Here is a 45,427-nt window from a genome sequence, read left to right on the forward strand (position 1 = left end):
TTTTCCCTTCGGTCTTGCGTTTCCGACTCTATCAGACTCTTTCGTGTCCGATTCCCGGTCGAAGCGGGGCCGCTTTCCAGTTCCACGCTCTCGCGTTTCCCTTTCCGGCGAGTCCGACTCTATCAGATCCTTTCGGGCCTGATTCCCAGTCAGCGGGGCTTGTCTTCCGGGCCGTTGGGCCGTTCCGACGAGTGAGACTTTAGCGGAATCCTGGGCCTCGACGCTAATCGGGGTCGCGTTCCTTCGAACGCGGATTCCTCATTTCGCAAATGCGCACAGAAAGTCGGGCGACGGATGTCGCCGACCAGATGTGGTTACTGCGGAATGGCTGTCCGGGGACCGACCGGGGTCGGCGCTCACGTCGGACAACTCGGAGCACATTACGGTTGCGGGCGTGTCGTGTCAACCCCGAGCTGGGCCGGGGTCCGGAGGGAGGCCCTCGCGGCAGCCGCGAGGGCTGGAGGCGCGGGGGTCGGCATCACGGTCGTCGCGGCGCTCTCGGCCCGTGGGCCGTGCGTGTGAGCACGTGTGAGGCGGAGGCGGAGGTCGACGCCGGTCACGGTGCCTGCTGATGTTCCGATGTCGTCGTCACGAACCCACCGTCGTGTCGTTGCCCGGCGGTGGGTTCGTGGAGGTGGTGCGTGGTTCGGAGCCGATCGGGGCTGCGGGGCGGGGTGGGCCCTGTCCGGTCAGCCGTTGCCGGTGGCGAGTTCGCGGCTGCGGTCGCGGGCGGCTTCCAGGGCAGCGATGAGGGCGGCCCGTACACCGTGGTTCTCCAGCTCGCGGATGGCGCTGATGGTGGTACCGGCCGGGCTGGTGACGGCTTCGCGGAGCTTGACGGGGTGTTCGCCGCTGTCCCGGAGCATCACGGCGGCCCCGATGGCGGCCTGGACGATCAGTTCGTGTGCCTGGGCCCGGGGCAGACCGAGCAGGATGCCCGCGTCGGTCATCGCCTCGACGAGGAAGTAGAAGTACGCGGGGCCCGAACCGGAGAGCGCGGTTGCCGCGTCCTGCTGCGACTCGGGGACGCGCAGGGTCTTGCCGACGCCGCCGAAGATCGCCTCGGCGGTGACGAGGTGCTCGGTCGTGGCGTGGCTGCCCGCTGAGATGACGGACATGCCCTCGTCGACGAGGACGGGGGTGTTCGGCATGACGCGTACGACCGGGGTGTTCGCGGTGAGACGGTCCTCGATGAACGTGGTCGTGATGCCCGCGGCGGCGCTGATGACCAGGCGGTCGGCGGTGACGTGCCCGGCGAGCTCGCCGAGGAGCCGGCCCATGTCCTGGGGCTTGACCGCGAGGATGAGGATGTCGGCGCGCTTGGCGGCCTCGGCATTGGTGACGGAGTCGACTCCGTAGCGGCTGTGCAGTTCCTCTGCGCGTTCGGAGCGGCGGGTGGTGACCAGCAGGTTCGCCGGGCGCCAGCCTGCCCGGATCATGCCGCTGAGCAGGGCCTCGCCGATCTTGCCGGTGCCGAGGACGGCAACTGTCTGGGTCATGCGGTTCACCCTCCGGGCTGTGCTCGCTGTTCTCGGTGCGTCGTGCTGACGGGGCTCGGTGCGCCGGCCCGTACGCGGGCCTGTGCTTGTGTCCGTCATCCTCGCACCGGGGGCGGTCAGGCGGTACGGCGGCGGAGTGTGGCCGCGCCGAGGGCGAGCACGAGCAGGGCGCAGCCCGCGACGACCAGGACGTCGCGGACGAAGTCGCCGGTGACGTCGGGGTGGTGGAGGACCTCGTTCATGCCGTCGACCGCGTACGACATGGGCAGGACGTTCGAGATCGCTTCGAGGGCGGGCGCCATCCGGTCGCGTGCGATGAACAGACCGCAGAGCAGGAGCTGCGGGAAGATCACCGCCGGCATGAACTGGACCGCCTGGAACTCCGACGCGGCGAAGGCCGAGACGAAGAGGCCCAGTGCCGTGCCGAGCAGGGCGTCGAGCAGGGCGACGAGGAGGAGCAGCCACGCGGAGCCGGTGACGTCCAGGCCGAGCACCCAGACCGAGAGCACGGTGGCCAGGAGGGACTGGAGGATCGCCACGGCGCCGAAGGCCAGGGCGTAGCCGCCGATCAGTTCGCCCTTGCCGAGCGGCATGGCGAGGAGGCGTTCGAGCGTGCCCGAGGTGCGTTCGCGCAGGGTGGCGATCGAGGTCACCAGGAACATCGTGATCAGCGGGAAGATGCCGAGGAGCGATGCGCCGATGGCGTCGAAGGTACGGGGGCTGCCGTCGAACACGTACCGGAGCAGCGTGATCAGCACGACCGGGACCAGCAGGAGCAGCGCGACGGTGCGGGGGTCGTGGGTCAGCTGGCGCAGGACGCGGGCGGCGGTGGCCAGGGTGCGGGCGGGGCTCAGCGGTGGCGCGGCCGGGTGGATGCGGGCGGGGGACAGGGGCTGCGGGGTCGGGGTCGTGCTCATCGGAGGGTCTCCTGACGGGTGGCGGCTTCGTCGACCAGGTGGAGGAACGCCTCTTCGACGGTGGCGGTGCGGGCGGCGGTGCGCAGGGCCTCTGGTGTGTCGTCGGCGAGGATCTCGCCCTCGCGCATGAGCAGCAGGCGGTGGCAGCGCTCGGCCTCGTCCATGACGTGGGAGGAGACGAGGAGTGTGGTGCCGCGGTCGGCGGCGAGGGCGTGGAAGAGGTTCCACAGGTCGCGGCGGAGTACCGGGTCCAGGCCCACGGTCGGTTCGTCGAGCACCAGGAGTTCGGGGGTGCCGAGCAGGGCCACGGCGAGGGAGACGCGGGTGAGCTGGCCGCCGGAGAGGGCGCCGGCCAGGGCGTCGGCGTGGCTGGTCAGGTCCACCTCGGTGATCGCGCGGGCGACCGCGGCACGGCGGGCGTCCCGGTGGCGGCGGCCCGGCTGGAGGATCGCCGCGAAGTAGTCGAGGTTCTGCCGGACGGTCAGGTCGGTGTAGACGGACGGAGCCTGGGTGACGTACCCGATGCGCGGGCGGAGCGTGGGGTGGCCCGCGGGGCTGCCGAGCACGTCGAGGGTGCCGGTGACCTTGGCCTGGGTGCCCACGACGGCACGCATCAGGGTGGACTTGCCGCAGCCGGAGGGGCCGAGCAGACCGGTGATCCTGCCGGGTTCGACGGTGAAGTCGAGGTCGCGGAGGACGGTGCGGTTGCCTCGTACGACGGCGAGGCCGCGGGCCTCGATGGCGGCACCCGAAGAATTCATCATGCGATGAATTTTTATCCCGGCGGCCCCTCTCGTCAAGACGCGGGGCAGCGGTGGCGGGGCGGCGCGGAGCAGCCGCGGCGCGGGCGGGACGTGGCGTTGCTGGGGCGCGGGCGATTGAGGGCGCGATCGGACGGAGATATTCCACCCCTTTGTGCTTCCGTGCCCACCGACCGGTTCCGAATACGGGGCGGATGAGCAACTCCCGTAAAGGACAATGAATTTCACCGTCCCCCCGGTATCCGCGCATCTCCCGTTCCATGACGTGTCCGTCAGTCGATGGAGGTGCTTCCCGTGCGTGGTTTTCCGAATGTTCCGGGCCTTCGATCCTTTTCGATCCCGCGTGCCGACTTCGCCGCTTCGCTCGTCGTCTTCCTGGTCGCCCTGCCGCTGTGCGTGGGGGTGGCCGTCGCTTCGGGGGTCCCGGCCGAACTGGGACTGATCACCGGGATAGTCGGCGGGCTCGTCACGGGCCTGCTCCCGGGCAGCAGTCTGCAGGTCAGCGGGCCCGCCGCCGGTCTGACCGTGCTCGTCTACGAGGCGGTGCACAGCTATGGGGTCGGCACCCTGGGGGTGCTGGTCCTGGCCGCCGGTGTGGTGCAGGTGGGGCTGGGGGTGCTGCGGCTCGGGCAGTGGTTCCGGGCCGTGTCCGTGGCCGTCGTGCAGGGGATGCTCGCCGGAATCGGCCTCGTGCTGGTGGTGGGACAGCTGTACGTGCTCGCCGACGCGGTGGCGCCCGGGACCATGGGGCAGAAGCTCGGCGGGCTGCCGCGACTGGCACTCGGCACGGGCGTGACGGGCAGCGCGGTCGCCGTCGGGATCGGGGCGCTCCTCGTGCTCCTGCTCTGGCCGAAGTGGCCGCGAGCGGCCCGGTCGGTCCCCGCGCCCCTGGTGGCGGTGGGACTGGCGGCCGGGGCGACCTGGCTGTTCGACCTGCCCGTGCAGCGGGTGGCGGTGAGCGGGCTGCTGGATGCCGTACGACCGCCGGGGGCCGGGGACTGGGCGCGGCTCACGGAGGTGGGCGTCATCGGCACCGTCCTGGCGTTCGCGCTGATCGCCTCGGCCGAGTCACTGTTCGGTGCGGCGGCCGTGGACCGGCTGCACGACGGCAGGCGGACGGACTACGACAAGGAGTTGATCGCGCAGGGCACGGGCAACGCGGTGTGCGGGCTGCTCGGCTCGCTGCCGATGACCGCGGTGATCGTGCGCAGCGCGGCCAATGTCCGCGCCGGGGCGAGGACGAAGGCATCCCGGGTGCTCCACGGCGTGTGGCTGTTGCTCTTCGCCGCCGCCCTGCCGAGTGCGCTCGAAGTGATTCCCGTGGCGGCTCTGGCTTCGGTGCTGCTGCACGCGGGCCTCAAGCTCGTTCCCGTACGGGCGTTGGTGCCGCTGTGGCGTGAGCATCGCGGGGAGGCGGTGGTGCTCGCGGTGACGGCGGGGACGATCGTGGCCACGAGTCTCTTCGAGGGAGTGCTGGTGGGGCTGCTGCTGGCCGTGGCCAAGACCGCCTGGGACATCAGCCATGTGCACATCGAGACGCATGAGGACGACGGCGACGGGGTGTTGCGGGTCCGGGTCGCGGGCCACGCCACGTTCCTGCGGCTGCCGAAGCTGCTGGACGCGCTGGACGGCCTGCCGCACGACCGGACCGTGGTGCTGGACCTCAGCGGGCTGCACCACACCGACCACGCGTGCGCAGCGGCCCTGGAGGGGTGGGCCGCGGAGCGGAAGGCCCGAGAGGCTCGCGAGGAACGGCGGCCGTCGGGTCAGGAGCGCGACGGGGGCGATTCGGGCGGGGCCGAGGACGGGCGGATCGCCACGTTCAGGTCGACCACGTAACGCTCCTCGCCGTGCCGTCCGGGAAGACCTCCGCGAACCGGTCGCGCTCCTCGGCGAGGAACCGGCGCGTGGGTTCCCCGCCGAGGACGAGGAACGCGGAGTGGCTGCCGAGGTCGGCGAGGTGGGTATCGGGGGGCACCAGGCGTCGACGAGGACGGACGGGGCCGGGGCGGGCCGCGGCGTACTGGGCGGCCGCACAGCCGAAGGAGAGCGCACGGGCCGGGAGGTGGAGTCGGGGCCGCGGGCGGAGGCGGAAGGAGACATCACGCCATCGTGGCCCGCGCGGGGCCCGGTGCCGGTGCTCGCGGAAAACGGAGAGCGGGTCCCGGCCGCGCGCGGAGCCCGCCCCGCACGAGGCGGGTCCGGCCGCGCTCGTGCGGCGTGGCCCCGGGCCCTGCCTTCGGTTTCCTACTTGCGCTTGGGCCGCTTGCCCTTGGGGGTCTTGGCGCTCTTGCGGGCAGCCGGGTTCCCGGTACGGGACGAGCGGCGCTTCGCGTAGCGGGCCAGGGCCGTCTCGTACTCCGTGCGACGCAGTCGCTCGCCGGGTGCCTCCATGAACGTACGGAGGAAGTAGGCGATCAGCGAGCCGACGAAGCCGATCGTCTTCAGACCGCGCAGACTGGCCTCGCGCGCCGGATCGGCCGGGCGGCGGCCGAACCCCTCCCATGTCTTGCGGAAGGCGATCGCGCTGCAGACGGCGAACATCGCGACGACCAGGATGCCGACGGCATTGCCGACATCGGCGATCTGCAGCCCCTGGTAGGCGAAGCGCAGGACGAAGCAGGCGGCGACCGCGGCGACGAGGGAGCCGACCGCCGCCCCCACCCGTCGCAGCCCGTAGCTCCCGTCGTGGTCGACCCAGGTCGTACCGAAGAAGAACAGGGGCTCGGGCTGCGGGCCCGGCGTGCTGGAGCCGGACGCGGTGCTGCCGGGTGTCGCGCCGGTACCGGGGTCTTCGCTGTTCTCGCTCACGAGGTCGATTATCCCCGGGCGGCCACGGCCCCGGTCGCGCCGGTCACCGACGCGGGAACCCGCCCCGGTCCCGGCCCCGCCCGGTCTCGGCCCCGCCCGGTCTCGGCCCCGCCCGGGGCGTGGCCCCGGACGGGACGGGGGCGCGGTCAGTCGCAGCGCGGGGCGATGTAGCCGTCGCTGCCCGTGTGGACGTAGGCGTCCGACACGAACTGGCCGTTGGCGATGTTGTCCCAGATGTTCGAGGTGCCGTACGGGCCGGTGACCCGCTCGCCCGGCTTCTGGCAGTAGACCGCAACCTTCACTCCGTACGGGAGCGTGCGGACGATGCCGTACTGGGTGCCCGGTCCCGTGCGGACGTTGACGCGGTAGCCGGGTGCGATGGGGTACCGGGTGACGTCGTCGGTGCCGGCGAGCGCGGCCGTGCTCTCGGCCGCCCCGGCTGCGTCGGTGTCGATCTGCTCTTCCATGGCCATGAGGCCCTCCCCCGTTGAGAGACGGTGTGTACGACGCGCAGGCTACAAGCCCCGGCGTTATCGCACGCACCATCGACTAGGCTCCGTGCGTCGCGCTTGCGGACGAACACACGGGGGTGGGCGATGCCGCCGCTGCGAGGTACCGGAGCGAATCCGGAAGCGGAGCATCCGGAGTACGCCGGTCAGTACCGCCTTGAGGCATGTCTCGGCGCAGGCGGCATGGGTGTCGTGCATCTGGCCCGCTCCACCTCGGGACTGCAGCTCGCCGTCAAGGTGGTGCATCGGCACTACTCCGCGGACCCCGAGTTCAGGGCTCGTTTCCGGCAGGAGGTCGGGGCGGCGAGACGGGTCAGCGGGGCCTTCACCGCGCCGGTCGTCGACGCCGATCCGGATGCCGCGCGCCCGTGGATGGCCACGCTGTACGTACCCGGTCCCACGCTCTCCGATCAGGTGAAGCGGAACGGGCCGATGGCCCCCGCCGCGCTGCGCAGACTGACGGCGGGACTCGCCGAGGCGCTGCGCGACATCCACCGCGCCGGGGTGATCCACCGTGACCTCAAGCCGAGCAATGTGCTGCTCTCCGACTCCGGGCCCAAGGTCATCGACTTCGGGATCTCCCGGCCGTACGACAGCGACCTGCGCACCGAGACGGGCAAACTGATCGGCTCGCCGCCGTACATGGCGCCCGAGCAGTTCCAGCGGCCGCGCGAGGTCGGGCCCGCCGCGGACGTGTTCGCGCTGGGAGCCGTGCTCGTCCACGCGGCGACCGGCCGGGGGCCCTTCGACTCCGACAGCCCGTACATCGTGGCCTACCAGGTGGTGCATGACGAGGCCGATCTGGCAGGGGTGCCGACGGATCTGGCTCCGCTGATCGGGCGGTGCCTGGCGAAGGACCCCGCGGAGCGGCCCACCCCGGACGAGATCATGGCGACGCTGAGCCCTCCTTCGTACGACGCCGCCGCGTTCATACCGTCGCAGCGGCGGCCCGGCACGGCCGGAGGCCGGGCCGAAGCCGGCGCCGGAGCCGAAGGCCCCGCGGTCGCGGTGCCGGGGGCCGGGGCGGAGGCGGACACGCATGTGGGCGCGGGCGGGGCGAGGCGGGGCAGGAAGGGCACCGCGACCGGCGGCGGCAGACGGCGGTGGCAACTGGCATCCGCCGCCACACTGCTCGTCGTGGGTGCCGGCGGGGTGTGGGCGGCCGGCGTCGTGAGCGGCTCCGGCGAGTCGGGGGAGTCGGGTGGCGCGAAGGTCTCGGCGACGTTCGCGCCGTGGCGGACGCCCCTCGTGACCTCGGGCAGCGCGACGCCGGTCTGTTCCTCGGCGGGCGGCACCGGCGAACGGACCGGAAAGGGGACGTCCGGCCGAACCGCGGCGTTGTACTGCGCCACAGGTGGTACCGGCGCCTCCCGGCTGGATCCCGCCGACGGCCGGGTGCTGTGGACCCGTCGCTCCGCCGGGAACGCTCCGGTGTCCGGCGTGCTGTCGGTCTCCGGCGGCCTGGTGCACGAGGCCGTACCGGGCGGGAAGCTCCGGGCGTACGACCCGGCCGAGGGCGAACAGGTCTGGGCCGCGGATCTCTCCCCGTACCTGGGCACGCCCTTCGCCGCGGGTGACACGCTGCTGCTGACGGCCGAGGACGGTACGACCGAGGCGCTCGACTCCGCCACCGGTGTGTCCCGCTGGCGGCACGCGCTCGCGGGCCACCGGCGCCCGGACTTCGCGCTGTACGACGACGCGTCCGGGCTCGCCTACGCGTTCGAGCACTCGGCCTACGGATCCACCACGCTGGTCACGGCCCTCGACGCGGCTTCCGGGCATACGGCGTGGCGGCGACGGCTGGACGGAATGCTCACCCCGGTGGGAACCTCCGGCGGCGCACTCGTCCTGACCTCCATGAACGGGGACACCCAGACCGTCGGGCTCGTGCGCTACGACCCGGAGAACAGGCACGTCTCCCGCGTGGCGCTGCCGTTCCGGATGAACGAACCCGAAGCCGTGGTGGGTGGGGACACCGCCTATCTGCTGGCCCACGGCGGAACCCTGGTCGCCGTCGACACGCGCCCGACCGGCGGGAAGGACGACGAAAGGGACGGCAAGGCCGTGCTCTGGCAGCTGGAGACCGCGGCCGGGCGGACGTCGGCGCCCGTCCTCGCCACCGGGAACCGGCTGTACTTCTCCACGGCGGACGGGCGCCTGCTCGCCGTGGACACCGAGCGCGGGACGCTGCTGGGCCAGACGAGCCCCCGGCTCCGGGACGGGAAGCTCAGCTACGCCTCGGCGCTGCCCGCCCCCGTCGCGGTCGGCCGGACCGTCATCGGGACCGCGCCCGACGGGTCCGTGTTCGCCGTCGACGGCAAGGACCCCGCTCACTGGTAGAGCGGGGCCCGGCCTTCCATGGCGTTCGCGGCTCGGTTCAGCCGAGCTTGGACACGTCCCGCACCGCACCCCGGTCCGCGCTCGTCGCCATCGCCGCGTACGCGCGCAGCGCCGCGCTGACCTTGCGGTCGCGGTTCTTCGGCGCGTACACACCGTTCAGCGCCGCGCGGCGGGCGGTCAGCTCGGCCTCGGGGACGAGGAGCTCGATCGAGCGGTTCGGGATGTCGATCCTGATCCGGTCGCCGTCCTCGACGAGCGCGATGGTGCCGCCCGAAGCGGCCTCCGGCGACGCGTGGCCGATGGACAGCCCCGACGTACCGCCGGAGAAGCGGCCGTCGGTCACCAGGGCGCAGCTCTTGCCGAGACCGCGGCCCTTGAGGAAGGAGGTGGGGTAGAGCATCTCCTGCATGCCGGGGCCGCCGCGCGGGCCCTCGTAACGGATGACGACGACGTCACCCTCCTTGATCTCCTTGCGGAGGATCTTGTCGACGGCCTCCTCCTGCGACTCGCAGACGACCGCCGGGCCCTCGAAGGTCCAGATCGACTCGTCGACGCCCGCCGTCTTCACGACGCAGCCGTCCTCTGCGAGGTTCCCCTTGAGGACCGCGAGGCCGCCGTCCTTGGAGTACGCGTGCTCCAGGTCTCGGATGCAGCCGCCGGCCGCGTCCAGGTCGAGGGTCTCCCAGCGCTCGGACTGCGAGAAGGCGGTCGCGGAGCGGACGCATCCGGGAGCCGCGTGCCACAGCTCGACGGCCGCCGGGGACGGGGAGCCGCCACGGATGTCCCAGTTCTTCAGCCACTCGGCGAGGGAATCGGAGTGGACCGAGTGCACGTTCTCGTCGAGCAGGCCGCCGCGGTGCAGCTCGCCCAGGATGGCGGGGATGCCGCCGGCCCGGTGCACGTCCTCCATGTAGTACGTGCCGCCGGGCGCCACATTGGGCGCGACCTTGGACAGGCAGGGGACGCGGCGCGAGACCTCGTTGATGTCGTCGAGGTCGTAGGAGAGCTCGGCCTCCTGCGCGGCGGCGAGCAGGTGCAGGATCGTGTTGGTCGAGCCGCCCATGGCGATGTCCAGCGCCATGGCGTTGTCGAACGCGGCGCGGGTGCCGATGGAGCGGGGCAGGACCGTCGCGTCGTCCTGCTCGTAGTAGCGCCTGGTGATCTCGACGACCGTGCGGCCGGCGTCCTCGTACAGCGCCTTGCGGGCGGTGTGCGTGGCGAGGACCGAACCGTTGCCGGGCAGGGAGAGACCGAGGACCTCGGTCAGGCAGTTCATCGAGTTGGCGGTGAACATGCCGGAACAGCTGCCGCAGGTGGGGCAGGCGTTCTCCTCGATACGGAGGATGTCCTCGTCCGAGACGTTCTCGTTGACGGCGTCGCTGATCGCGTTGATCAGGTCGAGCTTGCGGACCGTGCCGTCGACGAGGGTGGCCCGGCCGGCCTCCATCGGGCCGCCGGAGACGAAGACCGTCGGAATGTTGAGGCGCATCGCGGCCATCAGCATGCCGGGGGTGATCTTGTCGCAGTTGGAGATGCAGATCAGCGCGTCCGCGCAGTGCGCCTCGACCATGTACTCGACGGAGTCGGCGATCAGATCGCGGGAGGGGAGGCTGTACAGCATCCCGGCGTGCCCCATCGCGATGCCGTCGTCGACGGCGATCGTGTTGAACTCACGGGGCACGGCGCCCGCGGCCTTGATCGCGTCGGAGACGATCCGGCCGACGGGAGCCAGGTGGGTGTGGCCGGGGACGAACTCGGTGAAGGAGTTGGCGACCGCGATGATCGGCTTGCCGATGTCCTCGCTCGCTACGCCCGAGGCCCGCATAAGGGCGCGGGCGCCGGCCATGTTGCGGCCGTGGGTGACAGTGCGGGACCTCAGCTCGGGCATCGTCGCTCGCTCCTTCGACAGAAAAGACTGCTTCCGAGCCTACGCCTCCGGCTCCAAGATCTGGACATCCTGTCCGCTATACGGGACAGGATGCTCGGTGGGCGAGCAATGTACCGAGGCGGCACGGGGGCGCCGCAGCGCATGACGGGCGCGACGGTTTCGCCGCAGGCAGCGGCAGCGGCAGCGGCAGCGGCAGCGGCAGCGGGATCAGGATTCCGTCAGGTAACGCTGCAGCGTCGGCGCCACCATCTCGATGATCTGCTCGGGCGGTGCCGAAGCCAGTGGCTCCGCCCGGATCACATAGCGCAGCATCGCGATCCCGAGCATGTGCGAGGCGGCCAGTTCCGCGCGGAAGGTCGCGTCCGGGACGTCCAGTGTCTGCGCGATGCGTTCCAGGAGGCGGCGCAGGACGAAGCCGCGGAGGACCTTCGCCGCCGCCTCGTGCGTCAGCGCGGACCGCATGACCGCCAGCAGCGGAACCCTCGACGCCGGGTTCTCCCACACGGCGATGAAATAGCGGGCCAGCCGCTCCCCCAGGCCGTCGGTACCGCTGCCCAGGATGGCCGGGATCGCCAGGGCCGGCTCGAAGGAGAGCTCGATGGCGGCCGCGAAGACCTCGTCCTTCGTCCCGAAGTAGTGGTGGACGAGGGCGGAGTCGACGCCTGCCGCCTTGGCGATGCCCCGGATCGACGTCTTGTCGTAGCCGCGCTCCGCGAATTCGGTACGGGCGGCCTCCAGGATGCGGGTGCGGGCATCGGGGCCGGTGGTGTCGGCCGCGCGGGAGGGGCGGCCTCGGCGCCTGGGGGCGGGGTTCGCGGGGCCGTCGGCGCCGGTGGGGCCGTCGGTCACGGGCGCGGCGCCTCGGCCGAGGCGGACGCCAGGTGGAGCCGGGTGAAGGCCAGCGCCTCCGCCAGGTCGGCCTCGCGTTCGGCGGTGGACATGGCGCGCCGGGTATTGACCTCGATGACGATGTGGCCGCCGAAGCCGGTACGGGCCAGATGCTCCAGGAGTTCGGCGCAGGGCTGGTCGCCACGGCCGGGCACCAGGTGCTCGTCCTTGTTGGAGCCCTTGCCGTCGGCGAGGTGGATGTGGGCGAGCCGGCCGCCCATCCGGTCGACCATCGCCATGCCGTCGGTGCGGGCCGTCGCGGTGTGCGAGAGATCCACGGTGAAGTGGCGGTAGTCGTCGTTGGTGACGTCCCAGTCGGGGGCGTACGCGAGCATCTCGCGGTCCCGGTAGCGCCAGGGGTACATGTTCTCGACGGCGAACCGCACGTCCGTCTCGTCCGCCATGCGCCAGATCCCACCGACGAAGTCGCGCGCGTAGTTGCGCTGCCAACGGAACGGCGGGTGGACGACGACGGTCGTCGCCCCGAGCTTCTCCGCGGCGGCACGCGCCCGCTGGAGCTTCACCCACGGATCGGTGGACCAGACGCGCTGTGTGATCAGGAGGCAGGGCGCGTGGACGGCGAGGATCGGTACCCCGTGGTAGTCCGAGAGCCGGCGCAGGGCCTCGATGTCCTGGCTGACGGGGTCGGTCCACACCATGACCTCGACGCCGTCGTAACCGAGGCGCGCGGCGATCTCGAAGGCCGTCGACGTCGACTCCGGATAGACGGATGCCGTCGACAGGGCGACCTTCGCATCCGGGATGCGCACCACTGGTTCTGCCACTGGGACAGCGTACGGGCAGTGGTGCGCCTCGCCGAGAGACCCGGGCGGAAAGTGAGAAGGGCCATGGCGGACCCCGGCAGGCCCCACGGGCCCGGCGGAACCCCGCCCGGCCCCGCGGCGCCGTGCGGACCCCACCAGGCCCCGCGGGCGCTCAGCGCAGCGCGGCCTGCTCCGTGGGCAGGTGGTCCAGTCGGCGCAGGATGACGCCCTCGCGCAGCGCCCAGGGACAGATCTCCAGCTCCTCGACCCCGAACAGATCCATGGCGCCTTCCGCGACCAGCGCCCCGGCCAGCAGCTGCGCGGCCCGGCTCTCGGAGACCCCCGGCAGGTCGCACCGCTGCTGGACGGTCATCGACGCCAGCTTCGGCACCCACTCCTCCAGCGACTTGCGGGTGAGGGCGCGCTGCACGTACAGACCGTCGGTGGTGCGCGCGGCGCCCGCGATCCTGGCGAGCTGCTTGAAGGTCTTGGAGGTGCCGACGACGTGGTCCGGGCGCCCGAGGCGGGTGAACTCCCCGACGCTCCGGGCGATCCTGGCCCGTACATGGCGGCGCAGTGCCTTCACGTCCGCCGGGTCCGGCGGATCGCCCGGCAGCCATCCGGCGGTCAGCCGGCCCGCCCCGAGCGGCAGCGACACCGCGGCGTCCGGCTCCTCGTCCATGCCGTACGCGACCTCCAGCGAGCCGCCGCCGATGTCCAGGACCAGCAGCCGCCCCGCCGACCAGCCGAACCAGCGGCGGGCGGCGAGGAAGGTGAGCCGGGCCTCCTCCGCACCGCTGAGGACGGCGAGGTCGACGCCCGTCTCCTCCCGTACCCGGGCCAGCACCTGGTCGGCGTTGCTCGCCTCCCGCACCGCGGACGTGGCGAACGGCAGAACGTCCTCGCACCCCTTGTCCTCGGCGGCCTGCAGCGCGTCGGTGATCGTCGCCACGAGCCGGTCCACACCGTGGGGGCCGATCGCCGCGTCCTCGTCGAGGAGTTCGGCCAGGCGCAGTTCCGCCTTGTGCGAGTGCGCGGGCAGCGGGCGCGCACCGGGGTGCGCGTCCACCACCAGCAGATGCACTGTGTTCGAACCCACGTCGAGGACTCCGAGTCTCATACCCGGAACGCTACCGGGGCGGCGGACTTACTCTTGGCCCGTGCCAAAGACGAAAAAGGCGAAGCCGGGCAAAACCACGAAGAAGCAGAGAACGAAGCAGGAGATGCAGCAGCAGGAAGCGAACGGACCGAACCGGTCCGAGGACGAAACGGGCATCGATTTCGCACGCGCCTGGGTCGAGTTCCCCGACCCGGCGGACGACGAGCAGGTCTTCCGCTGCGACCTGACCTGGCTGACGTCCAGGTGGACCTGCATCTTCGGCAGTGGCTGCCAGGGCATCCAGGCGGGCCGCGCGGACGACGGATGCTGCACCCTGGGCGCGCACTTCTCGGACAAGGACGACGAGAAGCGCGTGGCGGGCCATGTCGCACGGCTGACCCCTGAGCTGTGGCAGTTCCACGACGTCGGCACCAGGACCGGCTGGGTCGAGGTCGACGACGACGGGGAGCGCCAGACGCGGCGCTGGGAGGGTTCGTGCATCTTCCAGAACCGTCCCGGCTTCGCGGCGGGCGCGGGCTGCTCGCTGCACATCCTGGCGCTGCGGGAGGGCAAGGAGCCCCTGGAGACCAAGCCGGACGTCTGCTGGCAGCTGCCGATCCGGCGTACGTACGACTGGATCGACCGGCCCGACGACACCCGCGTGCTCCAGGTGTCGATCGGCGAGTACGACCGCAGGGGCTGGGGTCCGGGCGGTCACGATCTGCACTGGTGGTGCACGTCGGCGACCTCCGCGCACGGGGCCGGCGAGCCGGTGTACGTGTCGTACCGGCCGGAACTCACCGAGCTGATGGGCAAGGAGGCGTACGACCGGCTGGTCGAGCTGTGCGAGGAGCGTCTGTCCTCGCTGCTGCCGATGGCGCCGCACCCGGCGGATCCGGCGTAGCGGCCCGGGGCGTGGGCCCCTGAGAGCCTGTCGGGTGACCTTCGATCGGACAGCGGACGCGGTACGGTGCGTGCGATTCCAAGGCGCCGAAAGGTCCTCGGATGGGGTCTCCCCTGCTCCTTGAGAGCTTGGGGAAGGAGCTACCAGGGCGTTTCGGCAACGCGGGAAGCGTGCGTGCCAGGGCGCGGCCGCCCGGTCAGAGGTCGCCCGACAGGCTCTGAGGCCGGGGCGTGACGGCCGGACGCGGCGCGTCGGCCGGTGTCGCGCGGGTCGACGGTGCGCCTCGCCCCCGGCGCCCCGTTTCAGCCCGCCGGGGTGGTCGTGCCCGTCCCGGGGTCGGTGGTCGGGGCCGGGGTCGGTTCGGTCGGGGCCGGGTCCGTCGGTGTCGGCGTCGGTTCGCTCGGGCCGGGTGTCGGGTCGGTCGGCTGTGTGGGATGCGGCGAGGACGAGGGCGGAGCCGACGGGCCGGAGGGGTCGGGCGTACCCGGGTGTCCCGGACCGCCGGGTGACGGTGCCGTCGCCCCGCGCCCCCGGACCACCACGACCGAATCCGAAGGGGCGAGGGCGATACGGGCGCTCCACGGACCGGCGGGCTCCCGCGGATGGCCCACGAGGACGCGGACCGTGACGCTCTCGCCCGCGGCGAGCGTCCCCGAGGAACTGCTCAGACGCAGCCACGACACGTCCGCGCGGGCCGACCAGGCGACGGGGGCACCGCCCGAGGCGGTCAGGCGGATCAGCGTCGTGCCGCCGGACGAGCGGGCCTCGACGGTGAGCCCGCCGACGCCCCGCACCGAACCCGAGCTGATCACCTCGGCGGAGACGTCCGGGGTGCCGCCGTCCCTGAAGCGGGCACCCGGCTGGGGACTGGCGTTGCCGGCGTTCTCGTAGTGGCCGTCCGGAGCGCCGTCGTCGTGGCGGACGTCCGTCTCGGTCGCGGCGACCGAGGAGCCCTCATGGCCCTCGCCGGTCTGCGGTGCGCCGCGGTAGGCGGTCCACAACGCGATCACCGGGGCGGCCACGACCGTCGCCACCACCGTCGTCGTCACGACCCTGGCCCGCATCCGGTCCCGGCGCGCGGCGTGGTCCTTCGGGTCCAGCGGGAAGCCCGCCCGGTCGAAGCGCGGGCCGGCCGACCGGCTCCGCTGGGCGTGGACCATCGCGACGTAGGCGGAGGGCCGCGGTGCCTCGACGACCGGCAGCACGGCGGCCGGGGTGAGCGGCCCTCCCGGCCAGGGGCCCTCGGCGCCGGCCCGCTCGGCGGCCCGGCGGCAGCGGGGGCAGTCGTCGACATGGCGGACGAGTTCACGGCGCAGGGTGGCGGAGAGCAGGACGCGGTGGTCGCCGGTGAGCCGGGCGACGGTGGGACAGTTACCGGTCTCGACGACGGCGAGGGCGGCGCGGGTCCGTTCCACCTCACAGGCCGCGGCTGCCAGGAGGTCCCGCGCGGTCGCGGGTTCCAGGCCGAGGACGGAGGCGACGGCACGCGGGGCGAGGCGGTGGCGCACGGCGAGTTCGAGCGCTTCGCGCTGTTCGGGGGTGGTACCCGCGGCCTCGGGCCAGGCCAGCTGGGCGAGTTCGCGGCGGTGAGCCTCGGCGGCGGCCTCGGATTCGTGAGTGCGGGCCTTGCCCGCCGGGGTGCCGCCCGGGGTGAAGGCGGCGGGAGCATTCGCAGGAGCGGCGGGGGGCGTACAGCGTCCCGCGCGCGCCCCCTGGGCGGCCGCCCCGCCCGGCTGCTTGAGCGGAGGCCCGCCCGCCCGCTTCGGTTCCCGCTTCGTCTCCGGCTTGACCGGCTGCCTTCCCGACAGCTTCCCGGCCTTGTGGCGGTGCGCCTGGCGGCCCTGTTTCCGCTCGGCGAGCTTGCGCAGACACATCCACCTGGCCAGCGCGTACAGCCAGGATTTACGTTCCTCCTCGCCGGCCGGGCACCGGCCGCCCTGCCGTTCCGCGATCGCGAGCATCCCGCCGAGCGCCTCGGTGGCGGCGTCGTGATCGCAGAGCACGGAGAGGCAGTAGGTGAACAGACCGTCGAGATGCGGCTCGTAACGTGCGGGAGGCCGCCGCGGCGAAGGCTGCGCCGCGGGGTGGGGCGCACGGCGCCGTGCCCGGTGTGCGCCGGTGGTGTGCGTAGGGGGCTCCAGCCTGCTGCTCATCACCTGGCGACCGTAGGCAGCACAGAGCATGCCTTTAGCGCCTCTTCAGCACATTTAATCCTTACGGGTGAACGTATCGCTCAAAAGGGGACAGGGATTCATGGTTCAAGAGGCCGAAAAGGGGAATCGGAGGGGTCGGAATCAGACATTTAGGCGGAAGTGCCGGGGCAGCCGACAGGCACGCGCCCGCGCCGGGTGGCACCCCGGACCGCGCCCGGCGGCACTGTCCGACCCCACCTATACGGTTGCGCCATGGCTGCCCGTACGAAATCCGCGAAGGACCGGCCGTCCTACCGCTGCACCGAGTGCGGCTGGACGACCGCCAAGTGGCTCGGCCGCTGCCCCGAATGCCAGGCCTGGGGGACGGTCGAGGAGTTCGGCGGCGCCCCCGCCGTGCGGACCACCGCGGCCGGCCGGGTCAGCACGGCCGCGCTCCCCATCGGCCAGGTCGACAGCCGACAGGCCACCGCCCGGTCGACCGGCGTGGGCGAGCTGGACCGGGTGCTCGGCGGCGGTCTCGTCCCCGGGGCCGTCGTGCTGCTCGCGGGCGAGCCGGGCGTCGGGAAGTCGACGCTGCTGCTCGACGTGGCCGCGAAGGCGGCGAGCGACGACCACCGCACCCTCTACGTCACCGCCGAGGAGTCCGCGAGCCAGGTGCGCCTGCGCGCCGACCGGATCCGGGCGATCAACGACCATCTGTACCTCGCCGCCGAGACCGACCTCTCCGCGGTCCTCGGCCATCTGGACGCCGTCAAGCCGTCGCTCCTCATCCTCGACTCCGTGCAGACCGTCGCCTCGCCCGAGATCGACGGGGCGCCCGGCGGCATGGCGCAGGTCCGGGAGGTCGCCGGCGCGCTCATCCGGGCCTCCAAGGAGCGCGGGATGTCGACGCTCCTGGTCGGCCATGTCACCAAGGACGGGGCGATCGCGGGGCCGCGACTGCTGGAGCATCTCGTCGACGTGGTGCTGTCCTTCGAGGGCGACCGCCATGCCCGGCTGCGCCTCGTGCGCGGCGTCAAGAACCGATACGGCGCGACCGACGAGGTCGGCTGCTTCGAGCTGCACGACGAGGGCATCACCGGCCTCGCCGACCCGTCCGGCCTCTTCCTCACCCGGCGCGACGAGCCCGTGCCCGGCACCTGCCTCACCGTCACCCTGGAGGGCAAGCGCCCGCTCGTCGCGGAGGTCCAGGCGCTGACGGTCGACTCACAGATTCCGTCACCCCGGCGCACCACCTCCGGCCTGGAGACGTCCCGGGTGTCGATGATGCTGGCCGTTCTGGAACAGCGCGGCCGGATCACCTCGCTCGGCAAGCGGGACATCTACAGCGCGACGGTCGGCGGTGTGAAGCTCTCCGAGCCCGCCGCGGACCTCGCCGTCGCCCTGGCCCTGGCCAGCGCGGCCAGCGACACCCCGCTCCCCAAGAACCTGGTGGCGATCGGTGAAGTGGGCCTCGCGGGCGAGGTCAGAAGGGTCACAGGGGTCCAGCGCAGGCTGGCCGAGGCGCACCGTCTGGGCTTCACGCACGCGCTGGTTCCGACCGATCCCGGAAAGGTCCCGGCCGGTATGAAGGTCACAGAAGTCGCCAACATGGGTGATGCGCTGAGGGTGCTCCCGCGCCGGTCTCGCGCACAGGCCCCACAGGAGGAGAACGCGCGCCGGTAGACTTTGCCCTGGTCTCGCCCGTCCGTACGAACGGCATGAGGGACGCAAGGGCACCACAAACCTGTGACCGGAGGAGTGCAGTGGCAGCCAGCGACCGGGCAACATCGCCCGGAAAGTCCGGCCAAGGCACCGGTAACGAGGCGCTGATGCGCGCCTCGCTGTCCGCCGTCGCGCCCGGAATGGCCCTGCGGGACGGCCTGGAGCGCATCCTCCGCGGCAACACCGGCGGGCTGGTCGTCCTGGGCATGGACAGAACGGTCGAGTCGATGTGCACCGGCGGATTCGTGCTGGACGTGGAGTTCACCGCGACGCGCCTGCGCGAGCTGGCCAAGCTCGACGGGGCGCTGATCCTCGACAAGGACATGACCAAGATCCTGCGTGCCGGTGTGCAGCTGGTCCCGGACGCCTCCATCCCCACCGAGGAGACCGGCACCCGTCACCGCACAGCGGACCGGGTCTCCAAGCAGTGCAACTTCCCGGTCGTCTCGGTCTCGCAGTCGATGCGTCTCATCGCGCTGTACGTGAACGGCGAGCGCCGGGTCCTGGAGGAGTCCGCCGCGATCCTCTCCCGCGCCAACCAGGCACTCGCCACCCTGGAGCGCTACAAGCTCCGGCTCGACGAGGTCGCGGGCACGCTCTCGGCACTGGAGATCGAGGACCTGGTGACGGTCCGGGACGTGACGTCCGTCGCGCAGCGGCTGGAGATGGTCCGCCGGATCGCGACCGAGATCGCCGAGTACGTGGTGGAGCTGGGCACCGACGGCCGGCTCCTCTCTCTCCAGCTCGACGAGTTGATCGCCGGCGTCGAGCCGGAGCGTGAGCTGGTCGTGCGCGACTACGTGCCGGAGCCGACCGCCAAGCGGTCCCGCACGGTCGCCGAGGCCCTCACCGAACTCGACGCGCTCTCCCACACCGAACTGCTCGAACTCCCGGTCGTCGCACGGGCGCTGGGGTACAGCGGCTCGCCGGAGACGCTGGATTCGGCGGTCTCGCCGCGCGGCTTCCGGCTGCTGGCGAAGGTGCCGCGGCTGCCCGGAGCGATCATCGACCGGCTGGTGGAGCACTTCGGCGGTCTGCAGAAGCTGCTCGCCGCCAGCGTGGACGACCTCCAGACGGTCGACGGGGTCGGCGAGGCGCGGGCGCGGAGCGTGCGCGAGGGGCTGTCGCGGCTGGCCGAGTCGTCCATCCTCGAGCGGTACGTGTAGCGGTACGCGCGGCCCTGCACACAGAAGGCGGCGCCGGGGCCCGGGGGACCGGGCCCCGAAGTGCTTTCCGGAGCCGTCCGGCCTCGGGCGCCCATCCCTGCTTCGAGCCCCTCCCCCGGCCTTCCGCCCGCCTTCTTCCGGCCCCTGCCCGCGTCCTTCGCTCAGTCCTTCTCAAGGCGGAACGAGGCGCGCTGCAACGGCTCGCCGGGCGCCTTCGCCTCGACCAGATACGTACCGGGCGCCGCGGTCCCCGCGGGCGCCGTCGCGCACTGCGGAACGCTCTTCTTGCGGTCCCACTCCACGGTGTGGACGACGGTCGTGCCCGCCGGGACCTTCAGCAGCAGGCTGCCGCCGTTGCGCGGGCAGTCCTTGGAGGACCACACCTGCTTGTCGTCACCACCGGCCTCGGTGATGGTGAGCACCGCGCTCCTCGGCCCGAGGTCGGCCTTGCAGGTGGTGGACGAGGTGTTCCTGGCCATCAACCGGAACTTCGGCTTCTCGTCCGGGCCGTAGCTGAGTTCGGTGCTCAGGCTCAACTGCAGTGTGGCGGGGGCGCAGTCGGGGAGCGAAGAACCGGCCGGGACCTGCTCACCGGTCACCGCACCGCTGCCGCCCGCGCCCCCGGCGCCGGTTCCCGATCCGCCGACGGCGCCCGTACCGCCGTCGCCGGTGCCCGATCCGCCGTCGGAGCCCGCGCCCGTACCGCCGGTGTCTCCGCCGCCGGTGTCGCCCGACTCGTCGCGTCCGCCCGGCTGTTGGGTGATGGCCGTACCCGGCTGGGAGGGACCGGGGGTGATCTCGTGCGCGGGCTCCTTGCCGCCGGGCCGGGAGTCGTCCGCGTTCTTCTTGCTGTCGCCGCCGGAAGTGACGGCCCATACGATCAGCAGCGCGAGCAGCGCAACCAGCGTCGCCGCTACGGCCCTCCGTCGCCAGTAGATGGTGGAGGGAAGCGGCCCGATCGGATTACGCAAAGATCCCACGGCGCAAACTCTACGAGAGATCGGCGCCGACTCCCGCCCCACCCGCCGCCCGGCCCCGAAGTTTTGCGGATCATCATCCCGGACCGTCCCGTTCCGCCCGGAATTCCGGCCGGGCCAGTCCCCCGGAATCGCCCCGTCCGACCACTCCGTTTCGTTGACTAGCCTCTGTCGCATGGATAGTTCAGTTACTGCCCCGCTCTACCGGGACATCACCGACTTCGCTCATGACATGCCGTCATGGGTGCAACACCTGGCCGAGATATGGACGGAACTCGGCCTTCTGGTCTTCGGCGTCCTGTTCATCACCGGGTGGTGGCGCGCCCGCCGGGCGGACGAGGGCGCCCTGGCCCTGGCGGTGCTCGCGCCCCTCGCGACGGCCTTCGCCTATGTGGGCAGCGAGGTGTTCAAGTCGTTGGTGACCGAGGAACGCCCGTGCAGGGCGGTCGCCGGGGCGGCGGCGTCCCTGGTGCCGTGTCCGCCGGCGGGCGACTGGTCGTTCCCCAGCAACCACTCCGCGATCGCCGGCGCGGCGGCCGTGGCCCTGGCGATCGCCCGGCCACGGCTGGCCTGGCTCACCGTGCCGCTGGCCCTGCTGATGGCCTTCTCCCGGGTCTTCGTCGGGGTGCACTATCCGCACGACGTGGCGGTCGGTCTGCTGCTGGGTGCGGCGTTGGCGGCCGCCGTGGTCGCGGTGCTGCGGCGCCCGGCACAATCGCTCGCCCGCACGGTACGCAGCAGCGGGGCCCCGGTGGCGGCCCTGGTCTCGGGGCCGGGTACGGGGACGGCACCGGTCACGGCCGGCCGGTCACGGCGGCGCCGCAAACGGCACTGACGCCCCGGAGTCCCCTTGGGCCGGTTGCCGGACACCGAGGGGACAAGACGGGTGGCATTATCACCCCAAGGGCCCTCACGAGGCGCGACACCACCGTGCGCGGAGCCGTTGTCCGCCCTTCCGTGCCAGGATCGTCGGTGCGATGACTGCCATGACTGCGACACAGACGCCCCCCGCCTCCCTCCACGCTCCCGTCATCGGGTGGTTCGAACAGCACGCCCGCGATCTGCCCTGGCGCCGCCCCGAAGCGGGCGCCTGGGGCGTGATGGTGAGTGAGTTCATGCTGCAGCAGACCCCCGTCAGCCGGGTCCTCCCGGTGTACGAACAGTGGCTGGCCCGCTGGCCCCGCCCGGCCGACCTGGCCGCCGAGCCGCCCGGCGAGGCGGTCCGCGCCTGGGGCAGGCTCGGCTACCCGCGCCGAGCGCTGCGACTGCACGGGGCCGCCCAGGCAATAACGGAACGGCACGGCGGCGACGTACCGAGCGAGCACGGTCAGCTGCTCGCGCTGCCCGGTATCGGTGAGTACACCGCGGCGGCCGTGGCCTCGTTCGCGTACGGACAGCGGCATGCCGTGCTCGACACGAACGTCCGCCGGGTGTTCGCCCGCGCCGCGACCGGCATCCAGTACCCGCCGAACGCGACCACCGCAGCCGAGCGCAAGCTCGCCCGCGCACTGCTCCCCGAGGAGGAGGAGCGGGCCGCCCGCTGGGCCGCCGCGACGATGGAGCTCGGCGCCCTCGTCTGCACCGCCAAGAACGAGGACTGCACCCACTGCCCGATCGCCGAGCAGTGCGCCTGGCGGCTGGCCGGGAAGCCCGCGCACCAGGGGCCCCCGCGGCGCGGTCAGACGTACGCGGGCACGGACCGGCAGGTGCGCGGCCGACTGCTCGCCGTATTGCGCGAGGCCATGACCCCGGTGCCGCAGTCGGCACTGGACGCGGTGTGGGACGAACCGGTGCAGCGCGCCCGTGCGCTGGACGGACTGGTCGCGGACGGCCTGGTCGAACCGCTGGCCGGCGGCCAGTACCGGCTGCCGCTGAGCTGAGCCGCACGCTCCCCTCCCCCCGCTGTTACACAACCGATGGACAGCCGTGCGGCGGCGTATGGCTGCTCCGCACAGCCCCGTGACAACAGCTCCGTAGCGTCGACGACGTCGGCCCGGCCCATCGGTGGCCGACAGCGGTTCTACGGGGTTCTACGGGGACGGAGGCGGTTGGAATGGCGCAGGGCGAGGTGCTCGAATTCGAGGAGTACGTACGCACTCGGCAGGAGGCACTGCTGCGCAGTGCACGCCGACTCGTACCCGACCCGGTGGACGCGCAGGACCTGCTGCAGACCGCCCTGGCCCGCACGTACGGCCGCTGGGACGGCATCGCCGACAAGTCCCTCGCCGACGCCTATCTGCGCCGCGTCATGATCAACACCCGTACCGAGTGGTGGCGGGCCCGCAAGCTGGACGAGGTCCCGACCGAACAGCTGCCCGACGCGAGCGTCGAGGACGGCACCGAGCAGCGCGCCGACCGCGCCCTGCTGATGGATGTGCTGGGTGTACTGGCTCCCAAGCAGCGCAGCGTCGTCGTGCTGCGACACTGGGAGCAGATGAGTACGGAAGAGACGGCTGCTGCGCTCGGCATGTCGGCCGGTACGGTGAAGAGCACGCTGCACCGTGCGCTGGCCCGGCTGCGCCAGGAGCTGGAGAGCCGTGAGGCAGCGAGCAGGGAGGCCCGGCTCCGGGAGGAGCAGGGACCGACGGCGGCCGACCGTGCTCCGGTACGTGCGCGGGCAAGGGCGCAGGTCCGGGTGGAGCCGGGCAGGCGTGTGGACGAACGGGGGCGGGAGCGGTGCGCGGCCTGACAGCCAGCGATGACAACGGCAGCGGCGACGAGGACGGCGACCGCGTCGGCAGCGGGAGTGACGGTGGCCGCCGGGCCGCCGTCAGGCGTGGCCGGACCCTGACCGGCTGGGCGGCGAGCACCGCGACCCTGGTCGCGCTCGCCGCCTTCGGGCTGTTCGTCGTCGGGTGCTCCAGCGGCGGCACCGGCACCCGGGACGAGGGTCCGGCGGGCACCCAGCCGGTCGCCCAGGTCACCCCGAGCGCCGAGCCGTCGACCACGGCGAAGCCGACGCCGCGGGTCGACCCCGTGACGCTGCTCAAGCACGACCCCAAGGTCAGCGAGCGGGTCAGAACGGATCTGAAGCCCTGCAGCGGCTCCGAGTACCCGGTGGACACCTCGTACGGCACCCTGACCGGCGGACCCTCGGCCGACGTCGTGGTGAACGTGATGACCTGCGGCGATTCGGTGGGGGTCGGCACCTACGTGTACCGCCAGCGGGCCAATGGCACGTACGAGAACGTGTTCGCCGTCGAGCAGCCCGCGGTGTACGGCACCATCGACCGCGGTGATCTGGTGGTGACGGCCCAGGTGTACGAGAAGAAGGACTCGGTCGCGTACCCCTCCGGCGAGGAAGTGATCACCTACCGCTGGGCGGACAACCGGTTCGACGAGCACGACCGGGTGCACAACGACTTCAACCGAGCCGTCGGTAACGGAGAGGCCGGTCTTCCGGAATCCGCGGAACCGGCGGGGAACTGAGAGCAGTCCGATGGCCGAGACCCACGTCCTGTTCGTCGAGGACGACGACGTCATCCGCGAGGCCACCCAGCTGGCGCTGGAGCGCGACGGTTTCGCGGTCACCGCGATGCCGGACGGCCTGTCGGGCCTCGCAGCGTTCCGGGCCGACCGTCCCGACATCGCCCTGCTCGATGTGATGGTGCCGGGGCTCGACGGGGTCAGCCTCTGCCGTCGCATCCGCGACGAGTCGACGGTCCCCGTGATCATGCTGTCGGCGCGGGCCGACTCGATCGATGTGGTGCTCGGCCTGGAGGCCGGTGCCGACGACTACGTCACCAAGCCCTTCGACGGGGCGGTCCTGGTCGCCCGGATCCGTGCCGTGCTGCGCCGCTTCGGTCATGCGTCGGGCGGGCAGCCGGGCGGCGGGGAACGGGAGCCGCAGCCCCTCGGCGGCGTGCTGGTCTTCGGCGATCTGGAGGTCGACACCGAGGGCATGGAGGTCCACCGGGGCGGCGAGCAGGTGGCGCTGACGCCGACCGAGATGCGGCTGCTGCTGGAGTTCTCCGCCGCGCCCGGCACGGTGCTCTCCCGCGACAAGCTGCTGGAACGGGTCTGGGACTACGGATGGGGCGGTGACACCCGGGTCGTGGACGTCCATGTGCAGCGGCTGCGCACCAAGATCGGCCAGGACCGGATCGAGACGGTCCGCGGCTTCGGCTACAAGCTCAGGCCATGAGGCGGCCGACGCTGCGGACGGGAGTCCGCTGGAAGATCAGCATCGCCATCGCGGCGGTGGGCGCGCTGACCGCGGTCGCGCTCAGCTTCGTCGTCCACAACGCCGCCCGGGTCTCGATGCTGGAGAACGCTCGCGAGGTCCAGCTGACGCGGCTGACGTACGCGCAGCTGCTGTACGAGGCGAAGAAGACGCAGAAGACCGACCCCCGGTTCGGCGCCAAGCTCAACGACCCGTTGATGCCGCGCAGCCTGCGCGCGGAGACCAGCAGGAACCGGCGCGCCACACATGTCGAGGAGCTCAAGCAGGGGGGACCCGACGTGTGGGCGGCGGTCCCGGTCGGCAACGGCGACGTGCTCTCGCTGCACACCCGTTTCACCGGCCGCAGCGCCCGGGTCCTGGGGGATCTCGACCGGGCGCTGATCATCGGCTCGGTCTCGGTGGTGCTCGGCAGCTGTGCGTTGGGCGTGCTGATCGGCGGGCAGTTGTCGCGCCGGCTGCGCAAGGCCGCCGCCGCCGCGGGCAAGGTCGCGCAGGGCAATACGGATGTACGGGTCAGGGAGGCCGTCGGCGGGGTCGTCCAGGACGAGACCGATGAGCTGGCCCGTGCGGTGGACGCGCTGACGGACGCGCTGAACGAACGGATCGAGGCGGAGCGCCGGGTCACCGCGGACATCGCGCACGAACTGCGCACCCCGGTGACCGGCCTGCTGACGGCGGCGGAGCTGCTGCCGCCGGGCCGCCCCACCGAGCTCGTACGGGACCGGGCGCAGGCGATGCGCACCCTGGTCGAGGACGTTCTGGAGGTGGCCCGGCTGGACAGCGCGTCGGAGCGGGCCGAGCTGCAGGAGGTCGCGCTGGGCGAGTTCGTCAGCCGGCGCGTCGCGCTGCTGGACCCGGATGTACGCGTGCAGGTCGTCCACGAGTCCTGGGTCAGCACCGACCCGCGCCGGCTGGAGCGGATCCTCGGCAATCTGCTGGGGAACGCCGCCAAGCACGGTGCCACACCGGTCGAGGTCACGGTCGAGGGCCGGGTGGTACGGATCCGCGATCACGGGTCCGGGTTCCCCGCGGCGCTGCTGCGTGAGGGGCCGAGCCGGTTCCGTACCGGAAGCAGTGACCGGGCCGGGCACGGGCACGGTCTCGGGCTGACGATCGCGGCCGGTCAGGCGCGCGTCCTCGGGGCCCGGCTGACCTTCCGCAACGCGGCGCCGGAAGGGGCCGCGCAGGGCGCGGGCGGGGCGATCGCCGTGCTGTGGCTGCCCGAGCACGCACCCACGAACACCGGCAGCTTCCCGATCCTGCACCTGTCCGAACAGCGCACCCCGGACAGCGGTGACGAGAAGAGCGCGGAGTCCGGCAGCCGGCGGCCCGGCAGCTGAACCGGATACGTCAGGAGGCTCCCGGGGCGCGCCCCGGGAGCCTCCTGACGTACATCGCTCGTACCACCGCGGAGGGGTCAGACCGCCTCGGGCTGCCTGACACCGGCGGCCGCGGCCGGCGCCCCGCCGCCGTCCGACGACGTGGTCTCCGGGCCCGCTCCCCGCAGCGGCACCTCCTTGACGAACACCGACGCGATCAGCGCGATCACTCCGACCGAGGCACCCACCAGGAACGCGATGTGCGTACCGGACGACACCGCGAACTGGTACGCCTCACGCACCGCGGCCGGCAGCTTCGCCAGGCTCGACGCGTCCAGCTGGGCGGACTTCGCCGTGACCGCCCCGCCGCCGCGGGCGGCCATCTCGTCCTGCACCCGGCCGGTGAACAGGGCGCCCATGATCGCGACACCGAAGGAGCTGCCGAGCGTACGGAAGAGGGTGGTCGCGGAGGAGGCGACTCCCATGTCCTTCATCTCCACGCTGTTCTGCGCGACGAGCATCGTGATCTGCATCAGGAAGCCCATGCCCGCGCCGAGCACCGCCATGTAGATGCCCGAGGTGAGCCGCGTGGTGCCGGTGTCCATCCGCGAGAGCAGGAACAGACCGGACACCATCAGGACCGAGCCCAGGATCGGGAAGATCTTGTACTTGCCGGTGCTGGTGGTGACCCGTCCCGCGATCAGCGAGACGACCATCATCGCCAGCAGCATCGGCAGGAGCAGCAGACCCGAGTTGGTCGCCGACGCGCCCTGGACGGACTGCTGGTACAGCGGCAGGAAGAGCACCGCGCCGAACATCACGAAGCCCGACATGAAGCCGATGACGGACATCAGGGTGAAGTTGAGGTTGCGGAATATGTGGAGCGGAATAATCGGTTCTGCGGCCTGCGTCTCGACGAAGCAGAAGCCCGTGAGCGAGGCGACGCCGATCGCGATGAGCGTCACGATCACGGCCGAGCCCCAGGCGTACTCCGAACCGCCCCAGGTGGTGACCAGCACGATCGCGGTGATGCCGACGGTCAGCAGCCCCGCACCGAGGTAGTCGATCTTCACCTCTGCGCGCTCCCGCTTCGGCAGGTGCAGCACGAGGGTGACCATGGCCAGGGCGACCGCGCCCAGCGGCAGGTTGATGTAGAAGCTCCAGCGCCAGCCGAGGTGGTCGGTGATGGTGCCGCCGACCAGCGGTCCGCCGATCATCGCGATGGCCATGACGCCGGCCATCATCCCCTGGTACTTGCCGCGCTCGCGGGGCGGCACCAGGTCGCCGATGATCGCCATGACACCGACCATCAGGCCGCCCGCGCCGAGCCCCTGGACCGCCCGGAAACCGATCAGCTGGCCCATGTCCTGGGCCATGCCGCTCAGGACCGAGCCGATCAGGAAGAGCACGATGGACGTGAGGAACACACCCTTGCGCCCGTACATGTCGCCGAGCTTGCCCCAGATGGGGGTGGAGGCGGCGGTGGCCAGGGTGTACGCGGTGACGACCCAGGACAGATGCTCCAGGCCGCCGAGGTCACCGACGATGGTCGGCATGGCCGTGCCGACTATCAGGTTGTCCAGCATGGCGAGCAGCATCGTGATCATCAGGGCGAGCATCACCACCCGGACGCTGCGCTGCTGCTTCTCGGGTTTCCCGGCCGGCCGGTCACCCGCCCCTCCGTCCGTCGCCTTCTTCAGCTCCGCCATGGTCCCCACTCCCTGATCCCCGGTGCGCGCCGGGTTCTTACTTGCCGCCCGGCTAGTTGACTACACTGGGGAAAGTAGACCCGTAACTAGCCGGGCGTCAAGTAAGTTTGTTGAGGGAGAGCGCCATGGGCAGCACGCCGCAGGCACGCCGGGGTAACACGCGCCAGCGCATTCAGGACGTCGCCCTGGAGCTCTTCGCCGAACAGGGTTACGAGAAGACCTCGCTGCGGGAGATCTCCGAGCGGCTGGATGTCACCAAGGCCGCGCTGTATTACCACTTCAAGACCAAGGAAGACATCCTGGTCAGCATCTTCGAGGACCTCAACCGGCCGGTCGAGGAGCTGATCGTGTGGGGCCGGGACCGGCCCCACACCCTGGAGACGAAGAAAGAGATCCTGCGCCGCTACAGCGAGGCGCTGACCACCGCGGCCCCGCTCTTCCGCTTCATGCAGGAGAACCAGGCGACCGTACGGGACCTCAGCATCGGGAAGACCATGAAGGACCGCGTCATCGGCCTGGTCGACCTGATCAAGGAACCCGACGCCTCACTGACCGACCAGGTGCGCTGCTTCACCGCGCTGTTCACGATCCATGCGGGCATGTTCGCCCTGAAGGACGTCGAAGGCGGCCCCGAGGAGAAGCGCAGCGCCGTCCTCGAAGTCGCCTTCGAACTGGTCACCCGGGCGCACAGCCCGGGGTCCGCCGAGTAGCGGGACACGTCCGGTCAGGTCAGACCGTGACGCCCTGCTTGTACAGGAACGAGACCGGGTTGATCGCGGAACCGTAGTTCGGGGTGGTCCGTATCTCGAAGTGCAGGTGCGGGCCGCTGGAGTTGCCGGTGTTGCCGGAGAGCGCGATCTTCTGGCCCGTCTTCACGGTCTGGCCGATGCGCACATCGATCTTCGACAGATGGGCGTACTGCGAGTACGTGCCGTTGCCGTGGCGGATCACGACGGCGTTGCCGTACGCGGGGCCGTCGCCGCCGCCGTTCGGACCGGCCTTCACGACGGTGCCGCTGTGCGCGGCCTCGACCTTGGTACCGACCGGGACGGCGAAGTCCTGGCCGGAGTGCTTGTGGGCCCAGCGGGAGCCGTCGTTGCCGAAGCTCGCACTCAGCGCGTAGTGGGCCACAGGGATCCGCCAGGCGGCGGCCTTCTTCGCGGCCGCCTTCTCGGCCGCCGCACGCTCGGCCTTGGCCGCGTTGGCCGCCTTGCCCTGCGCGGCCGCCTGCGCGGCGACCGATTCGGCCGCGCCGTTGCTGATCAGGCTCGCCGCGTGGGGGGCACCCGCCGTGCCGGCCGCGAACGCAGCACCGGCGCCGAGAACCATCGACGTCCCCAGGCCGGCTGCCACCACGGCGCCACGGACACGGGACAGGGACGGGCGACGGGAGTGCTGGAACGAAACGCGCTTCGACATAAGCGGAGAACCTCCGGAGATGACTGGATCCGACGCTTTCGCCGCGTCGGCCATCCCTTGGTAACCCGCACCCCCACCGATGCCCAAATACCCCATCTACGAATAAAAGCCGTATCAGGTGCCTCGGGAATGCCTCGGCGCCACCTTCGCGCACCCCTCGTCCGGGCCCACTGAAAACTCTCGTTCCGGGCAGGTTTAACCCCAGCTCGAAACCGGTCGAACCGGACAGAATCCGGCGATCCGGGCTTCTCTCGTGCCCGCGCCGAAAGCCCCCCTCCATGCGGGGCCGAAGGCCCCTGCCGGGCACACGACGCTCTCCCCTATCGCCCGTAGTAGGGGCAGAACGGGCTGTGTGCCTTGTCACCACCGGAGGGTCCCGGAGCCCTTCGATCGGGGCCGCCCGCCGCATGCCGACGCCCGCGGTCGACGGCCGTCGCGCCGCCCCGGCCGATACCGCGAGTCATGGAGGAGCCGCGCGGCCCGTCGAGGAGCCGCAGGCCGTCGGGGAGCCCCGGTGTCCACCGAGCCGCAACCAACCGCACGACGAGACCGGTACCGCGCGCAAAAGGGGCTGCCCCGGACCGTCTTTCAACGGTTCCGGGGCAGCCCCTTCAGGCGCTCAGGCGCTCGGTGGCGTCCTTACACGTCCTTCGACATGTTCGGACCCGCACCGCCCGCCGCCTGCTCGATCGGGGGGACGTCGGGCAGAGCCGACTTCTCCTCGCCGCGGAAGGTGAACTTCTTCTCCTCACCCTCGCCGTCGGTGCCGACGACCACGATGTGACCGGGGCGCAGCTCGCCGAAGAGAATCTTCTCGGAGAGGACGTCCTCGATCTCGCGCTGGATCGTCCGGCGCAGCGGCCGGGCGCCCATCACGGGGTCGTAGCCCTTCTTCGCCAGGAGCGACTTGGCCTCCGAGCTCAGCTCGATGCCCATGTCGCGGTCCTTCAGGCGCTCGTCCACCTTGGCCAGCATGAGGTCGACGATCTGGATGATGTCTTCCTCGGTGAGCTGGTGGAAGACGACCGTGTCGTCGACACGGTTGAGGAACTCGGGGCGGAAGTGCTGCTTGAGCTCTTCGTTGACCTTGTTCTTCATCCGCTCGTAGCCGGTCTTGACGTCGCCCTGGGCGGCGAAGCCCAGGTTGAAGCCCTTGGAGATGTCCCGGGTCCCGAGGTTGGTCGTCATGATGATGACCGTGTTCTTGAAGTCCACGACCCGGCCCTGGGAGTCGGTCAGACGACCGTCTTCCAGAATCTGGAGCAGGGAATTGAAGATATCGGGGTGGGCCTTCTCGACCTCGTCGAAGAGGACGACAGAGAACGGCTTGCGGCGCACCTTCTCGGTGAGCTGGCCGCCCTCTTCGTAACCCACGTAACCGGGGGGAGAACCGAAGAGACGGGAAACCGTGTGCTTCTCGCTGAACTCCGACATGTCGAGGGCGATCAGCGCGTCCTCGTCGCCGAAGAGGAATTCGGCGAGCGTCTTGGAGAGCTCCGTCTTACCGACACCGGACGGGCCGGCGAAGATGAACGAGCCACCGGGGCGCTTCGGGTCCTTCAGGCCGGCCCGCGTACGGCGGATCGCCTGCGAGAGGGCCTTGATGGCGTCCTTCTGGCCGATGACGCGCTTGTGGAGCTCGTCCTCCATGCGCAGCAGACGGGAGGACTCCTCCTCCGTCAGCTTGAAGACCGGGATGCCGGTCGCGGTGGCCAGGACCTCGGCGATCAGCTCGCCGTCGACCTCGGCCACGACGTCCATGTCGCCGGCCTTCCACTCCTTCTCGCGCTTGGTCTTCGCGGCGAGGAGCTGCTTCTCCTTGTCCCGCAGGGACGCGGCCTTCTCGAAGTCCTGCGAGTCGATCGCGGACTCCTTGTCGCGGCGGACGCCCGCGATCTTCTCGTCGAACTCGCGGAGGTCCGGCGGCGCGGTCATCCGGCGGATGCGCATCCGGGAACCGGCCTCGTCGATCAGGTCGATCGCCTTGTCCGGCAGGAACCGGTCCGAGATGTACCGGTCCGCCAGCGTCGCGGCCTGGACCAGCGCCTCGTCCGTGATGGAGACGCGGTGGTGGGCCTCGTAGCGGTCGCGCAGACCCTTGAGGATCTCGATGGTGTGCGGCAGCGACGGCTCCGCGACCTGGATGGGCTGGAAGCGGCGCTCGAGAGCGGCGTCCTTCTCCAGGTGCTTGCGGTACTCGTCGAGCGTCGTGGCACCGATGGTCTGCAGCTCGCCGCGGGCCAGCATCGGCTTGAGGATGCTGGCGGCGTCGATCGCGCCCTCGGCGGCGCCCGCACCCACCAGGGTGTGGAGCTCGTCGATGAACAGGATGATGTCGCCGCGGGTGCGGATCTCCTTGAGGACCTTCTTCAGGCGCTCCTCGAAGTCACCGCGGTAGCGGGAGCCGGCGACCAGCGCACCGAGGTCGAGGGTGTAGAGGTGCTTGTCCTTGAGGGTCTCGGGCACCTCGCCCTTGACGATGGCCTGCGCCAGTCCTTCGACGACCGCCGTCTTGCCGACGCCGGGCTCGCCGATGAGAACCGGGTTGTTCTTGGTACGGCGGGACAGCACCTGCATGACCCGCTCGATCTCCTTCTCGCGCCCGATGACCGGGTCGAGCTTGGATTCGCGAGCGGCCTGGGTGAGATTCCGGCCGAACTGGTCGAGCACCAGGGACGTGGAAGGGGTGCCTTCCGCGGGGCCGCCCGCGGTTGCCGCCTCCTTGCCGCCGGAGTACCCGGAGAGCAGCTGGATGACCTGCTGCCGCACCCGGTTCAGGTCGGCGCCCAGCTTCACGAGGACCTGGGCCGCGACGCCTTCGCCCTCGCGGATCAGGCCGAGCAGGATGTGCTCGGTGCCGATGTAGTTGTGGCCGAGCTGGAGGGCCTCACGGAGCGACAGCTCCAGGACCTTCTTGGCCCGGGGAGTGAAGGGGATGTGCCCGGACGGGGCCTGCTGGCCCTGGCCGATGATCTCCTCCACCTGCTGGCGGACCGCCTCGAGCGAAATCCCGAGGCTCTCCAGGGCCTTAGCGGCGACACCCTCACCCTCGTGGATAAGGCCCAGGAGGATGTGCTCGGTGCCGATGTAGTTGTGGTTGAGCATCCGGGCTTCTTCCTGAGCCAGGACGACAACCCGCCGCGCGCGGTCGGTGAACCTCTCGAACATCGTTAATCGCTCCTCAGAGCGGTCAGGCAGTAAGGGGTCGGTCCCCTCCCTGTCCTTCCGCAGCTTAGTCCCGCAAGCGGGGACCGCTCATTCCAACTGCCGACACCGTCCTTGGCCTCCTGACCTCGAACGCCGACATCTGCTCCAACCCGATGGTGCGAGACGATGTTCCCGCAGGCCAGGCAGATACCCCTTTCGCCAGTACGCCGATGGCGAACGTGAGATGCCCGAGCCTGCGTGTCGCCCCTCCCCACTAGGGATGTCTTACCCGTAATTACAGACAGTCCATGCGGCGCGCGCCGGTTCCCTCCGCTACGGGCGAACATCTTTGCGCTCCCGAATACGTCTCTACGCCCCCAACCCGGACACATTACGCGCCCACTCACGGACCCTGCGTAACCCCGGGGGCGGCCCGGCCGTTCTTCCGGCATGGCCGTCACCGTCCCGCCTCCCCCGCCGTCGCTCGCCGACACGCGGAACGCTCACGCCGGTCACGCGCAGTGGGCGCGGTGGTACGAGCACGAGCTCGGCTGGCCGACGGAGGGCATCGCACCGGTGCGACTGCTGACCGGGCTGCGGTTCGACGTCCTCGAAGTGCCCGCGGTCGCCGGCCGTGCGGCACTGCGGCGGGTGGGCCGCACCGGGCCGGTGGCGCTGTCCGGTGGACGGATGAGTCTGCTGGTGGCGGCGGGAAGCGCCGACGAACTGCCCGGACTGCTCGACTGGCTGGAATGGGGCGGCGTCGCCCTCTCGCTGACCGCCATCGGCACGGGCGGCCGGATCACTGCGCCGGCACCGCCCGGACGGGCGGGCGGCCGGCCGGGGGCCGCCGTATGGCTGCGACCCCCCGGGCTGCGGCACGAGGGAGAGCCGGAACTCCCGGCCCTCGTCGGCCTCGGGAGCAGGGGTGGGGATGCTCCCGATCTCGTACGGCTCGTGGACTCGGTGGCCACGGAATGCCACCGGGCCCGGTTGATGCGCGCCCGAACGGGGCGGTCGACCGAAGAGTCGACAGCTCAGCCGTTGGCCTTCTCGTAAGCCTCGCGGATCTCCGCGGGAACACGGCCGCGGTCATTCACATTGTGGCCGTTCTCGCGGGCCCACTTACGGATCTCCGCGGTGTCCTTGTTGCCGCCGGTGACGGCGCGACCCTTGCCACGACCGGCCGCCGCGCGACCGCCCGTACGCCGACCGCCCTTGGTGTACGGCTCAAGAAGACCACGGAGCTTGTCCGCGTTGCTCGTGGTGAGGTCGATCTCGTATGTCTTGCCGTCCAGAGCGAACGTGACCGTCTCGTCCGCCTCGCCACCGTCGAGGTCGTCGACAAGAAGGACCTGAACCTTCTGTGCCACCGGATTTCCTTTCATCGAAAATGCAGTACGCGGAAAGGAAACCGCTTTTCCCCGGAAAACACAAACCCCCGGGAGAGGTTCAGGATCGCAAGAAGACGGGAAACATGCGCGATTCGGACATAGGGCGACGGCTTCTTGTGACGGTCACAGGTGCAGAAGCATCCGGCTGTTGCCCAAGGTGTTCGGCTTCACTCGTTCGAGCCCCAGGAACTCTGCTACACCTTCGTCATAGGAACGCAACAGCTCACTGTAGACATCTCCGTCGACCGGCGTCTCTCCGATCTCCACGAAGCCGTGCTTCGCGAAGAAGTCGACTTCGAAGGTGAGACAGAAAACCCGCCGTACGCCCAGCCAACGGGCGGTCTGCAACAACTTGTCCAGTACTTGATGCCCGACTCCGGCGCCCCTGATGCCGTGATCGACAGCGAGAGTGCGCACTTCAGCGAGGTCTTCCCACATCACGTGCAGTGCACCGCAGCCGATGACCCGGGCGTCCTCGTCGCGTTCCGCGATCCAGAACTCCTGGATGTCCTCGTAAAGCGTCACCGTTGCTTTGTCGAGCAGGATGCCTTCACGTACGTACCCGTCGAGGAGACGGCGGACCGATGGGACATCGCTGGTCCTGGCACGGCGGACAGTGATGGCCATGTTTATAACCGACGGTTCGGTACGGAAATCGGTATGCGGAAGCTCTGAGGACATACCCCGACGCTATCGCCCGGTCTCCGGGCCCGTGTCATCGGCCGGATCTTCGGTCGCTTCTCCGGCGGCTTCATCAGCCGGTTCATCCCCGGGTTCATCACCCGGTTCGCCCACCGCACCGTCGACCGCTTCTTCGGCCGGGTGTCCGGAAGCCCCGGGCAGTCCGGGGCGGACGATCCGCATGGCGTCCGCGAGGGCCTCGCGCTGCTCGGCGGACATCATGCCGAAGAACGCGACAAGAGCGGCGGCCGGGTTGTCGCTCCGCGACCAGGCTTCGTTCATCAGTGCGGCCGAGTAGGCGGCGCGGGTGGAGACCGCCGTATATCGATATGCGCGGCCGTCGACTTCCCTGCGCACCCAGCCCTTCTGATGGAGATTGTCCATTACCGTCATGACGGTGGTGTAGGCGATGGAGCGTTCCTGCTGAAGGTCCTCAAGGACTTCCCGCACAGTGACCGGGCGGTTCCATTGCCAGACCCGTGTCATCACGGCGTCTTCCAGTTCTCCCAATTGGCGGGGCACAATGTCACTTTAGTGCCAGATGCCTGGAATGCCTGGTTATTCGCGCAGCAAAAAGACGCACGACTCCTGAGGAGTCGTGCGCCCTTCGGTTACTGCGAGGTGCGGGGAGTCAGACGCCGTCGGTGCGCGGGGCCTGCTGGACGGACTCGGCGCGGCCGATCGCCAGATCCACGGCCGCGTCCTCCTTGGCCTTGTTGGGACCGCCCTGGCTCTTGACGATCGTCACGACGAGGCCGATGAAGAAGGCGGCCATCACCACGGGGGGCACGAGCGCGGATACGTAGTCCATGGCGTCCAGAGTAGCGAGGCCGGTACGGACTTCCGCGCACCCCCTCCGCGTCGAGGCCCTGACGGTCTGGTGCGCAACCCCTGAGGGCTGTCCCGTGATCCGCGGTGGAGCGGCGCGCGGCGTCGGATGCGGCGCATCGCACGGCGGAGGGACGTCCGCACACTGGATGCGTGTGGACGTCCCGGCAACGCGGCGAGGTGCCGTAGCTGTCGTCGCGCGCCCGCCGGGGATCACGGGGCAGCGCTCAGCCCGCGGCCCACTCCTGCCGCGGCGGGGCGGGCTTGCGGGGCGGGAAGACCTCGGAAGGCTTGGGCGCCGGGCGCTCGGACGGCGGGGCCGGCCGCCGGGGCGGGGCCGCCGGGGTCTTGGGCCGTTCGGGTTCGGTGTCGGCCGCCCGGCCGCCGGGCAGGGCCAGCAGACGGCTGCGGGGCGCCGGGGCCGCCGCCGGTGCGGCACGTCCGGCCAGGCGGGCCCGTACCGAGCGCTCCGCGAGCATCTGACAGCGCTCCAGGAGCGCCGCGGCCACCGGTCTGTGGCGCAGGGCCCGCAGCGCGGCCAGGTCGTCGGGACGAGGGTCGTATCCGCCCGCCAGGGCGTCCTGGAGCAGCTCCAGGTAGCCGCTGACGGAGCCGGGGAGGGCGTTGCGGTAGCGGACGAGGTCGGCGAGGAGGAACGTGCGCAGTCGTCCCGCCTCGCCGACCGCCTCGTCCACGGCGCCCGCCAGCCGCAGGCAGTCCTGGACGTCCTCGTCGGGCAGGGGCTTGGGGTGAAGGGCGATGGCGAGGGCACGTCGGAGCACCCGCAGCTCGTCCGCGCTGAACGCCATACCGCCGCGTGATCCGTAAGGCGTGGGCATGACGCGACAATACGTGCTAAAGGGACAAAATCCTCTTAGCTGGCCGTCGGCGGCGCGGCGTCGGCCCCGCCCCGCCCGACCGTTCCCGCAGGTACGCCCCGCATCCGCTACATCCGGGACACGTTCCGCTCGTACACCAGGCGCAGCCCGATGAGAGTGAGCCAGGGCTCGTGCTCGTCGATGACGGAGGACTCACCCAACACCATTGGCGCAAGGCCGCCCGTCGCGATGACGGTGACGTCGTCGGGGTCGGCCGCCAGCTCCTTCTTCATCCGCGCGACGACACCGTCTACCTGGCCGGCGAAGCCGTAGATGATGCCCGACTGCATCGCCTCGACCGTGTTCTTGCCGATCACGCTGCGCGGCCGGGCCAGTTCGATCTTGCGGAGCTGGGCGCCCTTGACGCCCAGCGCCTCGACCGAGATCTCGATGCCGGGGGCGATCACGCCACCGGTGTACTCGCCCCGGGCGGAGACCGCGTCGAAGGTCGTGGCCGTACCGAAGTCGACGACGATCGCCGGACCGCCGTACAGGTCGACGGCGGCGACCGCGTTGATGATGCGGTCCGCGCCGACCTCCTTCGGGTTGTCCATCAGGATCGGTACCCCGGTCTTGATGCCCGGCTCGACGAGGACCGCGGGGACGTCGCCGTAGTAGCGGCGGGTCACCTCGCGCAGCTCGTGCAGGACGGCCGGGACCGTGGAGCAGATCGCGATGCCCTCGATGCCGTCGCCGAGCTCCTCGCCGAGCAGCGGGTGCATGCCCATCAGCCCCTGGAGCAGCACCGCGAGTTCGTCCGCGGTGCGGCGGGCGTCGGTGGAGATCCGCCAGTGCTCGACGATCTCCTCGCCGTCGAACAGGCCGAGCACGGTGTGGGTGTTGCCGACGTCGATGGTGAGCAGCATCAGACGCCGGCCTCGTCGGTGTCGCGGAAGTCCAGGCCGATGTCGAGGATCGGCGAGGAGTGGGTGAGCGCGCCGACGGCCAGGTAGTCGACGCCCGCCTCCGCGTAGGCGCGCGCGGTGTCGAGGGAGAGCCGGCCGGAGGACTCCAGGACCGCGCGGCCACCGACCAGGGCGACCGCCTCGGCCGTCTGCAGCGGGGTGAAGTTGTCCAGCAGGATCAGATCGGCGCCCGCGTCGATGACCTCGCGGACCTGCTGCAGGGTGTCGACCTCGACCTCGATCGGTACGTCCGGGAACTCGTCCCGTACCCGCTTGAAGGCCTCGGCCACACCGCCCGCCGCGACCACGTGGTTGTCCTTGACCAGCGCCGCGTCCGACAGCGACATGCGGTGGTTGACGCCGCCGCCGCAGCGCACCGCGTACTTCTCCAGTGCGCGCAGACCCGGCGTGGTCTTGCGGGTGTCGCGGACCTCGGCCTTCGTGCCTTCGAGCACATCGGCCCAGGCGCGGGTGGCGGTCGCGATGCCGGAGAGCCTGCAGAGCAGGTTGAGCGCGCTGCGCTCGCCGGTGAGCAGGTCGCGGGTGCGGGTGGTGACGGTCAGCAGCTTCTGGCCGGGGACGACGCGGTCGCCGTCCTCGACGTGGCGCTCGACCGCGAACTCGTCCGTGCAGACGATGGAAAGCACGGCCTCGGCGATGCGCAGACCCGCCACCACGCCGGCCTCCCGGGCGGTGAAGTCGCCGGTGGCCACCGCGTCCTCGGCGACGGTCGCGACGGTGGTGACGTCGACACCGCCGTCGAGGTCCTCCTCGATGGCCACATGCGCGACGTCCTCGACCTGGACCGGGTCCAGGCCGGCATCGGCGAGGAGCTGGGCGAGGTCGGGGTCGAGGCCGCACTCCAGCGGGTCGAGCTCGTAGGGCTCGTCCCCGCCGCAGCCGCAGCCGTCCCCGCAGCCGCCCGCGGACGGTGCGGGCGCGCCGATCTGGATCAGCGGTACGTCCACGGGTGTCGGGCGCGGATTCTCTTCGGGCGTGCTCACGGTTACGGCTCCTCGGTGACGTCGGCGGGGTGGGTCGGGGGTGCTGCTGCGCAGTCTGGTGCCTGTGTGGGGCGTACGGGCCCGAATGCCTCGGTCTCCGTCCGACGGAGGACCGGTTGACGCTCCGGGGTGAGCCGGACGACGAGGTGACGGCGCCAGTTCTCGTCGTCGCGCTCGGGCCGGTCCTCGCGCCAGTGGCAGCCACGGGTCTCCTCGCGCCGACGGGCGGCGGCGACCAGGACGCGCGAGACGAGCAGCAGGTTGGTGGCCTCCCACGCCTCGACCCCGGGTACCGCGACCTTGGGCTCGGTCGCCTCGGCGGCACGGGCGGCACCGTCGTGCAGAGCCTCCAGCTCCTCGGCGGCGGCGGCCAGGCTCTCGGCGGAGCGGAGGACCCCGGCGCCCCGGGTCATGATCCGCTGGATCGTGGTGCGTGCCTCGGGGACCAGCAGCGGCGAGGGGTCGGACAGCGCGTCGGTCGTCGGGGCGCCCGCGCGGGGGCGCTCCTCGACGATGTCGGCCGCGATGCGCTCGGCGAAGACGAGCCCCTCCAGGAGGGAGTTGGACGCCAGCCGGTTCGCGCCGTGCACGCCGGTGCAGGCGACCTCGCCGCAGGCGTACAGGCCGGGCACCGTCGTACGTCCCCGCAGGTCGGTGCGGATGCCGCCGGAGGCGTAGTGCGCGGCGGGCGCGACCGGAATGGGTTCGGTGACCGGGTCGATGCCGTGGGCACGGCAGGCCGCCAGGATCGTGGGGAAGCGCCGCTCCCACATCTCGGCGCCGAAGTGCCGGGCGTCGAGATACATGTGCTCGGTGCCGTGCAGCTGCATCCGACGGGTGATGGCCTTGGCGACGATGTCGCGCGGGGCCAGTTCCGCCAGTTCGTGCTGGTCGGCCATGAAGCGCGTGCCGGACGCGTCGACCAGATGGGCGCCCTCGCCCCGTACCGCCTCCGACACCAGGGGCTGCTGGCCCTCGGAGTCGGCGCCGAGGAAGAGGACAGTCGGGTGGAACTGGACGAATTCGAGGTCGGAGACCTCCGCGCCGGCCCGCAGCGCCAGGGCCACGCCGTCGCCGGTGGAGACCGCCGGGTTGGTGGTGGCGGAGAAGACCTGGCCCATGCCTCCGGTGGCGAGGACCACCGCGGGGGCGCGGACCGCGCCGACGCCGTCGTGCTGGCCCTCGCCCATGACATGCAGGGTGACGCCCGCGGTCCGGCCTTCGGCGTCCGTGAGCAGATCCAGGACCAGCGCGTTCTCGACGGTGTGCAGGGCGGCTTCGCGGACCGCTTCGACCAGGGTGCGGGAGATCTCGGCGCCCGTGGCGTCGCCGCCCGCGTGGGCTATGCGGCGGCGGTGGTGGCCGCCCTCGCGGGTCAGGGCGATGTCGCCGCTGTCCGTGGTGTCGAAATGGGCGCCGGTCCCGATCAGCCTGCGCACAGCGTCGGGGCCCTCGGTGACCAGGGTCCGTACCGCCGACTCGTCGCACAGGCCCGCGCCCGCGACCAGGGTGTCGTCCAGGTGCTGCTGGGGGGTGTCGCCCTCGCCGAGGGCCGCCGCGATACCGCCCTGCGCCCAGCGGGTGGAGCCGTCGTCGAGGCGGGCCTTGGTCACGACGACGGTGGCGAGGCCCGCGGCCGCACAGCGAAGCGCGGTGGTCAGACCGGCCACGCCGGAGCCGACGACCACGACATCGGCGTCGATGGACCAGCCGGGGGCGGGGGCGGTCAGCCGTATTCCGGTCACGTGGTGGCTCCGAAGGTCAGCGGGATGTTGTCTATGAGGCGGGTCTTGCCGACCTTCGCGGCGATGGCGAGGATCGCGTCACCGGTGGTGCGGTCGTCGGGGATCTCGGTGAAGTCGGCGGGGTCCACGAGCGCGAGGTAGTCGAGGGCGAGCGGCGGCTGTTCGGCGGCCGCGTCCTCCAGGATCAACTGCGCCGCGGCGCGTACCGCCGCGGGTCCGTCCACGGGGCGGGCCAGGGCCACCGCCTGGGTGTCGGCCGCCGCCCGGGTCTCGCCGAGCGCGGTGAGGGCGGCGGCCCGGCCGGTGGTCGCCGCGGTGGTCTGCGCGCGGGCGTGCAGCGCCTGCTGGGCGGCGAGCCTGTCCCGCGCTGCGAACAGGGCCCGGGACAGGGCGAGGGCGGTGTGCCGTTCCTCCGCGTCCAGGAAGCGGTTGCGGCTGGAGAGCGCGAGGCCGTCCGGTTCGCGGACCGTCTCCACGCCGACGATCTCGACCGGGAAGTTCAGATCGCGCACCATCCGGCGGATCAGCGCGAGCTGCTGGGCGTCCTTCTGCCCGTAGAACGCGGCATCGGGCCGGGTGAGGTGCAGGAGCTTGGCGACGACGGTGAGCATGCCGTCGAAGTGCCCGGGGCGGAACGCCCCTTCCAGGCGCTCGCCCATGGGCCCCGCCGAGATCCGGACCTGCGGCTCGCCGCCGGGGTAGACCTCCTCGACGGACGGTGCGAAGACCGCGTCCGCCCCGGCGGCGCCCGCCACGGCGAGATCGGCTTCGAGGGTACGGGGGTAGCGCTCCAGGTCGGCGGCCTCGCCGAACTGGAGCGGATTGACGAAGACGGTGACGACGACCTGCCCGTCCGGACCCGCGGCCGCGCGTGCGGTACGGATCAGGGTGGCGTGGCCCTCGTGCAGGGCGCCCATGGTCATGACGACGGCCCGCGGCCCCTTGCGGGGCGCGAACGCGGCGAGTTCGGCGGCCGTACGGAGCAGGGGGGCCGCCGGGGCGGTGCCGGGTGCACGGGTCGGGGCGCCGGGCGTGTGCGGCGCGCCGGGCCTGCCGGTCGTGTGGGTCATCGGGGCTCCTGTGATCCGGTGCCGCCCGTGGTTCCGGTGCCGTCGGCGAGGACGCCGAGCAGGTCCTCGGCCAGCTCCGGCTTGAGCATGCCGTGGGCGAGTGCGCGGTCGGCGGTGGCACGGGCCATCGCGACGTAGCCGGCCACGGCCTGCGGAGCGTGCTCGCGCAGCTCGCCGATGTGCGCCGCGACGGTACCGGCGTCGCCGCGGGCCACGGGGCCGGTCAGGGCCGCGTCGCCGGAGCGCAGGGCGTTGTCGAGCGCGGCGCCGAGGAGGGGACCGAGCATCCGGTCGGGGGCGGCGACCCCGGCCGTACGCAACAGCTCCATCGACTGGGCGACCAGGGTGACCAGGTGGTTCGCGCCGAGGGCGAGCGCCGCGTGGTAGAGCGGGCGGGACTCCTCCGCGATCCATTCGGGCTCGCCGCCCATCTCGATGACCAGCGCCTCGGCGGCGAGCCGCAGCTCCTCGGGGGCGGTCACGCCGAAGGAGCAGCCGGCCAGCCGCTGGACGTCGACGGAGGTGCCGGTGAACGTCATCGCCGGGTGCAGGGCGAGCGGCAGGGCGCCCGCCCGCAGCGCCGGGTCCAGCACCTTCGTCCCGTACCGCCCGGACGTGTGGACGATCAGCTGTCCGGGCCGTACCGCGCCGGTCTCGGCGAGGCCCTCGACCAGGCCGGGCAGGGCGTCGTCGGGGACGGTCAGCAGCACCAGCTCGGCACGCGCGAGGACCTCGGCGGGCGGCACCAGCGGTACGTCGGGGAGCAGGGCGGCCGCCCTGCGCACGGACGCGTCGGAGACACCCGACACGGCGACCGGTCGGTGCCCGGCGAGCTGCAGGGACGCGGCGAGGGCGGGGCCGACGCGGCCCGCGCCGACGACGCCGACCGTGAGGCGGGCGGGGCGGTCCCTCGCGTCGAGGGGCTCCTTGGGGGCTGTTGCATTCACGCGGCGGTGGCCTTCCGTTCCAGTCCGCGGGGGGTACCGGACGATTCCTCTGCATGCTACGCCAGCGTTTCGTCCGGGTTCCCGGCTGTCCACAGCCTGTGGGAAAAGTCCGGCGCGGCACGGCCCGGGGTCTGGTGGGCCCGGAATTCGTTCAGGTGCGAGCCGCACTCTGCGTGATGATCGTCCCATGACAGACACGCCGGACACGGATCAGCAGGTACGACAGGCGCGGGGCGGGGCACGGGACGGCACGGCACAGGTCGGGCAGGCCGAGGACGCTCCGGCGCGCGAGCCGGAGCCGTCGCGGGAGGAGGCACAGCGGCTGCGCAGGCTGAGCGCCTGGCGCGCGGCCGAGCGGGTCCTGGTCAGGCCGCCCATGCACCTTCCGCTCGGTGAGCGGCTGGCCGCGCTGGCGGCGGGAGCCGGGTCGGTCACCGATCCGGACCGCCCCGCGGACATCTACGGCGACGGCGTCGTCGCCGAGCTGGAGGGGCGGATCGCCGGCCTGCTGGGCACGGAGGCCGCCGCGTTCTTCCCGACCGGGACGATGGCGCAGCAGGTCGCGCTGCGGTGCTGGGCCGGGCGGACCGGTGATCCCACGGTGGCGCTGCACCCCCTGGCCCACCCCGAGGTGCACGAGCGCGGCGCGCTGGGGGCGGTGAGCGGGCTGCGTACCGTCCATCCGACGTCCGAGCCCCGGCTGCCCACGGCGCGGGAGATCCAGGACTTCGCCGAACCGTTCGGCACGCTGATGCTGGAGCTGCCGTTGCGCGACGCCGGTTTCGTCCTGCCGACGTGGGAGGAGCTGGAGGCCGTGGTGGCGGCCGCCCGGGAACGCGATGCGGTGGTGCACTTCGACGGCGCGCGGCTGTGGGAATGCGCCTCCCACTTCGGGCGGGAGCTGCCGGAGATCGCGGCGCTGGCCGACAGCGTGTACGTCTCGTTCTACAAAACCCTCGGCGGAATCTCCGGGGCCGCGCTGGCCGGGCCCGAATCGCTGATCGAGGAGGCCCGTACCTGGCGGCACCGGTACGGGGGGCAGCTCTTCCAGCAGTTCCCGGCGGCGCTCGCCGCTTTGATCGGTCTGGATCGGGAGCTGCCGAGCCTGCCGTCGTACGTGGCCCAGGCCAAGGTGGTGGCCGCGGCGCTGGCCGAGGGCCTGTCGGCGGCCGGCGCCGGGTGGTTCCGGGTGCATCCGGAACCACCGCACACGCATCAGTTCCAGGTGTGGCTGCCGTACGAGGCGGACGTCCTGACGGAGGCGGCGGTGCGGCAGGCCGAGGAGACGGGCGTGGCGCTCTTCCGCAACTGGTACCCGGCGGCTGCCGGGCCGCCCGGGGTGTCGTTCACCGAGGTCACGGTGGGACGCGAAGGCCTGGAGTGGACGGCGCAGGACGTACGCGGGGCAGTGGCGGAGTTCGTGAAGCGGCTGGCCTGACGGGAGGCGGCCGGGCCGATCGGGTGGCCGGACACGTCTGCCCCAGGGGCGCCGCCCGGACGGTTCGGTCCTCGGACGTCGCACCGGCCGGCGGCGTCGGCGCGATGACACCGGCGCAGTGGAGTCAGGTGAACAGCGCCCGTAGCGCCGTCCGCCACCGGCGGCGCGCCGGGCGGCCCGCGATCACCAGATCGAAGCGGCGTCGGTCGCGTGCCTCGCGCACCACCCCCCACTCATGCCGTCCCGGCAGTGGCGGCGGCAGCTCACCTCGCTGAGCCGCCCGGTAGCTGTCGAACATGTGCTGCTGAATGGCGTCCATGCTCTCAGCGTGGGCCGCGCCCGGCCGGTCCGGCCCACCGATTGACGACCACCGTCAAATGGCACGTGACCTTCTGCGCTCACCCCGCACCATGGAGGGGTGAGCGTGCACATCGACATCGCCGGGCTGGCGCCCGAGAGCATCGTCTTCGAGACCTCCCCCCTCGCCGAGCTGGGGCTCGCCCTGCATGCCCTCTCCGAACCCGGACACCACCCGGGGCTGCACGGCTGGGCGACGGCGACCGCCAGCGCGCTGGAACCCGACCTCGCCGACCGGCTGCACGAGGCCGAGTTCCTCTGGCGCAACACGTTCTCGGACATCTTCCTGCCGTTCGCCGGAGTCCGTGGCGGCAACGGCAGGACGGGCGCGAACCTCGCCGAGGACCTGGACATCCTCGACCGGCTGGACGACGAGCGGTTCGTCGCCGCCGCCCTGGAGTTCACCTGCTCCAGCCTGTACGGGCTCGGCGCGCCCTCCCCGCTCTGCGACGCGACGATGCGCGCCCGCGCCCTGGACATGGCGGCGGCGCGCGGCCCCCAGCAGGTGGAGTTCACCCAGCAGATGCTGGCCGACCCCGCCCCCCTGCGCCGCTGGATCCGCCGCCTGTTCGAGGACTGCGACCAGGCGTTCTTCTCCGACACCTGGCGAAGGGTGCAGGTCCAGCTGGTCGCCGACGCCCGGCACAAGACGGATCTGCTGCGCCGCAAGGGGCTCCGCGAGGCGATAGGCGCGGTGTCCACGGCACTCTCGCTCGACGAGGCGGGGACCCGGATCAGCGCCGACAAGCTCACCGAGGGCCGGGCCGATGCCGCGGACCCGGCTGTCGGCCGCCCCGGACTCACCCTCGTCCCGTCCGCCTTCGGCTGGCCGCACCTGAACCTGCTGCACGCGCCGGGCTGGCGCCCCGTGATCCACTACCCGGTGCACCGCCCCGAGCTGTCCTCCTCCTCCGTGGAACTGCTCCAGCTGCGCATGGAGGCGCTGGCCCACCCGATGCGGATGCGCCTGTGCCGTCATCTCGCCCGGTCCGCGTACACGACCGGCGAACTCGCCGACACGTACGGCATCACGGCGCCCGAGGTCTCCCGGCACCTCGCGGCGCTGAAGAGGGCGGGCCTGGTCACCACCAGGCGGCGCGGCCGCTACGTCCAGCACCAGCTGGACCTGACCGTGGTGGCCCGGCTCGGCAGCGACTTCCTGGAGGGCATCCTGCGCTGAACCGGGGTCCGGGTCAGCCCGCCCCGCCCCCGCCTGCCCTGACCAGCCCCGTCTCGTACGCGAGGACGACGACCTGCACCCGGTCACGCAGGTTCAGTTTGGTGAGGATGCGGCCCACATGCGTCTTCACGGTCGCCTCGGAGAGCACCAGGCGGGCCGCGATCTCGCCGTTCGACAGCCCCTGCGCGACCAGCAGCATCACCTCGCGTTCGCGTTCGGTGAGCTTGGCGATGCCCTTGTGCTGCGGTTCGCTGTTGCCGCTCGGCAGCATCGGCGAGAAGCGGTCGAGCAGTCGGCGGGTGGTGGACGGGGCGACCACGGCGTCACCGCTGTGCACGGAGCGAATCGCGGCGAGCAGTTCGGCCGGCGGCACGTCCTTGAGCATGAAGCCGCTGGCCCCGGCCTTCAGCCCGGAGAAGGCGTACTCGTCGAGGTCGAACGTGGTCAGGATGAGCACCTTCGGCGCACCGGGCTGCGCGCAGATGCGCCGGGTGGCCTCGACCCCGTCGAGCCTGGGCATCCGGACGTCCATCAGCACCACGTCGACGGCGGTGGAGCGCAGGATCTCGATCGCCTCCGCGCCGTCGCCGGCCTCGGCCACGACCTCCATGTCCGGCTGGGCGGCCAGCACCATCCGGAAGCCGGTGCGCAGCAGCACCTGGTCGTCGACGAGCATCACGCGGATGGCCATGAGGTGTCCTGTCTCCTGTCTGTCCTGCTGTCTGTCCCGCAAGGATCCGAAGTTCTGGCTAGTGCTGTGGCCGGAAAGGTTCACCGGCTCGCGGCGCCCGGTACGGCACCTCGCCGCGTTGTCGCATCACCCGAGTGCGGCCGGCACGAGGG

Annotated in this window: 42 protein-coding genes; 15 read left to right on the forward strand and 27 right to left on the reverse strand. The window is 71.5% G+C overall.

Annotated elements, in window-relative coordinates:
- Nucleotides 1-689: 689 nt before the first annotated feature.
- The 3 genes from proC to ACIQCZ_RS39085 all read right to left on the reverse strand — a co-directional run bounded on the left by proC (nucleotide 690) and on the right by ACIQCZ_RS39085 (nucleotide 3,180).
- Nucleotides 690-1,499 (reverse strand): pyrroline-5-carboxylate reductase, encoded by an 810-nt coding sequence (gene proC, locus ACIQCZ_RS39075; protein WP_402290453.1) that lies wholly within the window; start codon nucleotides 1,497-1,499, stop codon nucleotides 690-692.
- Nucleotides 1,500-1,615: 116 nt separating this feature from the next.
- On the reverse strand, nucleotides 1,616-2,416 hold the full coding sequence (locus tag ACIQCZ_RS39080; RefSeq protein ID WP_402290456.1) for an ABC transporter permease: 801 nt from the start codon (nucleotides 2,414-2,416) through the stop codon (nucleotides 1,616-1,618).
- Entirely contained in the window at nucleotides 2,413-3,180 is a 768-nt protein-coding gene (locus ACIQCZ_RS39085; protein WP_402290459.1) for an ABC transporter ATP-binding protein, read from the reverse strand. The genes ACIQCZ_RS39080 and ACIQCZ_RS39085 overlap by 4 nt, the downstream gene beginning before the upstream one ends.
- A gap of 276 nt (nucleotides 3,181-3,456) precedes the next feature.
- Between ACIQCZ_RS39085 and ACIQCZ_RS39090 the strand changes: the two genes are divergently transcribed.
- Nucleotides 3,457-5,016: a SulP family inorganic anion transporter gene (locus ACIQCZ_RS39090; RefSeq protein WP_402290462.1), complete on the forward strand. Its 1,560-nt coding sequence runs from the start codon at nucleotides 3,457-3,459 to the stop codon at nucleotides 5,014-5,016.
- Here ACIQCZ_RS39090 and ACIQCZ_RS39095 read toward each other — a convergent pair.
- From ACIQCZ_RS39095 to ACIQCZ_RS39105, 3 genes are all read right to left on the reverse strand, one after another.
- Complete coding sequence (locus tag ACIQCZ_RS39095) at nucleotides 5,000-5,155, reverse strand: hypothetical protein (RefSeq protein WP_402290464.1); 156 nt, start codon at nucleotides 5,153-5,155, stop codon at nucleotides 5,000-5,002. The two genes, ACIQCZ_RS39090 and ACIQCZ_RS39095, sit on opposite strands and share 17 nt — an antisense overlap.
- Nucleotides 5,156-5,424: 269 nt before the next feature.
- Complete coding sequence (locus ACIQCZ_RS39100) at nucleotides 5,425-5,988, reverse strand: hypothetical protein (protein WP_402290467.1); 564 nt, start codon at nucleotides 5,986-5,988, stop codon at nucleotides 5,425-5,427.
- Nucleotides 5,989-6,134: 146 nt separating this feature from the next.
- Nucleotides 6,135-6,461 (reverse strand): SH3 domain-containing protein, encoded by a 327-nt coding sequence (locus ACIQCZ_RS39105; protein ID WP_402290469.1) that lies wholly within the window; start codon nucleotides 6,459-6,461, stop codon nucleotides 6,135-6,137.
- Between the two features lie 123 nt (nucleotides 6,462-6,584).
- Between ACIQCZ_RS39105 and ACIQCZ_RS39110 the strand changes: the two genes are divergently transcribed.
- Nucleotides 6,585-8,837, forward strand: coding sequence for a PQQ-binding-like beta-propeller repeat protein (locus tag ACIQCZ_RS39110; protein WP_402290471.1), 2,253 nt, complete (start codon nucleotides 6,585-6,587; stop codon nucleotides 8,835-8,837).
- A 37-nt stretch (nucleotides 8,838-8,874) separates the two neighbouring features.
- On the opposite strand, the gene ilvD is transcribed toward ACIQCZ_RS39110, so the two are convergent.
- From ilvD to ACIQCZ_RS39130, 4 genes are all read right to left on the reverse strand, one after another.
- Nucleotides 8,875-10,725: a dihydroxy-acid dehydratase gene (gene ilvD, locus ACIQCZ_RS39115; protein ID WP_402290474.1), complete on the reverse strand. Its 1,851-nt coding sequence runs from the start codon at nucleotides 10,723-10,725 to the stop codon at nucleotides 8,875-8,877.
- Between the two features lie 207 nt (nucleotides 10,726-10,932).
- Nucleotides 10,933-11,574, reverse strand: a complete 642-nt coding sequence (locus tag ACIQCZ_RS39120; RefSeq protein WP_402290476.1) for a TetR family transcriptional regulator — start codon at nucleotides 11,572-11,574, stop codon at nucleotides 10,933-10,935.
- Complete coding sequence (locus ACIQCZ_RS39125; protein WP_402290478.1) at nucleotides 11,571-12,398, reverse strand: sugar phosphate isomerase/epimerase family protein; 828 nt, start codon at nucleotides 12,396-12,398, stop codon at nucleotides 11,571-11,573. The genes ACIQCZ_RS39120 and ACIQCZ_RS39125 overlap by 4 nt, the downstream gene beginning before the upstream one ends.
- 151 nt (nucleotides 12,399-12,549) lie before the next feature.
- Nucleotides 12,550-13,497, reverse strand: coding sequence for a Ppx/GppA family phosphatase (locus tag ACIQCZ_RS39130; RefSeq protein ID WP_402290480.1), 948 nt, complete (start codon nucleotides 13,495-13,497; stop codon nucleotides 12,550-12,552).
- A 40-nt stretch (nucleotides 13,498-13,537) separates the two neighbouring features.
- Here ACIQCZ_RS39130 and ACIQCZ_RS39135 point away from each other — a divergent pair, with 40 nt between their 5' ends.
- Nucleotides 13,538-14,380 carry a hypothetical protein gene (locus ACIQCZ_RS39135; RefSeq protein ID WP_402290482.1) on the forward strand — a complete coding sequence of 281 codons (843 nt, stop codon included), beginning with the start codon at nucleotides 13,538-13,540 and terminating at the stop codon, nucleotides 14,378-14,380.
- A 302-nt stretch (nucleotides 14,381-14,682) separates the two neighbouring features.
- Here ACIQCZ_RS39135 and ACIQCZ_RS39140 read toward each other — a convergent pair whose 3' ends face one another.
- Entirely contained in the window at nucleotides 14,683-16,533 is a 1,851-nt protein-coding gene (locus ACIQCZ_RS39140; RefSeq protein ID WP_402290484.1) for a hypothetical protein, read from the reverse strand.
- Nucleotides 16,534-16,785: 252 nt separating this feature from the next.
- Here ACIQCZ_RS39140 and radA point away from each other — a divergent pair, with 252 nt between their 5' ends.
- Together radA and disA are read left to right on the forward strand one after the other, a co-directional pair.
- Entirely contained in the window at nucleotides 16,786-18,198 is a 1,413-nt protein-coding gene (gene radA / locus ACIQCZ_RS39145) for a DNA repair protein RadA (protein WP_402290486.1), read from the forward strand.
- A gap of 80 nt (nucleotides 18,199-18,278) precedes the next feature.
- Nucleotides 18,279-19,403: a DNA integrity scanning diadenylate cyclase DisA gene (gene disA, locus ACIQCZ_RS39150; protein ID WP_391746183.1), complete on the forward strand. Its 1,125-nt coding sequence runs from the start codon at nucleotides 18,279-18,281 to the stop codon at nucleotides 19,401-19,403.
- A 161-nt stretch (nucleotides 19,404-19,564) separates the two neighbouring features.
- On the opposite strand, the gene ACIQCZ_RS39155 is transcribed toward disA, so the two are convergent.
- Complete coding sequence (locus tag ACIQCZ_RS39155; protein ID WP_402290488.1) at nucleotides 19,565-20,383, reverse strand: hypothetical protein; 819 nt, start codon at nucleotides 20,381-20,383, stop codon at nucleotides 19,565-19,567.
- Between the two features lie 172 nt (nucleotides 20,384-20,555).
- Here ACIQCZ_RS39155 and ACIQCZ_RS39160 point away from each other — a divergent pair, with 172 nt between their 5' ends.
- The 6 genes from ACIQCZ_RS39160 to cseC all read left to right on the forward strand — a co-directional run bounded on the left by ACIQCZ_RS39160 (nucleotide 20,556) and on the right by cseC (nucleotide 25,903).
- Nucleotides 20,556-21,215 carry a phosphatase PAP2 family protein gene (locus tag ACIQCZ_RS39160; RefSeq protein ID WP_402290490.1) on the forward strand — a complete coding sequence of 220 codons (660 nt, stop codon included), beginning with the start codon at nucleotides 20,556-20,558 and terminating at the stop codon, nucleotides 21,213-21,215.
- A gap of 142 nt (nucleotides 21,216-21,357) precedes the next feature.
- Nucleotides 21,358-22,260: an A/G-specific adenine glycosylase gene (locus tag ACIQCZ_RS39165; RefSeq protein WP_376220768.1), complete on the forward strand. Its 903-nt coding sequence runs from the start codon at nucleotides 21,358-21,360 to the stop codon at nucleotides 22,258-22,260.
- 173 nt (nucleotides 22,261-22,433) lie between these two features.
- Nucleotides 22,434-23,069: a SigE family RNA polymerase sigma factor gene (locus tag ACIQCZ_RS39170; RefSeq protein WP_402290492.1), complete on the forward strand. Its 636-nt coding sequence runs from the start codon at nucleotides 22,434-22,436 to the stop codon at nucleotides 23,067-23,069.
- The gene (locus ACIQCZ_RS39175) at nucleotides 23,057-23,809 is read left to right on the forward strand and encodes a hypothetical protein (RefSeq protein WP_402290494.1); all 753 of its coding nucleotides are present in this window, start codon (nucleotides 23,057-23,059) and stop codon (nucleotides 23,807-23,809) included. The genes ACIQCZ_RS39170 and ACIQCZ_RS39175 overlap by 13 nt, the downstream gene beginning before the upstream one ends.
- Nucleotides 23,810-23,819: 10 nt before the next feature.
- On the forward strand, nucleotides 23,820-24,524 hold the full coding sequence (gene cseB, locus ACIQCZ_RS39180; protein WP_376468993.1) for a two-component system response regulator CseB: 705 nt from the start codon (nucleotides 23,820-23,822) through the stop codon (nucleotides 24,522-24,524).
- Nucleotides 24,521-25,903: a two-component system sensor histidine kinase CseC gene (gene cseC / locus ACIQCZ_RS39185; protein WP_402290495.1), complete on the forward strand. Its 1,383-nt coding sequence runs from the start codon at nucleotides 24,521-24,523 to the stop codon at nucleotides 25,901-25,903. The genes cseB and cseC overlap by 4 nt, the downstream gene beginning before the upstream one ends.
- 77 nt (nucleotides 25,904-25,980) lie before the next feature.
- On the opposite strand, the gene ACIQCZ_RS39190 is transcribed toward cseC, so the two are convergent.
- Nucleotides 25,981-27,591 carry an MDR family MFS transporter gene (locus ACIQCZ_RS39190; RefSeq protein ID WP_402290497.1) on the reverse strand — a complete coding sequence of 537 codons (1,611 nt, stop codon included), beginning with the start codon at nucleotides 27,589-27,591 and terminating at the stop codon, nucleotides 25,981-25,983.
- A gap of 125 nt (nucleotides 27,592-27,716) precedes the next feature.
- On the opposite strand from ACIQCZ_RS39190, the gene ACIQCZ_RS39195 reads away from it, so the two are divergent.
- Nucleotides 27,717-28,301: a TetR/AcrR family transcriptional regulator gene (locus ACIQCZ_RS39195; RefSeq protein ID WP_402290499.1), complete on the forward strand. Its 585-nt coding sequence runs from the start codon at nucleotides 27,717-27,719 to the stop codon at nucleotides 28,299-28,301.
- Nucleotides 28,302-28,320: 19 nt separating this feature from the next.
- On the opposite strand, the gene ACIQCZ_RS39200 is transcribed toward ACIQCZ_RS39195, so the two are convergent.
- Nucleotides 28,321-29,010, reverse strand: a complete 690-nt coding sequence (locus ACIQCZ_RS39200; RefSeq protein ID WP_402290502.1) for a M23 family metallopeptidase — start codon at nucleotides 29,008-29,010, stop codon at nucleotides 28,321-28,323.
- A gap of 639 nt (nucleotides 29,011-29,649) precedes the next feature.
- A complete protein-coding gene (locus ACIQCZ_RS39205; RefSeq protein ID WP_351077434.1) occupies nucleotides 29,650-32,178 on the reverse strand; it encodes an ATP-dependent Clp protease ATP-binding subunit in 2,529 nt (842 codons plus the stop codon).
- A gap of 429 nt (nucleotides 32,179-32,607) precedes the next feature.
- Between ACIQCZ_RS39205 and ACIQCZ_RS39210 the strand changes: the two genes are divergently transcribed.
- Nucleotides 32,608-33,216: an SCO3374 family protein gene (locus ACIQCZ_RS39210; RefSeq protein ID WP_402290504.1), complete on the forward strand. Its 609-nt coding sequence runs from the start codon at nucleotides 32,608-32,610 to the stop codon at nucleotides 33,214-33,216.
- Here ACIQCZ_RS39210 and ACIQCZ_RS39215 read toward each other — a convergent pair.
- From ACIQCZ_RS39215 to ACIQCZ_RS39260, 10 genes are all read right to left on the reverse strand, one after another.
- On the reverse strand, nucleotides 33,195-33,530 hold the full coding sequence (locus ACIQCZ_RS39215; protein ID WP_093894032.1) for an Lsr2 family protein: 336 nt from the start codon (nucleotides 33,528-33,530) through the stop codon (nucleotides 33,195-33,197). The genes ACIQCZ_RS39210 and ACIQCZ_RS39215 overlap by 22 nt on opposite strands.
- Nucleotides 33,531-33,674: 144 nt before the next feature.
- Complete coding sequence (locus ACIQCZ_RS39220; RefSeq protein ID WP_351077557.1) at nucleotides 33,675-34,178, reverse strand: amino-acid N-acetyltransferase; 504 nt, start codon at nucleotides 34,176-34,178, stop codon at nucleotides 33,675-33,677.
- Nucleotides 34,179-34,241: 63 nt separating this feature from the next.
- The gene (locus tag ACIQCZ_RS39225) at nucleotides 34,242-34,718 is read right to left on the reverse strand and encodes a BlaI/MecI/CopY family transcriptional regulator (RefSeq protein ID WP_402290520.1); all 477 of its coding nucleotides are present in this window, start codon (nucleotides 34,716-34,718) and stop codon (nucleotides 34,242-34,244) included.
- Between the two features lie 145 nt (nucleotides 34,719-34,863).
- On the reverse strand, nucleotides 34,864-35,043 hold the full coding sequence (locus tag ACIQCZ_RS39230) for a hypothetical protein (RefSeq protein ID WP_376211181.1): 180 nt from the start codon (nucleotides 35,041-35,043) through the stop codon (nucleotides 34,864-34,866).
- Between the two features lie 244 nt (nucleotides 35,044-35,287).
- Nucleotides 35,288-35,869 carry a hypothetical protein gene (locus ACIQCZ_RS39235; RefSeq protein ID WP_402290523.1) on the reverse strand — a complete coding sequence of 194 codons (582 nt, stop codon included), beginning with the start codon at nucleotides 35,867-35,869 and terminating at the stop codon, nucleotides 35,288-35,290.
- A 137-nt stretch (nucleotides 35,870-36,006) separates the two neighbouring features.
- Nucleotides 36,007-36,804 carry a type III pantothenate kinase gene (locus ACIQCZ_RS39240; RefSeq protein WP_114245204.1) on the reverse strand — a complete coding sequence of 266 codons (798 nt, stop codon included), beginning with the start codon at nucleotides 36,802-36,804 and terminating at the stop codon, nucleotides 36,007-36,009.
- Nucleotides 36,804-37,847, reverse strand: a complete 1,044-nt coding sequence (nadC, locus tag ACIQCZ_RS39245) for a carboxylating nicotinate-nucleotide diphosphorylase (protein ID WP_402290508.1) — start codon at nucleotides 37,845-37,847, stop codon at nucleotides 36,804-36,806. Before nadC ends, ACIQCZ_RS39240 begins: the two co-directional genes overlap by 1 nt.
- 2 nt (nucleotides 37,848-37,849) lie before the next feature.
- Complete coding sequence (locus ACIQCZ_RS39250; RefSeq protein ID WP_402290510.1) at nucleotides 37,850-39,592, reverse strand: L-aspartate oxidase; 1,743 nt, start codon at nucleotides 39,590-39,592, stop codon at nucleotides 37,850-37,852.
- Nucleotides 39,589-40,662, reverse strand: a complete 1,074-nt coding sequence (gene panC, locus ACIQCZ_RS39255) for a pantoate--beta-alanine ligase (RefSeq protein WP_402290513.1) — start codon at nucleotides 40,660-40,662, stop codon at nucleotides 39,589-39,591. The genes ACIQCZ_RS39250 and panC overlap by 4 nt, the downstream gene beginning before the upstream one ends.
- Nucleotides 40,659-41,609: a Rossmann-like and DUF2520 domain-containing protein gene (locus ACIQCZ_RS39260; protein WP_391746162.1), complete on the reverse strand. Its 951-nt coding sequence runs from the start codon at nucleotides 41,607-41,609 to the stop codon at nucleotides 40,659-40,661. Before ACIQCZ_RS39260 ends, panC begins: the two co-directional genes overlap by 4 nt.
- Nucleotides 41,610-41,796: 187 nt before the next feature.
- On the opposite strand from ACIQCZ_RS39260, the gene ACIQCZ_RS39265 reads away from it, so the two are divergent.
- The gene (locus ACIQCZ_RS39265; RefSeq protein WP_402290515.1) at nucleotides 41,797-43,047 is read left to right on the forward strand and encodes a threonine aldolase family protein; all 1,251 of its coding nucleotides are present in this window, start codon (nucleotides 41,797-41,799) and stop codon (nucleotides 43,045-43,047) included.
- 124 nt (nucleotides 43,048-43,171) lie between these two features.
- On the opposite strand, the gene ACIQCZ_RS39270 is transcribed toward ACIQCZ_RS39265, so the two are convergent.
- Nucleotides 43,172-43,366 (reverse strand): hypothetical protein, encoded by a 195-nt coding sequence (locus tag ACIQCZ_RS39270; protein ID WP_402290518.1) that lies wholly within the window; start codon nucleotides 43,364-43,366, stop codon nucleotides 43,172-43,174.
- A 105-nt stretch (nucleotides 43,367-43,471) separates the two neighbouring features.
- Between ACIQCZ_RS39270 and ACIQCZ_RS39275 the strand changes: the two genes are divergently transcribed.
- Entirely contained in the window at nucleotides 43,472-44,584 is a 1,113-nt protein-coding gene (locus tag ACIQCZ_RS39275; protein ID WP_402290525.1) for a DUF5937 family protein, read from the forward strand.
- Nucleotides 44,585-44,597: 13 nt separating this feature from the next.
- On the opposite strand, the gene ACIQCZ_RS39280 is transcribed toward ACIQCZ_RS39275, so the two are convergent.
- Entirely contained in the window at nucleotides 44,598-45,275 is a 678-nt protein-coding gene (locus ACIQCZ_RS39280) for a response regulator transcription factor (protein ID WP_351077455.1), read from the reverse strand.
- Between the last annotated feature and the right edge of the window lie 152 nt (nucleotides 45,276-45,427).

The organism is Streptomyces sp. NPDC093149 (assembly GCF_044754145.1).
In the GTDB taxonomy this organism is placed as follows: domain Bacteria; phylum Actinomycetota; class Actinomycetes; order Streptomycetales; family Streptomycetaceae; genus Streptomyces.

Coding starts and splice junctions, on each gene's coding strand:
- proC (WP_402290453.1), bottom strand. CDS start 1,499: ATGACCCAGACAGTTGCCGTCCTCGGCACCGGCAAGATCGGCGAGGCC.
- ACIQCZ_RS39080 (WP_402290456.1), bottom strand. CDS start 2,416: ATGAGCACGACCCCGACCCCGCAGCCCCTGTCCCCCGCCCGCATCCAC.
- ACIQCZ_RS39085 (WP_402290459.1), bottom strand. CDS start 3,180: ATGATGAATTCTTCGGGTGCCGCCATCGAGGCCCGCGGCCTCGCCGTC.
- ACIQCZ_RS39090 (WP_402290462.1), top strand. CDS start 3,457: ATGGAGGTGCTTCCCGTGCGTGGTTTTCCGAATGTTCCGGGCCTTCGA.
- ACIQCZ_RS39105 (WP_402290469.1), bottom strand. CDS start 6,461: ATGGCCATGGAAGAGCAGATCGACACCGACGCAGCCGGGGCGGCCGAG.
- ACIQCZ_RS39110 (WP_402290471.1), top strand. CDS start 6,585: ATGCCGCCGCTGCGAGGTACCGGAGCGAATCCGGAAGCGGAGCATCCG.
- ilvD (WP_402290474.1), bottom strand. CDS start 10,725: ATGCCCGAGCTGAGGTCCCGCACTGTCACCCACGGCCGCAACATGGCC.
- ACIQCZ_RS39130 (WP_402290480.1), bottom strand. CDS start 13,497: ATGAGACTCGGAGTCCTCGACGTGGGTTCGAACACAGTGCATCTGCTG.
- ACIQCZ_RS39140 (WP_402290484.1), bottom strand. CDS start 16,533: ATGAGCAGCAGGCTGGAGCCCCCTACGCACACCACCGGCGCACACCGG.
- radA (WP_402290486.1), top strand. CDS start 16,786: ATGGCTGCCCGTACGAAATCCGCGAAGGACCGGCCGTCCTACCGCTGC.
- ACIQCZ_RS39160 (WP_402290490.1), top strand. CDS start 20,556: ATGGATAGTTCAGTTACTGCCCCGCTCTACCGGGACATCACCGACTTC.
- ACIQCZ_RS39165 (WP_376220768.1), top strand. CDS start 21,358: ATGACTGCCATGACTGCGACACAGACGCCCCCCGCCTCCCTCCACGCT.
- ACIQCZ_RS39170 (WP_402290492.1), top strand. CDS start 22,434: ATGGCGCAGGGCGAGGTGCTCGAATTCGAGGAGTACGTACGCACTCGG.
- cseB (WP_376468993.1), top strand. CDS start 23,820: ATGGCCGAGACCCACGTCCTGTTCGTCGAGGACGACGACGTCATCCGC.
- cseC (WP_402290495.1), top strand. CDS start 24,521: ATGAGGCGGCCGACGCTGCGGACGGGAGTCCGCTGGAAGATCAGCATC.
- ACIQCZ_RS39190 (WP_402290497.1), bottom strand. CDS start 27,591: ATGGCGGAGCTGAAGAAGGCGACGGACGGAGGGGCGGGTGACCGGCCG.
- ACIQCZ_RS39195 (WP_402290499.1), top strand. CDS start 27,717: ATGGGCAGCACGCCGCAGGCACGCCGGGGTAACACGCGCCAGCGCATT.
- ACIQCZ_RS39200 (WP_402290502.1), bottom strand. CDS start 29,010: ATGTCGAAGCGCGTTTCGTTCCAGCACTCCCGTCGCCCGTCCCTGTCC.
- ACIQCZ_RS39205 (WP_351077434.1), bottom strand. CDS start 32,178: ATGTTCGAGAGGTTCACCGACCGCGCGCGGCGGGTTGTCGTCCTGGCT.
- ACIQCZ_RS39210 (WP_402290504.1), top strand. CDS start 32,608: ATGGCCGTCACCGTCCCGCCTCCCCCGCCGTCGCTCGCCGACACGCGG.
- ACIQCZ_RS39220 (WP_351077557.1), bottom strand. CDS start 34,178: ATGGCCATCACTGTCCGCCGTGCCAGGACCAGCGATGTCCCATCGGTC.
- ACIQCZ_RS39225 (WP_402290520.1), bottom strand. CDS start 34,718: ATGACACGGGTCTGGCAATGGAACCGCCCGGTCACTGTGCGGGAAGTC.
- ACIQCZ_RS39230 (WP_376211181.1), bottom strand. CDS start 35,043: ATGGACTACGTATCCGCGCTCGTGCCCCCCGTGGTGATGGCCGCCTTC.
- ACIQCZ_RS39235 (WP_402290523.1), bottom strand. CDS start 35,869: ATGGCGTTCAGCGCGGACGAGCTGCGGGTGCTCCGACGTGCCCTCGCC.
- ACIQCZ_RS39240 (WP_114245204.1), bottom strand. CDS start 36,804: ATGCTGCTCACCATCGACGTCGGCAACACCCACACCGTGCTCGGCCTG.
- panC (WP_402290513.1), bottom strand. CDS start 40,662: ATGACCCACACGACCGGCAGGCCCGGCGCGCCGCACACGCCCGGCGCC.
- ACIQCZ_RS39265 (WP_402290515.1), top strand. CDS start 41,797: ATGACAGACACGCCGGACACGGATCAGCAGGTACGACAGGCGCGGGGC.
- ACIQCZ_RS39270 (WP_402290518.1), bottom strand. CDS start 43,366: ATGGACGCCATTCAGCAGCACATGTTCGACAGCTACCGGGCGGCTCAG.
- ACIQCZ_RS39280 (WP_351077455.1), bottom strand. CDS start 45,275: ATGGCCATCCGCGTGATGCTCGTCGACGACCAGGTGCTGCTGCGCACC.